Here is a 46,148-nt window from a genome sequence, read left to right as displayed (position 1 = left end):
AGCTGGCGCGGTGAACGCCGCGAGCGTGGACGCGATCAACGGCAGCCAGCTGTATGGCGCCAGCAGCTCGGTGGCGGGCGCGCTGGGTGGCGGTTCGACGGTGAACGCGGACGGCACGATCAGCGCACCGAGCTACAGCGTGGGCGGCACGACGGTTCACAGCGTGGGTGATGCGGTCAGCAATCTTGACGGCCGCGTGACCCAGAACACGACGGACATCCAGGACGTGCAGACGCAGATCAGCAACGGTTCGATCGGTCTGGTTCAGCAGGATTCAGCCACGGGCAACATTACGGTGGGCGCGAGCACGGGTGGCCTGCTGGTGAACATGGCTGGCACGTCCGGCAATCGCGTGGTGACGGGCGTGGCCAATGGTATCTCGACCTACGACGCAGTGAACTTTGGCCAGCTGTCGGCGTTGCAGGACCAGGTGACGGATATCGGCAACCGGGTGTCGAACCAGGTGTCGAACCTAACGCCAGGAAGCCCGTACTTCAATGCAAACGATCTTCCGGGATCCACTGGTGCCGTGAACAATGCGGCAAACCCGGGTAGCGGTGTGGCAAGCACGGCGGCAGGTGCGGGTGCAGTTGCCTCGGGCAACTACGCCACGGTGATCGGTGCGGGTGCCAACGCAGCAGCGGACAACGCTGTGGCAGTCGGCGCCAATGCGGCGGCGACGGGCGTCAACTCGACGGCGATCGGTACGGGCTCGCAGGCGGCCAATACGAACTCGGTGGCATTGGGTCAGGGTTCGGTGACGGACCGCGACAACTCGGTGTCGGTGGGCTCGGCGGGTAACGAACGCCAGATCACCAATGTCGCAGCAGGTACGGCGGATACGGATGCAGTGAATGTCGGTCAGCTGAACAACTCGGTATCGCAAGGCGTGCAGCAGGCCAACGACTACACCGATCAGCGGTTCAATGCGACCAACCAGGCAATCAACGATGTCGCCAAAAACGCTTATGCCGGTATCGCAGCAGCAATGGCTATGCCGAACATGACGCCGTCCGGTCCTGGCCGTACGATCGTCGCCGCCGGTGGGGCCAGCTACAAGGGCGGCAGCGCTGCGGCAGTGGGTGCAACGTACCGCTCCCGGAACGGCAAATGGCTGGTGAACGGCGCCGTATCGGTCACGTCGACGGGCGACGCAGGCGTGCGTGCTCAGGTCGGGTACGAGTTCTGATAAAGAACCAGGACCCGCAAATCAGTAACCACGAAGTCTCAGGAGGGTAATGTTGCACGGTCTCGCCGGTCACGGCAGACTGTGCTTTTTTTTGGGCGTCCATCTCAATGCGTCCGTGGCCTTTCTCGATTGTACGGTGCTCGTTGATGAACACTCCCCAGTCAGCAAGCGGAACCCGCTCGATGGCCTCGATTGTCGTGCGGATGTGCGTGAGTAGCGAGGGCTGGTTGCCCTTGACTGCGAGCACATAGTCGGCCCCAGCCTTCACGATGCGCGCGGCGATCGCGCTCTGGCAGCCCATCGCATCGATGGTAACGATCGCGCCCTTGAGCAGCAAGGCGTCGAGCAGTTCAGGGATCGCCGTGATCTCATTACTCTTGTCGGCTGTGCGCACCTGCCCGAGCACGATGCCCAGCCCGCTGCCGTATGCCGACACGAGGTGCGCGCTGGCCGCGCCCATGCGAGCCACGCACGGTCTTGCCATCAATCGCCACCACATTCCCGGTCAGCGCTGGACACAGATGACCCATCCAGCGAATGAAGCATGCTTCGAACTGCTTCGGATTGAGCGCCGCGAACACCCGTCCGAATGTGTCGTGAGACGGGATACCCTGTTCCAGCGGAATGTAGCGGCGCAGCCCGTCGAGCTTTGTCTGGCCCCAAAGTTCAATACCGATCCAGCTGTCCGCACCCGAGAGAATCGCGCACCACGCCACCATCAGCATTTCCGTCAGGTCATGGGCCGGCGTGCGGCTGCGTGGGTCCTTCAGATCACCGAACGCCTCTTCAATACTCAGAACATCCTCGTGCATCGTTTCGCCGCCCAAAAGACGAAAGTAGGCGCCTTTCCCACCGAGTTAACAACCAGTTTCCGTAAGTGCCTGAATGTTAACGGCCCTTCATGCGATGCCCTGTCGAGATAATGCGAGATTTACAAATTTTGTCGATTGGCTGGCCAATGCGTGCTAGCGTCCAAGCCGCACTTTCACCGCGCCAGCACCGGTTTTTTCGCCATGAAGCATGGATCAATCAACGGCGGACGCCGTTGAAGCCTTTTGCTATTTCCAATTTTGCGTTATCGTCCTGCACCAAAATTCGGGGCGCCCGATGCATCCACTAGCCATTGCTGCAATTCATCTCGCGCAATAAGCACCCAATAAGCGCCCACGAATTCATCAGCTTCACGAGCATCACAGTCAGTTGATTGGAAACACAGAGGAGATTCTGCATGACGTTCAAGCTTCACAAACTGTTGCCGATCAGCGCAGCGGTCATTGCATTCGCAGGCATGGCGACCACGGCATGCGCCGATCAGGTCGTCAAGATCGGTCACGTCGGTCCGCTGACGGGCGGCTCGGCTCACCTCGGCAAGGACAATGAAAACGGCGCGCGCCTCGCGATCGAGGAAATCAACGCGAAGGGACTGACGATCAACGGCCAGAAGATCACACTGGTGCTCGACGCGCAGGACGACGCCGCCGATCCGCGCCAGGCCACCCAGGTTGCGCAGAAGCTGGTCGACGACAAGGTCGTCGCGGTGGTCGGCCATCTGAACTCGGGCGCATCGATTCCGGCGTCGAAGATCTATAGCGATGCGGGCATCGTGCAGATCTCGCCTTCGTCGACGAACCCGGCATATACGCTGCAAGGCTTCAAGACGACCTACCGGGTTGTGGCGACCGATGCGCAGCAAGGTCCGGCGCTCGCGAACTACGCCGCGAAGAATCTGAACGTGAAGAGCGTGGCAGTCGTCGACGACTCGACGGCCTACGGCCAGGGTCTCGCGAACGAGTTCGAAAAGACCGCCAAGGCGCTCGGCCTGAAGGTCATGTCGCACGACGCGACCAACGACAAGGCGGTCGATTTCCGCGCGATTCTCACGAAGATCAAGGGCGAGAATCCGGACGCGATCATGTACGGCGGCATGGATGCCACCGGCGGCCCGTTCGCGAAGCAGGCGCGCCAGCTCGGCCTGCGCGCGAAAGTGCTGTCGGGCGATGGTGTGTGCACGGAAAGCCTCGCGCAACTGGCTGGCGCGGCAGCCGGCAATGTCGTGTGCTCGCAGGCGGGCATGGCCGTCGAGCGGATGGACGGCGGCGCGCAATTCGCGGCGAAGTACACGAAGCGCTTCGGCCACCCTATCGAGTTCGACGCGCCGTTCACGTATGACGCGGTGTACATCGTCGTCGATGCGATGAAGCGCGCGAATTCGACCGAACCGTCGAAGGTTCTCGCGAAGATCGCGGGCACCGACTACAAGGGCGTGACCGGTCAGACGACGTTCGATGCGAAGGGCGACCTGCAGCACGGCGTGATCTCTCTGTACGACTACAAGGACGGCAAGAAGACGCTGGTCGACGTGATGAAGATGTAAGCGTGTAAGCGCTAGGCAGTACGGATGGACACGGGGCGGCGGAGCGTGGCTTTGTCGCCCTGTTTCGATTGGTGTTTTGGAAACCGTCATTGCGGCACGAGTCGAGATTCTTCTCTCGTTTCTGGGCGCGAGGCCGCTTTCGCGGCATGCGCCGGTCCCCACCCACAGCGCAAACTTTATGACCTCCGGACTCGCCTGCACATCGGACTGCCTGCGCAAAGGTGGCGATAGATCAATCCCCGCTCCATCCCCTGATGGCAAGATTGGCGATCAGCGTCGGGCAGAGCGCGGTCCCGCAAGCTGAGCATCACGCATAGCGATAGGGAGCTTCGGCGTTGCGCTGGCAGCCATGCCAATGTGATTCCCGTTTCGCCCGTTCCGATCCGTCGGCACACCGCGCCGCCGGATTTGCGACTCTTTGCAGGAGTACGGTATGGCACGCATCATCGGCGGCATCGCCGCCTCGCATACACCCACCATCGGTTTTGCGTTCGACAAGAACAAGCGCGACGATCCGGTCTGGGCGCCGATCTTCGAGAATTTCGCACCGCTGGCCGCGTGGCTCGCCGACAAGCGGCCCGATGTGATCGTCGCCATTTACAACGATCACATTACGTCGTTCTTCTTCGATCACTAGTCGGCGTTCGCGCTAGGCGTCGGCGCGCAATGGCCGGTTGCGGACGAGGGTGGCGGCGCGCGCGATCTGCCGCCGATCGACGGGCATCCCAGGCTGGCTGCGCATATTGGCAAGTCACTGATGACCGAGGAATTCTACATGTCCTTCTTTCAGGGCAAGACGCTCGATCACGGCTGTTTTTCGCCGCTGTCCATGTTGTGCCCGCACGAGCCCGAATGGCCGGTCAAGCTGGTGCCGCTCCAGATGGGCGTGCTGCAATTGCCGATGCCCAACGCGCGCAGATTCTATAAGCTGGGCCACGCGCTTAGACGCGCGATCGAAAGCTATCCCGAGGATCTGAAGGTCGCGATTCTCGCGACCGGCGGCCTCTCCCATCAGGTGCACGGCGAGCGTGCGGGCTTTAACAACGTCGAATGGGATCAGCGCTTTCTCGATTTCTTCGGGCGTGATCCCGAGCAACTGGCCGAGATGACGATTGCCGAATATGCCGCACTCGGCGGCTACGAAGGCGCGGAAGTCGTGATGTGGCTGACCATGCGCGGCGCGCTATCGGCCAATGTCGTTTGCAAGCACCGTAGCTACTACTTGCCGTCGATGGCGGGCATCGCGACCGCGATCTACGAAGGCGAAGAGGGCGCGGCGAACGCCGCGAGCGTCGAACGCCACCGGCAGCGGATGGCCGTTCAACTGGCGGGTGCCGAGAAGCTCGAAGGCACGTATCCGTTTTCGATCGAAGTGGCGGTGCGCGCGTTCCGGATCAACGAGTATTTGCACAAGCTGGTCGAGCCGGCTCATCGCGAGGCGTTCGTCCGCGATCCCGAGGCGAGCTTCGAGGCGGCCGGGTTGTCGGATGAAGAGCGCGATATGCTGCGTCGGCGCGATTGGCGCGGCCTGCTGCATTACGGCGTGATTTTCTTCATGCTGGAGAAGCTGGGCGCGGTGGTCGGCGTGTCGAACCTGCATATCTACGCCGCAATGCGCGGCGAAACGCTGGAGGCGTTCCAGCGCACGCGGAACGCGCCGGGCGCGTTGTATTCGGTGGCGGGTAAAACCGCAGGCAAGCTGGAGTGGGATGGCGCGGAGAAGGGAACGGCCGGCTAGATCAGCACGCCCGCTAACCACGCTTGATGAAGGAGGGGACGTAGCAGGCCGGCCCCGCTGGGCCGGCCCGGTTACAACATAGTTGAATAAGCCTGCTTACGGCGCCGCGACGCCCTGGGTCTTCGCGGTGTACGACTTGTAGAAGCTCGAACCGGCCCACGCAGGTGTCGACGCGGTGTACAGCGGTGCGCCTTGCGTGTAGTTCGCGCCGTCGTGCCAGTCACCGGAACCGCTGAACTTCGCTACCGCCGGATACGGGTACACGGGGCGAGTCGCCGTCACTGCGTTCGACGAATCGGTCTGGTACGTCATCACGGCGTTCGGAGCCTTCGCCTGCTCGAGCCAGCCGGTCATCTGCGACACCAGGTCGATGTTGGGGAAGCCCTCGCCGCCGCCGCAGTGGCCGACACCCGGCACGACATAGAGCCGTGCGAACTCGCTGACGTTCGACGCGCCCATCGTGCTTTGCATAGCGTCGTAGTATGCGATCGTGAAGAGTGGCGAGATGTGCTGGTCCGCCCATCCGTGCCACAGGATCAGCTTGCCGCCAGCCTTCTGGAACGTGGACAGGTCGGGGCTCGTCGCATCGTTCAGCGGGTGGTTTGCCTGCAGATAGGTCGGATAGAAGCTCGCGTCCTGATAGCCGAAGCTGTCGATGGTCGGCATGCTCGGCGAACCCGTGAAGATCAGGTTGTACGCACCGGTCACGATCGAGTAGCTGAACAGACCGGTGACAGGCACCGGCGTGTCCGTCGAGTTCGTGGTCGGCACTTCGACGCCGATCCAGTTGGCTTCCGAACCGTACTGCGGCGAGCCGGCCAGCATCCGCTCACCGGTCGTGGCATCCGTCGGGCCGCTGTAGATCTTGGTGGCGGTGGCGACTTCGGCTGCGGTCAGGCAGTTGCTGGTGCTCGTCGCGCTGCTTGCGCACTGGATCGTTGCCGGGTCGAAATGACAGGTGCGCGGATCGGCGAGCAGGCCATCGGGCACGCCAGTTTGACCACCACGAGCCTGTCGCTTCCCGATGATTCGCGATGCGATGACGCGCACCTGCCCCCGACGGTGATTGCCGTCGAATCGTCGTCTGCACGAAGGCGTTTCATGTCCGGAATTTTGACGTTAGTTAAGATATCTAACTTGTTTCGATTCGTGGCTGGGGAAATCTGGTAACCCTCTGATGTGCTGTCGCTCATTCTTGTTTTTTCTCTTCCTCTTCCTCAGTAGATGCATTGAACAACGCGAAAGATGTGCGGCCTCGACATGTGGCCGCGCTCGCTGAGTTTGGACGCGACGTTAGCCGGGCAGGGAAGGGCGCGAAATTGGGGGTTAACCACAATGATGCGGAGCCGGGCGGCCCAGCGACGTGCGAACGGCACCGTCACGGCTCGCTCAAAGCCGCGCGCAGGCCCGTGGCACAAGCACTTCGCGCGTCATTTCGGAATGTAGATCTCACGATCGCCGCTCGCCCGCACGACGACACGCAATAATTTTTTTAGATGGGGAAAGAGCTTGAAAGAGATTGAAATTGACAGCCCGGCTGGCAGGCTTTGTCGCGCTATAGCGCGGCGATGGAGCTGGCGTCCACTTTTCCGCTCGCATGCAGTTGCGGCTACGAAGCCGAAGCTTTCACGAGGGCAGGTTGTCGCAGCGAGTGGATGATGAAAATGCGCGATTGGCGGAGATCAACTGGCGCATGGGCGCTCGTATCTTGACGCGGGAAAAAAGCATCGGCTGAACTGTCCTTTCTATGCGACTTCGTTCGCGAGTCATCTGATCTGCTTATCGGGGTGCTCTTCCGCGCGGATTCGCCGGGGCCGCCAGCAAGGGCTCCAGGATTGCGCTAGAGCCTCAGCCAAAGGGCTTTTGAAGGGGCTTTCGCCGCTGCGGCGGCGCTATGCGGAACACTAAAAGCCCGGATACTTCCTCCACACATCTGGTTAACCCGCCCTATTGGAGCCGGAGGGCGAACCGCTACCTTCGGATCGGGTCATCTGGAAATGCTATACGAGGCACCACGACATGACGGGTAGCGCAATCAACGGGAGCGAAGCGAAGAGCTTGGACCGCGCGATAAGACCAATGAAGGAGACAGGAGAAATCTGATGACAAGTGGAATGACGAGCGGTAAGAGGATAGACATCAAGGCGTTCATCGACGAACGGCCGATCTCGCTCTATCAGTGGCTACTGGTGGCGCTGTGTTTTCTGATCGTGACGGTCGACGGCATGGACGTCGCCATCATGGGTTTTGTCGCGCCTTCCATCATTCACGACTGGGGGATTTCGCGGCCCGCGTTCGGGCTCGTGATGAGCGCCGCGCCGATCGGTCTGGTGATCGGCGCGCTGACGGCGGGGCCCGCATCGGACCGCATCGGCCGCAAGTGGGTGCTGATTACGTCGGTGTTTCTGTTCGGCGTGTTCACGATCGCGACTGCGTTCACGCAATCGCCGGCCGCCATGGCGCTGCTGCGACTGCTGACCGGAATCGGCCTCGGCGCCGCGATGCCGAACTCGACGACGCTGCTGTCCGAGTACGCACCGCAGCGCAAGCGCGCATTGCTGATCACCATCATGTTCACGGGCTTCAACCTCGGTTCGGCTTTGATCGGCTTTGCGGCCGGCTGGCTGATTCCGATTCATGGCTGGCGCTCGGTGCTGATTTTCGGCGGCGCGTTGCCGCTGGTGCTGATCCCGTTCCAGATCTGGCTGTTGCCGGAATCGGCCCGTTTGCTGGCAGTGCGCGGTGCGTCGTCCCAGCGTATCGGCGCGGTCCTCGGCCGGGTCTGTGGCGCGCGCTTTGCCGGCGACGAAGTGTTCGTCTCCAGTGAACCGCCGCTGCCGACGCGCAAGCCGATCGGCGTGCTGTTCTCGCAAGGCTACGGCTCGATGACTCTCGCGCTGTGGGTCACGTATTTCATGGGCCTGCTCGTCATCTACCTGCTGACCGGCTGGCTGCCCACGCTGATGAAGGATGCCGGGCTGACCGTCACCGCGGCCGCCAATATCACGGCGATCTTCCAGATCGGCGGAACGGTCGGCGCGGTTCTGGTCGGCTGGGTGATGGACAAGGTCCGCCCCGCGCCGGTGATCAGCGCGGCCTACCTGGGCGGCGGCCTTTGCGTGCTCGGATTGGGCTACATCGGTGCGTTGTCTTCGTCGCTGACCTTGCTGGTTTTTGCCGCGGGCTTCTGCATGAGCGGCGCACAGACCGGCCTGAACGCCTATGCGCCTGGCCGTTACCCGACGGTGGCGCGTGCCACGGGCGTGAGCTGGATGCTCGGCATGGGCCGCTTCGGCAGCATCTTCGGCTCGGCGATCGGCGGTGCGTTGCTCGGCTTCGGATGGCAGTTCGGCGCGATTCTCGCGATGCTTGCGATCCCCGCTACACTGGCTGCAATCGCTATCCTGGTGAGCCAGCGCGTGAGCGCCAGTGAGACTGCGGGCCGCCCGAACACTGCACATTAAGGCGTGCGCGGCGCGCGCGGATTTCGTCGCAGCGCGCCGCTCGTGGAATCAATTTTTCTGAGGAGAGACGGTGATCATCGACATTCACGGCCACTACACCACCGCGCCGAAAGCGTTGGAGTCGTGGCGCAACCGCCAGATCGCGGGCATCAAGAATCCGTCCGCGATGCCGAAGGTGTCGGAATTGCAGATCAGCGACGACGAGCTGCGCGAATCGATCGAAAACAATCAGTTGAAGCTGATGCGCGAGCGCGGTCTCGACCTGACGATCTTCAGCCCGCGCGCGAGCTTCATGGCGCACCACATCGGCGACGCGCAGATTTCCAGCACATGGGCCGCGATCTGCAACGAGCTGTGCTACCGGGTGAGCCAACTCTTTCCGGACAATTTCGTTCCGGCGGCGATGTTGCCGCAAAGCCCCGGTGTGGACACTGCCACATGCATCCCGGAACTGGTCAAGTGCGTCGAGCAGTACGGCAATGTGGCGATCAATCTGAACCCCGATCCGTCGGGCGGCCATTGGACCAGCCCGCCGCTGTCCGATCGCTACTGGTATCCGATCTACGAGAAGATGGTCGAGTACGACATTCCGGCGATGGTTCACGTGAGCACGAGTTGCAACGCCTGCTTTCACACTACCGGATCGCATTACCTCAATGCGGATACCACCGCGTTCATGCAGTGCCTGACGTCGGACCTGTTCCGCGACTTTCCAACCCTGCGCTTCGTGATACCGCATGGCGGCGGCGCGGTGCCGTACCACTGGGGCCGTTTTCGCGGACTCGCGCAGGAGCTGAAAAAACCGCTGCTGAAGGATCATCTGCTGAACAACATCTTCTTCGATACCTGTGTCTATCATCAGCCGGGCATCGATCTGCTGACGCGCGTGATCCCCGTCGACAACATTCTGTTCGCGAGCGAAATGATCGGCGCGGTGCGCGGCATCGATCCGGAGACAGGCCACTATTTCGACGACACGAAGCGCTATATCGAAGCGGCGCACGTCGATGCGCAAGAGCGTCACAAGATTTACGAAGGAAATGCGCGGCGTGTCTATCCGCGCCTGGATGCATTGCTTCAATCGAAGGGACAGTAATCATGTACGAACTTGGAGTCGTCTATCGCAACATCCGGCGCGCGGACGTCGACGTTGCCGCGAAACTCGGCGCGCTCGGCTCGGCGACCGTGCACGAGGCGATGGGGCGCACGGGTCTGCTGAAGCCGTATATGCGGCCTATCTATGTCGGCGCGCGCGCGAGCGGCACGGCGGTCACGGTGCTGCTGCAACCGGGCGACAACTGGATGCTGCACGTCGCAGCCGAGCAGATTCGCCCGGGTGACGTCGTCGTCGCCGGGGTCACGGCAGACTGCACGGATGGCTATTTCGGCGACCTGCTGGCGACGAGCTTCAAGGCGCGCGGCGCGCATGCGTTGATCATCGACGCCGGCGTGCGCGACGTGAGCGCGCTCACCGAGATGAACTTTCCGGTCTGGAGCAAGGCTATCTCGGCGAAAGGCACGGTCAAGGCGACGCTCGGTTCGGTGAACATTCCCGTGGTGTGCGCAGGCGCGCTGGTCACGCCGGGCGATGTGGTCGTCGCGGACGACGATGGCGTAGCGGTGGTGCCGGCGGCGTCGGCGCAAGCAGTGCTCGAAAAAGCGGCCACCCGCGAAGCAAACGAAAGCGAAAAGCGCGCGAAGCTGGCCTCCGGCGTGCTGGGTTTGGATATGTACAACATGCGCGGGCCTCTGGAACAGGCTGGGCTGCGCTACAAAGATTAATAGGGCAGTCACCATGGTCAGCGGTCAAACCGGACGCAAGCCGATCACCGGCATTTCGTCGATGGCCACGCGCCAGGTGCTGGCCGAACTCGCGGGGAGCTACGAGCGTCTGTCGGGGCAGCCGGTTGCGATCGAGTCGGTCGGCGGCGTCGACGCGGCCCGGCGTGTTCAGAATGGCGAAGCATTCGACTTCGTCGTGCTGGCGGCGGACGCGCTCGACCGGTTGGCCGCCGCAGGCCGCGTCGATCCAGCGAGCCGGGTCGACCTTGCACGCTCTGGCATTGCGATTGCGATCGCGGCAGGGCAGGCGCGTCCGGACATCGGCAGCGAAGCGGCGCTTCGCGAGTCCATTCTCGGGACGCGCAACATCGGCCATTCGACAGGGCCCAGCGGCACGCATCTGACGCGGCTGTTCGAACGTTGGGGCATAGCCGGGCTCATCGCGCCGCGCATCGTGCAGGCGCCGCCTGGTGTCCCGGTCGCAGCGCTGGTCGCGCGCGGGGATGTCGCGCTGGGCTTTCAGCAATTGAGCGAATTGATCCACTTGCCTGGCATCGACGTGGTCGGCTCGCTGCCGCCTGATATTCAAGCCACCACCGTGTTCGCCGCAGCCGCTTGCACCGCGACGAGTCAGCGCGAGGCCGTGCAGGCGCTGCTGACTTTTTTGACATCGCGCGAGGGCGATGCCGCCAAGTCGCGAAACGGTATGGAGCCCGCCTGATCGAAGTACACCCCGTAGCTCCAACGCTCCAGTTCGCGTCCGGACACCCGCCGGCCCGGACGACGCAGCGAGGGGCGTGCGGCGCGGACCGGCGTGCGGCGCTGCGTGACGACGCCCGGCGCCCTGCGGGCGCGGCGCGATCTGCAGCATGACATCTTTGCGCTGATCGAGTCGTATGAAGTGGAGGCGGGCGGCCCGGCGGGTGAGGGTGTCCTCGCTGAGCGCGTACGACCAGCCGTCTTTGCTACGCAACGCCTCGGCTATAAGGTTCTTGCCGCTTGTTGGGTTATTGACGCGACAACGCAGGAGCGAATGAACGTGGCCGCACCCACGGATGCATCGCCTGATGAGTTGGCGAACGCCGCGACTGTGCTGGAAGAGATCATCGTGACATTGCGAGCCGATGGAACTGGTCCGGCCGCGTTTCAGCACCTACCGGAATTTCTGCGTGGCGAGATATAGAGGAGTTGAGGGAGTCGCTCGCGTGCGGGTCATTGGATAGCGGCGCGAATGCGCAGCGCGGCGAAGACGGACAGCATAGTGCAGCGTCTCCTGAAGTTGTTCAGGCGGTTGCACTGACTCAGGGGCTCACTGGATGCCTCGGCGCGACGCCGACCGGCCACGCGTGCGTTTGTAATGCGGTGCGCTGGTTTTTCGCGTTGGCCTGAACGAAGGCGGCATTCGTGTGAAGGCGTAAAGACCTTGGGCACAATTTTATACGGCCACGATTTAATCGCTTTGCATCCTTATTCATGGATGTTTGCCGAATCAGCTTGTTTATTATCGTATTAATACTCCCGGCTGCTTCAAATAATTCTGAATAACACTTTAACAGCACGGTGCGGCAAGCAGCCATCTCCGAGGAAAATGTAAGGGCTCGTAACGAAAGTTGACTTTCGAATAGTGTACTGGTTAGTTCAATCATTGTTCTTCCCTTTATCGAGCAAATTTTCACGCTCGCAATAAATTTGAAAGGGAATTGATGACGCATCCGTTTGAAATGCCAGGCTTCGAGATGCCTTTGTTATAGGGTCGAAATGTCAAATTTTCCGGTCATCCATCCTCTTATGATCATGAGAAAGTAGAAATCTTGACGCGGCAAGAAATTATTAGAAATATTTATGCTATTTGGCCTAAAAGTACTACTTCTTCTGTTGGAAACCGCCACTTCCGCGTACTATTCACCCCGGTCGACGCGTTTGTGGGAATAATTTGCTGAGAAGGTCGGACGTGTTCGCCCGTTAAGCAAACGTTTGCGCAGCGTCTGACGCACTTTTTCGCACGGCAGCAGTAATCGTAGTTCGGTGTTTCCTCTGATTGTCAAACGCGGTTGATGTGCGGCTCGGCTCGCCATTGGCGATCACCGGTACTCGTCGATTGCATTGCCGCATCCAGGCAAGTTCACGTTCGGCATTCAATCAGAAGTCAGTGCTGCACCCGGAATGTGCTAGAGACTATTCATTTTTAAGTAGTGCGAAGTGGGAATGAATATTCACCGGCGCATTGAATAATTCGAACTTCCAAAAAATAATATTTGGACTTTTTTCGAGAGCATTTTCTCGATTGTGGAAATAATTCGACATGGTAAAGCGACGTCAATTTCTTGGTTGCCTGACGGCATTTGGTGGAAGCGTTCTTTTGAGCGCATGCGGTGGCGGAGGTTCTGAAGACGGCAGTGGTAACACGTCTGCATCCTCAAACGCTAAAGCAACGACAACGGCGCGTGCGAGCACCGGCGCCGCGAGCGGCACGGTCATGCCGCCGGCGTCATCCATCACGGACAACGCAGGCGGAGTCTGGACAGTTTCCAACGGCATCATCTACAAGAATGGCGTCGCCGTCGGTCCCAATTTCAACGTGGCGCTCGTACTTTGGTACGGCGGCAGGATGTATCACTGCAACACGGGTGGCCAGTTTTACGTGAATGCAGAGGTTGCCAATGCATGGCTGCCTTGCGCCGACCCGCGCCTTGCTGTCGCGCAGACCGCGGGTGGCTTCTACGGTATGAATGGGCACTTCGATTACACGTACACGCCCGCACAACTGGTCACGATCTTGAAGGCGATGGGCTGCACGAGCTACCGCGTCGGTTGCACGTCCGACCCCACGCAAATCAATGCAGTGGCCAAGCTCGCGCAAACTTTCCAGTCGGCCGGAATCCAGTTGCTCGTGTTGATCAACCAGGGCCTCTACGACAGCAGCGGCAAACTCTTCTCCGGCGAGTCGACTGCTTATAGCGCTGCCTACTCAACAGGCTCAACGGTCGCACGTGCGCTGATGCCGTACGGCGTGACCATGTATGAATGCGGCAATGAGCTGACACGCGATGGCGCCATTATTCTGGATTCCACCAACGCAGGCACGAAGGCACTTGACTTCAACAATGCGAACTGGCCTGTAATGCGTGGCGTGATGCGCGGCATGATCGATGGGGTGAAGTCGGTCCAATCTTCTGCGAAGTGTGGTATCAACTTCTGCGTGAACGATATTGGCGCGTCCGACGCGTTGTGGGAGGGTACTCAACCGGACGGCAGCAGCGGCTATCCAACGGTACGCTGGGATATCACCACGTGGCACAACTATGAAGTGTACGGCGATATTTTCAACATCGGCACTGACGGCGCTGGTCCTGGAATCGATCTGCCGGCGTACTGCAAGGCCCGATACGGCGTGCCATTCATGATCACCGAATGGAACGCGAGCCCTGAACAAACCGAGACGTACCGGGCGAACTACATCACCACACAACTGAACGAGTTCTATCAGGCGAGAAAGACTCACAACATCCAGTCGGTGATGTACTACGTGCTCGATAGCGGAAACGAAACGTTCGGCATTATGATGAACGGCACGCCGATCAATCCGTCTTATAGCGCATTTACGAGCTTCACCGCGAGCAACCCGGACAACTAAGCGGACGAGAACTCTTCGCGGACAATGAATCTGGCCTCCCTTCGCTTCGGCAAAGGGAGGCCGCGTTGTTTTGCTCCTGCTTTAATTCGACCGGCAGCGCGTGCTCCCGCAAGCGGCGTCATCCAATACGTCGCCGTCTTTTGCGTCGCACGTCCAGTTCAAACCAGCAACTTTCCCCAATCGTAGTCGACGCGGTCAGGTGTGAACGGCAATACGCCAGCGCCCGGTGTGAACGTCAACTCGCCGAAGTACACCAGGTTATCTGGCGCGTACAGATCCACGCGAACATAGTCGAAGTCTTCGCACAAGGTGAGTGCCGCGTTCAGCACCGAGTCCAGATTCGTTGGGCGCGGCGCGGGCGCGGCGCTTCTTTTGTAGAAGCCGATCGCGATGTCGAGATGATTCCAGTCGACGTCGTACACGTCGCCATGCGTCGCGCTTCCGAATCGATCCGATATCACGAGGATGTAGATGATCGGCCGACCCGGCCGTCCGTTGAAGCAGTGCAGCTTGAAATCCGCCGGTATCTGGCCGCGCTGGTCCAGAAGCAACTGCTCGAAGAAGATGCGCGGCCTGATCGTGCGGTAGTGCCGCTCGCGTGCAATGTCGTAAAAGTCGGTGGCCAACCACTGCGCTGCACGAAGTTGCAGTTTTTCGAAAGACGTTTCCGACTTGTCTCTCACTACTTCGACGAAGCTGCTGCCGTGATTCGCCTTCATCACAAAGGCATTCGGCAGAGCGTCGAACACCTCGCGCGTGAACACATCCGGCGCCGCGATCAACGGTATCAGATGCTCCTCGCCGATCTTGCCGGCGATGTATTCACGAACCAGGAGCTTGTCGGTCAACTTGATGTAGCGAGGATCGGGTCTGAGACTGCGTTGCAGAATCTTTTCGTTGAAGGTGGTCGGGCGAAGCAGGTTGGGATAACGGCCAATGCATTTGTGATGCAACAGACTCAGGAAAAGCGCATCCGGCAGCACGGACTTCGCCGCTTCCTTCATTCTTCTGACAAGAGGGACCGAGTGCGGCTGCAGCTGATAAAGATCTATCGGCATTCGTCCCACCTCGGCGGCCGCATTATCTTCGGATGCCACAGCTTCCTGGCGGATCGAGGCGGATGCGGGGGCTTCGCCATCGAACTGGGCGGACTTGATTGTCGTCATGTGTGATCCATAACTGGTGGCGTTGCGAAGCTTGTTCGACGCTCAAGGGGCTTCACGCACTATCTCAGTTGCGGCGCTCCAACTTTCCTCATGTGCCAGGCACCGTTCTTCGGACTCGAAATGTTGCCGGGCGCGAAATTGAGTGGGCGACATGCCGTAGCGTTCCTTGAAGAGCCGGCCCAGCCGGTTGCCGTCGCCCATTCCACATCGCCGTGCAATCTTGTCGACTGGCAAGTCAGTATTGCGCAGCATCGACGACACGACCTCGAAGCGCGTACGCAACAGATATTCGAGAGGTGTCATACCGAATTCGCACTTGAAGCGGCGCTGGAAATTGCGCTTGCTCATGGCCGCACATTCGGCGGCCTGGGCGACCGAAATCGCCTTGCTATAGTTCTCCTTGATCCAGCGTGCCGACTCGCGGATCTTCTCGGTGGTAGTGGTGATGTTCGCGTCGTCGAGGTCCGGTTTGTTCTTCTCGTTATAGCTCGTCTGCAGAATGCGGGCGATCTTCCGGGCGATGTCGGAACTCAAATCGCGCTCGATCTGCGCAAGCGCCAGGTCGGTAGGCGTCACACCGCCACCGTCCTGCATGACGCCGCTCCTGTCGTCGAACAGAAAGATGGGCACAGTCGATTGCAACGGATTGCGGCACACGACCGCGAGATTCGCGCCTTGCTGGATGCGAACCGAAGCGATCGATCCTTGCTGGGAAATCCACGCAAGAAAGCGATCGTTAGATTCCGCGGTTTCGGCCGCGTCACGGCAAGCGACAAAGAAAGCATGGAAATCCGAGAGGCTGTAACGTTTGAGACTTTGCGTCCAGATCGAAATGCTGGAGGACGTAGTCACCACGCCGCCTTCGTCCGACAGCACGGAGAACCTGTATGGAAGTTGCTGGCCTGCATCCTTCTCGAACTCGTTGGCAAGCCGGAAAGCATCACCGATAGCTCCGATGGTTGTCATCGAACAGTTCTGAAAAACCAAGAGACCAATGTGTTTCATAGCTTTCATCCATTCCGATGCTCATTGACGCGTGGCGCAAAAAGATCTGCGGAAGTCGTCCGGCTGTTCTCCCAACAGGCCAATCACTCCAGTTGCGAGATTAACGCATCGAAATTTCCAGGACGAACTTGGCTGGTATTCGCGGGTGTTTTGGCGTAATAGTCATAGCGAGAGAAATTCTTACCTCGCAATTTGAGAAAAAGCGTTCTAATATCCATTCCCACGAGAAACTTTTTCCGTGACTACTGCGCGGACCGAACGCGGACGCAAAGCCTTACTACAGGCTCTACGCGTGACATGGCAAGGGCTGCTGCCCGGAATGGCGTTCAAAACAGAGGTTCTCTTTCTGTGAACTTTTTTTAAGGTTCTGTTAACGCATTTGCACTGACCCGTATAACTCTGTTACATCACTTGCAGTTAGCAACAACGCTTTCTGCGGCTGCTGCATTTGTAAAGCCCTCTGCGTAATCGGCCATTAACACCCGAATTTCTGCCGATTACGATTGAATGTTCTTTTTGCAGTCTATGCTTCACTGCAACATCCACAGAAAAAGTTAAGTCGCAATTGACTGACTTTTGAATTCGCTTGATGGAATGCTTTGTTTAACACCCCATCGCCATGGTGTGGCGATGGGATATTTCCAGTCACCGTTATCCAGGACTGCTGGATGCCGTGTCGGACTTGGCGCGCAACGCGAGCAAGCGGAACGCGGTCGCGTCACACCGTGCTGACATGGTTCTGCCGGTCCTGCGTTCGTAGCGTCGCGCAGGACATTCGTGATGCGAGGTCCATGCCGTCGCGGGACCGCATCCTGAAGATCGACGTTGCGTGGCGGCTGTCCGATTGAGAACGAACTGTCGTTACGCAAGAGTCTCGCGATTGGCGCAAAACAATTTTCTTTCGGCGTGTCCTCGGGTCTAGAGGTCGCTATCGTCGATACCACGTGAACCAAAATGTCTTCTACTTTTTCGAAGTAGGGGCAGACAATTTCCCGCAACCAGCGCAGTGCCCTCGGTTGCAAGGAATGAACTAAGCAATTATTTGGTAATACGAATGAATGGAGGATATTGATTTCTTTGATCGCTGCTGGAGAAATGAGGAATTTTGATGAAGTCGGCGGTCTCGATCGTAACAAGCGATCGAGACGAGCACCAGGCCGTACTGTCCTCCGTCGTTCAGGCCGCATCGAACACGGTTCTCCGACCTAACCCAACCCAGCACGTCACTCCGAGGTGCTGCCGGCCAGTGTCATACCCACAGCGGCCGGCAGCGGTTCCAGATTGCGAACTGGTGGTGCAGCGGAGCAATATCGAATCGTTACTCTGCCCATCGAAAAATGGAAGGATCAAGCGGTGGATTACTACCCTCTGAATTCGCTCTCTTCGGCTGCCAGCACTGAGCGTGGCCAACTCAGCGTGCGTGGGATGCTCACGCTGATGCGGGATCACGTTTGGGAAATTGTGGTCACGACGGTCGTTGTTCTGACGTTGGCAGTGGCCTATCTACTCATTGCAACGCCGATCTATTCCGCTGACGTTCTGGTGCGAGTCGACCCGCCGGAGCCGAACGCGCTTGGTCTCGCGTTGCAGAATGAGATGCTTCCACCGGCCTCGCCGTCTCCTACGACGGAGATGGCCGTCATGCGAAGTCGGTCCGTGCTCGATCCGGTGATCGACAAATTCCGCTTCGACGTGTCGGTGACGCCGCACAAGCTGCCTGTTCTGGGCGACATCGCCGAGAAGTTCGCGACACCGGGAGAGCCGTCAGCGCCCTGGCTGGGATTGAAGTCTTTCGCATGGGGCGGCGAGCGCGTTCAGATCGGTGGGCTGGAGGTGCCGCGGGAACTCGAGGAAGAGAAGCTGACCTTGATCGCTCTCGAGAACGGCGCTTATGAATTGCGCGGACCTTCCGACGAACTTCTCGTGAAGGGCGCAGTGGGCAAGACCGTAATGGACAACGGCGTGTCCCTGCTCGTGAAGGAGCTGGACGCGCGGCCGGGCACGAAATTCCAGGTGATTCGCTGGAATGAACTCGACGCAATCAAGCGATTCGAGGAGCTGGTCAAGGTTAGCGACAAGGTGAAGGACTCGGGTCTTCTCCAGATAGAGTACGCGGACAAGAGTCCGGACAAGGCGACCGAGGTGGCCAATGCGCTGGCTCAGCAGTATCTTGCGACCGCCATTGCGACCCGCCAGCTCAACGACACGACTACGCTCGCGTTCATCAACGGCGAGCTGCCCCGTTTGCTCGCGGATCTGAGGCAAGCCGAGGACGCACTCAAGCACTTCCGCTCGAACTCGCAGTCCATGCAGCCGACAGCCGAGGCGCAAGCCTATCTGCAGGGAGGCCTGGACCTCGACAAGCAGATTGCGGGCCTGCAACTGCAACGCACACAACTGCTCGAACGATACAGACCGGATAGCCGCTGGATACAGAATATCGACACGCAACTTGCGCAATTGAAGGACGCGAAGGCGAAATTCGATGGCCACTTTAGCGGCATGCCGTCGTCCGAACGTGAGAGTGTCGATCTCCTTCGTGCGCAGAAGGTCGCGGAAACGATTTATCTCGGGATGGTCCAGAAGGCCGAACAATTGCAGGTCCGGCGCGCCAGCACGACGGGCGGAGCGCATGTCGTCGACCAGGCGATCAGGCCGCATCGTCCAGTCAAGCCGCAGCCAGCACTGGTTCTTTCGGGGGGGCTGGTGCTGGGTCTGGTGTCAGGCGTGGTGCTCGTCTTCATGCGCCGCCACGTGTTGACCGGCGTGACGGACCCCCGATACGTCGAACGTCGAATGAGCGTGCCGGTTTTCGGCGAGATTCTGTTCAGTCAGCAACAACTTCTGCTCGATCGCGTTTCGGCGGGCTCGAGTCGCAAATTACTGGCGGGTCTGGGAGGGAAAAGCAGTCTGCCATTCCAGAAGGCCCCACCTGAAATGCAGTTCCGCCGCAGTGCGGCCGGGGTGGGGGCCACGGCAGTTTCTCCAGGCGACGCCAACAGCAGGGTCCTCGCGGCACGTTTTCCACACGACACTTCGGTTGAGGCACTTCGCGCGGTACGCACGGCGCTCACACGCGATCTGGCGCACGCGCGCAACAACGTCCTGATGGTGATCGGACCCACGCCTTCCGCGGGAAAGAGCTTTATCGCGGCAAATCTCGCGATTCTGCACGCGGAGATCGGCTCGCGAGTCGTTCTGATCGACGCCGATATGCGGCGAGGCCACCTGGCGTCGCTGTTCGAAGGCACCAACCGCGGCGGCCTGTCGGAAGTGCTCGCCGAGCGGATGCCTTTGCGCAACGCATTGCGGCCCACGGGTATCGACGGCTTGACGTTCCTGTCGTGTGGGGTGCGCCCCGAGAACCCCGCCGCATTGCTGATGAAGCCCCGCTTCAAGGATGTATTGGAGCGGCTCGCGGGCCAGTACGATCTGGTGATCATCGATACGCCGCCCTTTCTCGCGGTCACGGACGCTTCCATCATTGCGAGTGAAGCTGGCGCGTCCTTGCTCGTGCTGCGCTCCGGGATGCAGAGCGAGGAGGAAATCGCGGACACGGTCAAGAAGATGGAACGTGCCGAAGGGCGAATTTCAGGCGCGGTCTTCAATGGGATTCCGTTGCGGCGAAGTACCCGGAATTACGGCTATGCGACGAACTACGCCAGCGATCTCGAAACCACGCATTGATCTCGCCCGGTCGTAAGCCAGTTGCAGCCAGTAGCTTCGTGACGGCGTCAAACGGAGAATCCGATGGCCTTTGCAATCAACGGAAAGTTCACTTCGCAGCCTGTCACCGGTGTTCAGCGGGTGGCGTACGAACTCACGAGAGCAATGCAGATGGACGCGAGGATCGGTGACGAACTGGAAGTGTTCGTGCCGCAAAACGCCATGGAACCGGGGACGCTGCTCAAGCACCTGCGCCGCTTCCCGTGGTTGCGCGGCACCCTTTGGGAGCAGATCACGCTGCCCATTGCAGCCCGAGGCATGACGCTGCTCAATCTGTGCAATACCAATCCGCTCTTCAAGCGCGGACAGGTCGTGATGGTTCACGACATGGCGATCTACGATGTGCCGCATGGCTTCTCCCGCAGGTTCCGGCTCTGGTACCGGATATGCTTCGCGATGCTGCGGCGCACGCACCCTATGATCCTGACGGTGTCGACCTTCTCGAAGTCGCGTATTTGCCATCACCTGAAGATCGATGAGTCACGCATCGCGGTTGTTCATCCCGCTGCGGATCACCTCGACCGTATCGCGGCGAACCCGGCTGTTCTAGGCCGTCTCGGGCTTGCGAGAGATGGCTACTGTGTGATCGTCGGCAGCCTTGATCCGCGCAAGAATCTGCAGCGTGTTCTCGAAGCGGTCGGCAAGCTCGAACATTTGTCGGAACTCAAGTTCGTCGTCGTGGGCGGCAGGAACTCGCGCATCTTCCACACTGACGCTGCGCAGCATACCGGCAATGCGGCGCACTCCAGCCAGGTCGTGTGGGCGGGCTTCGTGTCGGATGGCGAATTGAAGGCGCTGTACGAGAACGCAGGCTGCCTGATTTTTCCGTCGTTGTATGAAGGATTCGGATTGCCGCCGCTCGAAGCGATGTACTGCGGCTGCCCCGTGATTGCATCGTCGAGCACAGCGATACCCGAAGCATGCGGCGACGCCGCGATGTATTGCGATGCGACTTCGGCGGACGATATTGCCGCGAAGATTTCGCGGATGATGAACGATGCTGAACTGCGGCAGCGCCACCGGACAATGGGCTTGCTGCATGCCCGCGAATTTCGTTGGGAATACTCGGCGCAGAAAGCTCTCGAGATCCTCTACGGGACGACCGGCGACCGCCTGCACGATTTGACGCCCAGCGCGTCGACGAGTTAGCGCATATGTTCATGGGAACGCGAATGAATCGCGTAGCGAATAGCATCAGCAGACGGCGGGTGTTGCGCTCACTCGCGGCGATCCGGCCCAGCGGTTCGTGCCGGTCGCCGAGCGACTTGCAGATGAGGCGCGCGATGGGAGTCAGTTGGTGGCGCGGCTCGGTGGAACCCGGCCAACCGAATGGACCGCGCGATCCAATGCATCCCAGATCCGGGGTTCGCTTGAATCTGCCAGTTCAGGTCAATGGAGCTGGCAACAATCCGCCCAGGGACTTCGCGTATTTCGTTGTCCGTCGCGCGGTGTAGCCATTCGAATAGAACGGTCCACGCCCAGTTCGAATGAGTCGTCGTAGTTGCGGGTGTGTCGTCAGTTTCACGGTTGTCGGATTCCGACTAAGCCGAATCTTTTGGATAGCGTCGAGACATCATGAAACAGGTCGCCGTTGTGATTTGCAACTACAACTACGAACACTATCTCGCCGCGTCGATCGACTCGGCGCTGGCGCAGGACTATCCAGCAACGACTGTGGTGGTCATCGACGACGGTTCCACCGACGGCTCACGCGCAATCATCGAACAGTACGGCACGCGCATTTCGTCTGTCTTCAAGAAGAACGGTGGTCAGGTCTCCGCGTACAACTACGCGATCGAAGCGCTCGGAACGGAGTACGTGATCTTCCTCGATTCGGATGACGTGCTGTACCCGAGCGCCGTTTCCGAAGTGATGCGGCTCTTCGCGGACGGAAACTGGGCCAAGGTGCAATTCCGCCTCGATGTGATGGATGGCGCGGGACTGCCCACCGGCGCGTATGTCCCTCATAGCGAGCCGCCGGCCGACTGCGGAAAACTGCTGATGGGCGGCTGGCTTTATCCGTCGCCGCCTGCGTCGGGCAATGCATATCGCGTAAGCGCGTTGCGGCGCATCTTTCCCGTTCCGGAGGAGGGCGTCAACCGTTACGGCGCGGACTTTTATGCAATCTACGGTGTGGCCTTGAGTGGCCCTATCGCGACGGTTCCGAAGTCGCTTGGCGGCTACCGCGTGCATAACGCCGACAGCGCCACGGTGTCGTTCGCCAACTCGGAGCAGATCAACAAGGCGCCGAGGGCGTTCAACATGCGGTGGGCGATCTTGAGGAATATCGCCAGAGCGCGGCTGCAACTGGAGCTTCCGCCGACATTTCATGACTTCTCACATGAGAAAGCGTCCTTCTGTTCGAGCGTTTATCACGCGACCTTTCTGACACGCTGGCGCTGGATGCTGCGCGACTCTCGCGGCTATTTGCATACGATCGTCGCGAACCCGTTCTGGAGCATCAAGAAGAAGGTCGGCACGCTGGTGCTTTCAAGTTTGTGTCTTGTGCCTTACTCACCGTTGTCCGACTTCGTGGTGCGTTATATCTCCAACCCGCTTGCCCGCCGTCGCGCGGCTGGGCGCTGAAGTCCGGAACGCGCGTAAGGAGAGCGGTATGGATAGACCCGCGAACGCTAACGTTATTGCGTTTGTCTATGGTGGATATTTGATGAGGTATGTCTATCTCCTCATCGTCGTGCCGCTTTATGGAAGGATTCTCGGCGTTGCGGAGTACGGCCGGGTACTGGCGTCGATGTCGCTGATGAATGTGATATGGATGCTCGTCGGTTATGGATTCACGTTCGTCGGCATGCGGGATGTTTCAAAGGCGCACTCCGCGGCGGAGTGCAACTCCATCTACTCGCTGCATGTCAGTGCGCGGCTCCTGATGGGTTTGCTGGGTGCCTGTATCGGTGTTGTGGGCACGATGAGTTCGCCGGTGTTGTCAGAGCGGCCGGTGATCGGTCTGCTGGCTACGGTGCTGGGTATCGTGTCGGCGCTGAACCTCGGTTGGCTGTTTCAGGGACGCCACCACTTTCGAACCCCGATCATGATCGAGGTGTTCGGCTTTGCGTTGAGCCTCGTGCTGGTGCTCAACCTCGTGAAAGGACCGGACGACGCCGTGTGGGTGCTGGCGAGTCTTCTGATCGCGGGTGTGGCGTCTTCGATCATTTCGTACGGTCTGACAACTTATCAACTAGGGTGGCCGCGTCTCAAACTCGCCGGCGTTGTTCCTCTTGTGCGAAGTTCGACAATGCTTTTTTGCTATTCGTCCGGTTCAGTCGTGTTGACGGCGTCGTCGACCTATTTGTTGACGTTGTTGTCCACGCCTGCGCAGGTAGGCTACTTCGGGGCGGCCGAACGTTTCGCCGCGATCGCACTGAGTCTGATGGGACCGGCCTCGCAAGTATTCATTCCCACCATATCGCGGCAGCTCGCGCAGGATGACAAGGACGGCGCCCATGCGACAACCCGGCGGGGCGCCATCTTGCTAATGGGTTACGGACTGCTGATTCTATGCGGCGCACTCACGCTTTCGCCTTTCGTGCTGCCTTTGATCCTGGGCCCGGCTTTCGAGCCTAGCGCCTACGTACTGCAGATTTTCGCGTGGATGTTTCCGTTCGCAGCGTTCAACGTTTTTGTCGCGTTTTATGTATTCGTGCCGCGCAGAAAAGATCGGCTGCTTGCGATCGCGGGCGCGGTGTCGGGCCTGGTCAATCTGACAGTGGCACTAATCCTTGCGCCTCGATATGGAGCAGTGGGCATGGCGTCTGCTCGGGTAGTCGGCGAAGCGACGCTGGCGATGATGCTGTTGGGCATCACGATCCGCCTCGAACTGATTGGTCTGGTGCCGGGAGCCCAGCGCGCGATGGGCATGGTCAGGATGGCGTGTGGTCTGCGGCCCCAGACGGGCACAGGGAAGGATGAATGAAGCGCGAGAATGAAAGAAGGACGATGCCCGCGTAGGTCTCGGTTGCAATCTCACAGGAGGTCGAAGTGAAAGTCGCTATTGTTCACGATTGGCTAGTTGTTTCGGGTGGAGCGGAGAAGGTGTTGAAAAACATCATCGAATGCTTCCCGAACGCGGACATTTTTTCGATTGTCGATTTTCTGGAAGACCGCGAGTGCGTGAAGGGCAAATCCGTCAACACGTCGTTCATTCAAAGGATGCCCTTTGCGCGACGACGTTACCGTGCCTACCTGCCGCTCATGCCGATCGCGATCGAGCAAGTCGATCTGTCCGGCTACGACCTCGTCATTTCCAGTTCGCACGCGGTTGCGAAGGGCGTGCTGACCGGCCCGAACCAGGTCCACATCAGTTACGTGCATTCACCCATTCGCTATGCGTGGGATTTGCAGCATCAATATCTCAGGGAGTCCCATCTAACCACCGGCATCAAATCGGCGATGGCGCGCGTGCTGCTTCATTACATTCGCGGCTGGGACTCGCGCTCGGCCAATGGCGTCGATCATCTCCTCGCGAATTCGCACTTCATCGCGCGGCGTATCAAGAAAGCCTATCAGCGGGAAGCGACCGTCATTTATCCGCCGGTCGATCTCGCCAGTCTGTCGTTATGTACACAGAAGGAAGATTTTTACGTGACCGCTTCTCGCATGGTGCCGTATAAGCGGATCGACCTGATCGTCAGAGCCTTTTCGCAAACGCCGGAACGCCGGCTGGTGGTGATCGGCGACGGTCCCGAGATGAAAAGGATCAAGTCCGTCGCCGGCGAGAACGTGACGATTCTCGGTCATCAACCTTTCGATGTGCTCGTCGACCATCTGCGTCGGGCCCGTGCGTTTGTGTTCGCGGCTGAAGAGGATTTCGGCATTTCAGTGGTGGAAGCCCAGGCATGCGGAACGCCGGTCATTGCGTTCGGCAGAGGGGGCGTGCTGGAGTCGGTCGTCGGCTTGCCGCTCGATCGGCCAACGGGCGTTTTCTTTGGCGAGCAAACACTGGAGTCGCTGCTGGAAGCAGTAAGCCGTTTTGAAGACAACGCCCATTTGTTCGACCCCCGGCAGTGCCGCCGCAATGCCGAGCGCTTTTCATCGGAGAACTTCAAGACGGCGCTGACGAGTTTCATCGACGCGCGGCTTCCGTACGCATGCGTCGAACAGTTTCTTCCGTATCCTGTCAGAGACCCGCTGTCTGTGGAAGAGCGTCATTTCGCCGACGTGGCTTCATGAGACTGAATGCCGTAGCGAACCCGTCCAAGAAAGGCCATGACGGGCGGCACGTGACTATGAAGTTGTGGTGAACGTGTTTGGATCAAGTATTCAAACGGTGCCTCGTGCCCATAGGTGAGCGAGGACACGAGCAGAAGGCTGAGGGTCGGCCAGACCGGCTTGAGGCGATCGAGCTCGACATTGACAGCGGTCCGCAGAAAGAACAACGCCATAACCACGCCCAGCACCCAGCCCGATGCCACTTCAGGCACGGAATGCGCGTGGTTCATGAGGCGGGCAATACTGGTCAACGCCCCAATGGCCATGCCGGCAACGATGCCCGGCAGCGTCGGTAGACGCCACCACTTCAACTGCAAGGTGATGGCTATCATCCAGATGGATGTCGACAGCACCGCGTGTCCACTAATCACATGGAAATCTTCGGCGGGGATGGCGATGCCCCAGCCCGCATACATCACCTTGGTTACGCCCACTATCGCGACGCCGGCGACGAGTGTCGCGACGAGGCGCAATGCCAGGCGCACATTGAATAACGCAATCCAGCCGGCGCAAAGTGCCGCTACAGGCAACGTGACGGCGGCGTCGCCGATGTTGCTAAATACATTCCACATAAATTCTCTCGCCTTCCGGTCCGTCGGTTCTTCGCTTTTTGCTAACAGCACGGCTGCAAAAGCGCTGGTCAGCCGTCCAGTTTAGTTGGGTTGGCGAGCGGCAGTTGGCCTTTGCGGTTGCGGTACGAGTGTTACCGCACTGACCGCGCGTGCCGCGAGCAGCAGCGAGATGACGAGAGTAAGGATCAGAACATTCGACGGCGATACCAGGCGATGCTCGGTTGCCGCCATCACGAGTAAGCAGACTGACGAAATCTCGACAAACCTGAATGCAGCGAAGTTCTGCCCGCCGCCCATCAGCGCGGCGGCGGCCGCGCCGTGTTTGCTCCATTCAATCAGCTTCCAGAAGAAGCTCAACATCAGCGCGAGCCCGACGATGCCGAGTTCCGCGAGGATATTCAGGTAGGAATTGTGCGCATGAGAGTCGCTATGTTCGACCGTGATGTCCGACGGCACGCCGAACAAATGGAAGTACGAGACGACACTGCCGATATGGTCGTCGAATGAGCCGAAACCGAGGCCGATGATCGGGCTTTGCTCGAAGTAGGTGAGGGCCCGCGGCCACAGCCATTCGTAGCGGATGCTCAGGTTAGCGACTTTCGCATCCTGATTCTGGATGGTAAAGGTGTAGCCCATGTAGTCGACCGTCGGCTCGGTATTGTAAATCGCCATGGCGATCGAAGCCGCCAGTATGGCGGCTATCATCGTGGCCAGCATCCAGCGCTTGCGGCCAAAGTAGAGATACGGAAGCAGGACAGCGACGCCCAGCAACGAGCCCCGGCTGTAGGTGGAGAAGAGCATCAGCGCGTTGACCGCCAGCAGCGCCAGCACCAACCTGCTACGCCTTTGCAGGTAGCACGCTACGCCCAGACAGAACAGCATTGCAAAGAACCCGCCGGCCGCGTTGCGGGCGATGAAGTAGCTGCCGAAACTGTCTTCGGCATGCGCGACAATGGCCAGTAAGCCATTCTGAAGAATGTAGTAGGCGTAGACCGGCAGGTTGATTATCACCGCGAACACGAAGAACGCGCGAAGCACCTTGTTCAGATCCCAGCGGTGCGTGTACAGGCAGCCGGCAAAGATTGGCGCATAGGAGATGAAAAAGTTGCCGTCACGCCGGTAGAAGTCGAATTCGATGAAAGAGCGAGGATCGTAGAGCAGCGTGGAGACCGTGACTAACAGCGTGAAAATGGTTAGCGGCGTAATAAATGCGGGGTAAGTTCTGCCGAAAAAACGCCATGAACAGAAGACGATCGGTACGAATCCCACTGCACTCAACGGTATCAGGTTAGTGACAGTCAGGAATAAGGCAAGTAACGATATGTAAGCCATTGCGACTCCATTAAAAACGAATGGCGCACGGTGCTTGAAGAGCCGTCCACGCGCTGAAAGCCTGCATGGAATCGGAGATGAAATGGCAGCGTGGTTTCGGCAATGGACAATATCGGTGTCCTACCTTTAAGGCCGGATTTATCGGCCCGCTTACGTGAACGGTACCACGTGTCGCAATTGATTTCCAAGCTGCACGCCTGCTTCAATCTGCAAATTCGGCCCTCACTCAAGTGCTTAAGAAAAATGCCCGACGAGCGCGGCCAAAACCTCACCTGTTCGCGCCAGAAATGCTGTGGTGCAGCGGACGCTGACTATGATTGACCTCATCGAGTACGGCGTTCGTGGCATCAGCCGGTTGGCCCAGGTCGACATGTGCATTGCTATTACGCGTGATGCCGCAACCCGCTCACGTTGGTGTTGATGTTTCGGGCCGAGCCCGATGCGAGGCCGCCGCGTGCATCTTCCGTCGCTGCAATCTGGACGGTTGGCTCAATCAGCCTGATACGAACGTCCTTTCATTCATCACAAAAGAAGGCCTCGGTGCGCGTCACATCGCTACGCGTTTGCGTAGACGTCCACAGAGCCGTACCTGGTTCGCTTCAATGTAAAGGAGCTTTCTATGAGCAAGGCTACGATGGTTGCTGGCGAGACGGACACCAATTCGTTCGGCAACGCGCAGGTGGATTATCCGCCGCTCGTGCAAGTGATTCTCGCCGGCGGATCGGGCACTCGCCTGTGGCCGGTGTCGCGCGAACAGTTTCCGAAGCAACTGATCGACGTGATCGGCAATCAGACCTTGCTACAGGCCACGATGGGACGCATGGCGGGTTTTAACAGCACGTGGGACGTCGCGGCGGACCCGGTAGTTGTCTGCGGGGCCGAGCATTATTTCGCCACCTACGAACAGGCTCGGGAAATTGGCGTGAATGCGCGCATCGTGGTCGAGCCCGCTCGCCGCGATACGGCACCGGCGCTCACACTCGCCGCATTGGCCGCGTGCGCGGACGGACAGGACGCCATCCTCGTCGTGATGCCCGCCGATCATGCGATTGCGGATCTGAACGCGCTGCATCGCGCGATCGACATTGCAGCCCGTTTCGCGCAATCGGGATCGATCGCCACACTCGGCGTGCCGCCTGATCATGTGGACACGGGTTTCGGCTATATCCGGCTCGGCAGCGAGATACAGGATGGCGCGCGCCGCATCGAGCGTTTCGTGGAGAAGCCGGCGACGGAACTCGCGGCTCAATACGTGGAGTCGGGCCAATACTGGTGGAACAGCGGGATGTTCGTGGTGCGTTCGTCCGTATGGCTCGCGATGATCGAGCGGCTTCAACCGCAGATTCATGCCGCCTGTGTTCAGGCTTACGGTGGCGCCAAGAAGACCGATGAGTGTGTGGTTCCGGACGCGCCCGAATTTCTGCGCTCCCCATCCGACTCGATCGACTACGCGGTAATGGAGCAAATAGGCAAGCCCGACGTGCCGTTCGCCGGCGTGGTGGTGCCACTCGTCGCTGGCTGGTCGGATCTAGGCTCGTGGGACGCGGTCTGGCAGGCTATGGAAAAGGATGAATGCGGTAACGCGTCGAATGGACGCGTGCTGTTCGAGGGCGCAACCGCGACCTATGCACGCTCGCAAGGCGGCCGGCTGCTGGCGTGTGTCGGCACCAGCAATCTGATCGTGATCGAGACGGACGATGCCGTGCTCGTCGCCGACCGCTCACACGTGCAGGACATCAAGGGACTGGTGTCGCGCATCAAGCGGGAGAAATCGCCCGAAGCCGACGCGCACAGAAAGGTTCGTCGGCCATGGGGCTTCTACGATTCGATCGACCACGGCGACCGTTTCCAGGTCAAACGCATCGTCGTGATGCCGGGCGCGCGGCTGTCGCTGCAAATGCATCATCACCGCGCCGAGCACTGGGTTGTCGTGAGCGGAACCGCGCTCGTCACCCGCGGGGAAGAACAGTTTCTTCTGGGTGAGAACGAGTCGACTTACATTCCGCTGGGCATACGCCATCGTCTGGAGAATCCCGGCCGCGTGCCGCTGCAAATCATCGAGGTTCAGTCGGGCACCTATCTTGGCGAAGACGACATCGTCAGATTCGATGACAAGTATGGACGTTGCGGCTGAATCGATTGTATCGAACGGGTGCGTGCTCTCAGGGGGCTGCAATGCGATTGATTACAGGTCTATTGGCGAGATTGTTCGACGTGGCGATGATCCTCGCGGGCGCTTTCGCAGCCTCCCAGATCCGCTTCGATTCGGGCTCCCAGCGAAGCTTCTATCTGGCTTTCGTTGCTTTCGCCGCGGCGTTTTCGCTCGCCGTGTTTCCGGCGCTCGGTGTGTATGCATCATGGCGCGGCCGCTCCAAAAGAGCGCTCGTAGGACAGGTCGCTCTCGGTTGGCTGATTGTGCAGGGATGCGCGATGGCATTGATGTTCTCCCTGCACCGGATCGACTTTGTTTCGCGGCTCTGGTTTGTGTATTGGACCGGGATTGCAGGTGCCGCGATGATGGCCGGCCGCATGACCACGCACATTCTGTTGGGCCGCGTTCGCCATGCCGGCTTGAATTTGCAGCAGGTGGCGGTGGCCGCATGCGGGGATCATTGCGAGGAGATCATTCGCAAGATGGAGTTGTCGCCCGCTGCGGGCTTTCGCGCGAATGCGCTGTATAACGTGCGCCCGGACAGCTCGGCCGCGATCACGTCGCCCGTGCGGGTCTTTGAAGAGCATGCCGCTTTTGCCCGCTACGTTCGCGAGCAGAACATCGGCGAAGTCTGGCTGGCGTTGCCGCTCACCGAAGAGCGCGCGATTCTCCGGCTGGTCGACGAGTTTCGCAATGACCTGGTCAATATACGGTTCATGCCCGATGTGCGCGCACTCGCGCTGTTCGAAGGCAGCATCACCGACCTGCTAGGCGTGCCGACGATCAATCTGGCCGCGTCGCCGTTACCGCCCAATGCAATGGTGCAGAAGGAATTGTTCGACCGCCTCTTTGCGCTGGCCGCGCTGATCGCGGTGGCGCCGATTCTGCTGGCCTGCGCGATTGCAGTGAAATTGAGTTCGCGCGGCCCGGTGTTCTTCAAGCAATTCCGTAAAGGCGCCGACGGACGGGTGTTCCAGATCTACAAGTTCCGCACCATGCGTCTGCACGAACAGAAGCCTGGCGTGCTCGAACAGGCAACGCGCGACGATCCGCGCATCACCAGAGTCGGCGGATTCTTGCGGCGCACGAGCCTCGATGAACTGCCGCAATTCTTCAACGTGCTGCGCGGCGATATGTCGGTGGTGGGCCCGCGTCCTCACGCGCTCGAACACGACGATCTCTACCAGAACATTGTTTCCGGTTATATCCATCGCTACCGCATCAAACCCGGCATTACCGGCTGGGCGCAGATCAACGGCTTTCGCGGCGAAACCGACCGTATCGAAAAGATGGAGGGCCGGGTGGCACACGATTTGTATTACTTACGGAACTGGTCGTTCAGACTGGATGTAAAGATCATTTTCGCGACTGTATTCAAGGGGCTTCATCATCCTAACGCTTACTGATGTTAGATCGAGGCTCCAGTAATACGGTACAGGAACAAGTAGTTGGCTATGAAGGCAGTACGCAGTACGCTGGGTGGATGCGGTTGCACGCGGCCGTCGCAAGCAGCGGTTGCGGGTGGCGGCTGCATCCGGCCCGGCATGTTTGCGCGGGACCGATTAAAAGAGCAAACGGCTAGCGGTTGGGGGGGAACATGATGTCATTATACGTTGAGAACATAGCGAGACGATCCGTCAAGAAGGCGGCACTCTACAGGTTCCACCGCGGGCATGGAGCCCAGGCGAGGAAAGTGCTGCAACTACTGGAGGAGAAATACGGCAGGGCGGACCCGGCGAACCTCAAACTGGCCAACACCTACGCGCGCGACGTGTTCGGCGACATGGTCTACGCACCCTGGCTGCGCGTCTACGCGGCATTCAGCAGATCATTCAAGGAAGGCTGGATTCCGGACAACTACTACGGCAGTGTCGTGGTGCCGAACATGAAAGGCTGGTACGGCAAGATATCCAATCTGAAGCCGGTATCGCGGCTGATCCTCGACGGCGACACGTTTCCAGACGTGGCCTATTTCGCCAACGGCCTCTTTTTTACGGACCAATGTGTGGTGGTGCCCGAGCACGAACTCAAGAGCGTCGTATTCCAGCATTCCGATCGAGTGGTGTTCAAAACGGATGGCTCGAAGCAGGGCAATGGCGTCCACATCTTCGACAAAGACACTTTCGACGGCGAAGCGATCAAGGCGCTGGGCAACGGCGTGATACAGAAATTCGTTGTTCAGCACCGTCTGTTCAATGCTTTTGCTGCGAAGTCCGTCGCCACGTTGCGCTTTACGACGGTAGTGGACGACGCCGGCCGTATTTCAGTTCGAGCATGTTTCCTGCGGCTCGGCAGAGCGGAAGAGACCCATATCCGCCCTGAGCACGAAGTCTGCGTGCCGATCAACCTGGCAACCGGTGAACTGTGCCGCGAAGGCTACCTGAGCGATTGGGGCGCGACGCAAGAGCATCCGGATTCGAAGGTCCGTTTTGCCGGCGTAAGGGTTCCGGCATTTGCGCAGTGCGTGGCCACCGTGCTCGGGCTGCATAAGCAGATCCCGTTTGCGCGCTGCGTGGGATGGGATGTCACGGTCGATGCGAACAGCCATGTCCAGGTGCTGGAGTGGAACGGTGAGCACAACGACGTGAAGTTCAGCGAGGCCACGCAGGGCCCGTGTTTCTCTGACCTGAACTGGGAGCGGCTGAGAGCCGCATCTTAAGTGCGAATGTCAGCAGCGAATGCGAGGCTATTCATCTAGCGGGCGATTTCAGAACCCCAACGGAGACGGGATGTGAGCGAACGGTTATGGTGCGTCCATATCGAAGGACTGAACGACTTCATTGCCACCGATTCCCACGAATCGGCGCGGCAGGAGGCGACGGCGATCAACGCGTATATCGACAGCGCGGAGAAAGGGCCGCGCGGGGCGCTCCTGCGGGCGGTCGTGATCGAATGGCCGTTTTCGCCTGGGGCTCATGCGCGTGCGCTTCATGACGACCTGCACGACCTGCAGCGCATGCCGCACAGACAAGCGTCCGCGAATCCGCCTGCGGGCGTGCTGGGCACTCTCGCACGGCGGGTGAAGGAGTTCGTGTCGGTGGGGCGCAATAAATGACGGGCGGCGTCAGGCGGCAGCCTGCTTGCCTTGACGCTTGCGCCGCAGCGCCAGCGCCACTCCGCTGAGGGTCAGCGCCATCGCCGCGATCTCCCTGAAGCCGAGAGGCTCGCCGAGCGACAGCGCGGCTGCGACGATGCCCATGATCGGCACCAGCAGGATGCCGATCGACGCCACCTCCGGCGTCAGATGGCGCAGCGTTGCGAACCACGCCAGATAGCAGACGCCCATCGGCACGAGGGTCATGTAGATCAGCACGGCCCAGCCTGCCGTATTCAATGCGGTGACGTGCGGATGCTCGATCAGCAACCCCAGCACGATCATCGGCGCGCAACCGAGCCCGACCTGCCACGCCACCAGTGTGATCGGCGCAATGGGAATTGGCGTGCGAGTGATGACGGTGCCGAGCGCGAACAGCACGGCGGCGAGCAGCGCGAACAGAATGCCGGCGAGCTTGCCCGCGTCGAACGCGAACCCCTGGCCGCCAAGCAGCACGACGACCCCGGCAAGTCCCAGTGCGAGCGATACGAAACCTTCCGCGGACGGCCGCCGCGCCAGCACCGGCCAGGCGAGCAGCATTGCCCAGATCGGCATCGTATAGACGAGCAGCGCGCCTTCGCTCACGCTCAGCCATTTCATCGACAGCGTGGAGAACCCCATCCACGCGAACACGTTGGTGCTGGCCGCGAGCAGCATGCGTGGCATCAACTGGCGCGGAACCCGAAGCTGCTCGCCCGAACAGAGCGCGACGATCGCGAGCAGGAACGCCGCCGTCACACCGGCCACGCCACGCGAAAACAAAGGAGGCCACTCTCGCAGCAAAATTTTCATCGCGGGCCAGTTGAGGGCCCAGCCGGTTGCTGTCACCAGCAAAAAAATACGCCGGCCCAGCGCGCGGGCTTCATTGGAATGTGTTTGACGGTTGCCTGAAAGGCCGTCATGGTACCGCGTGCGGCGTGATGACGTGGCGAAACCGCGCGCGCCGGCGCTGCATCGGCGTCACTCAGGCAGCGGCACGTCCTCGATCAGCTCGGCTCGCACCGCGCGGATTCTGCGGTCGACGAAATACCCGCCGCCTTCGACATAGCGCAGATAAAGACGCCCGCACGACGAGCACCGCCAGACCGCGCAGCGGTTGTACGGGAAGTAGCGTGGTGCGATCGGCGCGTCGGCCGACCAGTAGTTGGACTTGCCAGGCAGGTACTCGCTGAACGTCGGCTCAGGATCGTCTTCCGGCAACAGCGTGCCGATTTCCTCGAACTGCGTTTCGTCGAGCGAGAGCGGCTGCGATTGCCAGCCGTCCAGCGGCGTTTTCGTGCATGCGCAAGGCGCGGTGGCGCGCGTTTGCGCCGCGCGCGCGAGTTCGAGGAGCGTTGCTGCGTTCAGGTATTGCGCCATGTGGCTCGTGGTCAGTTGTTCATCATCCGGTCCCGCTGGGGAGCGACCCATGCGCGGTCGAAGCTGCCGTTCGCAATCGACGCCAGCGCAGCCGCTTCCTTCGCGTGCTGGCGACGCGCGCCTTCGATCACCGCTTCGACGTCGACGGGTGCGATCGCGAGCACGCCGTCTTCGTCGCCGACAATGATATCTCCTGGATGCACGATCATGCCGCCCACTGTGACCGGCACGTTGATTTCGCCTGGCCCGTGCTTGTAGGGTCCGCGATGCGTGACCCCGCGCGCGTAGACGGGAAAATCGTGCTGACGCAGCGCGCCGACATCGCGAATCGCGCCGTCGATTACGAGGCCGTGGACGCCGAGACTTTCCGCGAAGGTCGCCATGATCTCGCCCATCAGCGCCTGCGTGAGATCGCCCGCGCCGTCGATCACCAGCACGTCGCCCGGCCGGCAATATTCGAACGCGCGATGAATCGCGAGATTGTCGCCGGGCCGGGTACGGATCGTGAGGGCGGTGCCAGCCATTGGCCGCGGCCGATGATACGGCTGCAAACCGACCGTGCCGCTCGCGCGGGCCATGTTATCGCTGAGCAGCGACACCGCCAGTTCGCGCAACGCATCGAGTGTGGCTGGCCTAGCCTGCGGCGCGCACTCGTATTCACGCCATCCGATTGGATTCATACCGTTGCCCCCTGCGCGGAGAATTGTCGATCGGGTTGACGCGGCAGCCGCGCATAGACGCTGCGCGCGTTGTCTTCGTAGATGCATTGCCGGTCCGAGTCGCTGAGCCATTCGATCGCGTCGATATAGCGGCGCGTGTCGTCGTAGTGGTGGCCCGTGCGCGGATCGATGCCTTGTACCGCGCCGATCGTCTCCGACGCGAACAGGATGTTCTCGACCGGAATGACCTTGGCGAGCAACTCGGCGCCCGGCAGGTGATAAACACAGGTGTCGAAGAATACGTTCCTCAGCAGATGGTCTTCGAGCAGCGGCCGTTTCATGTCTTGCGCGAGCCCGCGATAACGTCCCCAGTGATACGGCACCGCGCCGCCGCCGTGCGGAATGACGAGGCGCAGCGTGGGGAAGTCGGCGAACAGGTCGCCCTGAAGCAACTGCATGAACGCGGACGTGTCGCCGTTGATGTAATGCGCGCCCGTCGCATGGAAGTTCGGATTGCACGACGAGGACACGTGAATCATCGCCGGCACGTCGAGTTCCACCATCGCTTCGTAGAGCGGATACCACGAGCGGTCCGTGAGCGGCAAGCCGCTCCAATGGCCGCCGGACGGATCGGGATTCAGATTGCAGCCGATGAAGCCGAGGTCTTCGACACAGCGCCGCAATTCGGCGATGCAGTTGGCGGGCGGCACGCCCGGCGCTTGCGGCAACTGGCACACGCCGACGAAGTTACGCGGAAACAGCTCGCACACGCGATGCACGAGGTCGTTGCATTCGCCTGACCAGATCGCATTCGCTGCGGCGCCGGCCAGATGATGGCCCATGCCGGCGGCGCGCGGCGAGAAGATCGTGAGGTCGGTGCCGCGTTCGCGCTGAATGCGCAACTGGCCGTTTTCGATGCTTTCGCGAATCTCGTCGTCGCCGATGAAGGGCCGTGGGGGTGGTGTGCCGCCAACCTTCAGCGCGGCGATCTGTTGGGTGCGCCAGGCTTCGTGCTGAGGCGGCGAGGTCGTGTAATGACCGTGGCAGTCGATGATCATGCTGTGCAATATCCTCTAGTGTTCATGCGCATTGACGTGTTGGCGCGTCGGCTCTGTTTCCGTTCGCGCGGTGAGCGGTCTCCGCTGTTTCAATCAGAATGCTCAGGTTCGCGGCGCGGCCTCGCCGGTGGCAAGCGAGGTGGCTTCGTCCTCGGCCGGCGTGACGCGCATCACCAACGCGATGATCGTGGCGACTACCAGGAACGCCGCGATCGTCAGCAAGGCCAGCTTGAAGTTGCCAGTCGCATCGCGCACGAGGCCGATGCTCCAGGGGCCGACCAGTCCGCCGAATTGCGCGACGGTGTTGATCAGCGCGATCGTCGCGGCACCCGCCGCGCCGGTTCTGAACGACGACGCGAGGCTCCAGAACAGCGGATTGCCCGCATAGATGAACAAGCCGGTCACGCACAGCAGCAGATAGGCAATCACGGGACTCGGCGCATACGCGCTGCCGGCGATCGCCAGCGCGCTCATGCCGTACACGAACGCGAGGTGCTTCTTGCGGTCGCCGGTGCGGTCGGAACTGCGGCTGATCAGGAAGGTGCCCAACACGCCGAGCAGGGGCGGCGCGGCGGACAGAAAGCCGACTTCGAGATTGCTCAGCTCGCCGAGACTCTTGACGATCTGCGGCAGCCACAAGAACAGCCCGTAAATGCCGACCAGCGCGCAACCGAATAGGCCCGCGAGACTCCATACGCGGATGTCGTTCGCCACGCGCAGCAGCGGAAAATGAGCGCGACCGCCGATGGCCTCGCGCTCGGCGGCGAGCGTCGATTCGAGCCAGTGCTTTTCATCGTCGGAGAGCCAGTTCGCGTCGGCCGGGCGTTCGGTCATGATGCGCAGCGTCAGCAGGCCGAGCAGCATCGCGGGAATGCCCTCGAGAATGAACATCCACTGCCAGCCTTGCAGACCGAAGATGCCGTTCGCGTAGGTCATCAGCGCGGTGGAGATCGGGCCGCCCAGCACGGCGGAAAACGAGCCTGCGACGATGTAGCCGCCGACCGCCCGTGCCCGATAGCGGACCGGAAACCATTTGGTCAGATAGACCGCGATACCAGGCAGAAAGCCCGCTTCCATCACGCCGAGCAGAAAGCGCAGCACATAGAAGCTCGTATCGTTGAACACGAACGCGGTGGCCGCGGCGACCGCGCCCCACGTCAGCAGAATGCGCGCGATCCAGACACGTGCGCCGACGCGATGCAACAGCAGATTGCTGGGTATTTCCAGCAGCATGTAGCCGACGAAGAAGATGCTGCCGGCAAACCCGAACACCGCTGGGCTGAAGCCCAACTGCTTGTTCATGTCGAGCGCGGCGAAACCGATATTGATCCGGTCGAGGTAGTTGATGAACATCATTGCGAACAGCAACGGGATCAGGCGCCCGTATACTTTTCGCATGGTTGCGGCTTCGTTGAATGCGGTCATGCTGTCTCCTGCCATGCAGCGGCGACCGTAGCCGCCGCTGCGTTTTATCGTGTAAGCGTCTCAATGATAAGAACGTGCGCACGAGGAGTCCAAGACCGCTTGCTTATGCTTGTATAGTTTTTTGCTTATAGTGTGGCGTCTTTGAGCGGCGCGGGCAGGCATGCAAGAAAGGCTCGCAGATGCGGTGACGCGTCATCGGTGCGGAACGTGGCCGCGAGCGTTGAGCGGTACGACGAGCCTGGGCCTGTCAGATGGCGGAACACGACGTCGGTGCGCCCGTGCCGCGCCACCGATTCGCCGATGAACGTCACGCCGAGGCCCGCCGCCACCAGCGCGATCGCTGTCTGGATTTCGTAAGCTTCGTGCGCGACGAACGGCGTGACACCCGCATCGCGATAGAGCGACTGCACCGAACGTTTGAACTGCGCGTTCTGATGCTTAGGATACAGAATCAATGGAATCTCGGCGAGATCGGCGATTTTCACGCTTTTGCGCGCCGCCAGCGGATGGCCGGCTTCGAGCGCGACCATGACGCGCTCGCGCAGCAATGAATAGGACGTGCAGCCTTCCACCGTCAACGGCTGCCTGCCGATGCCGATGTGAATGCGCATGTCGCGCAGCGCATCGGTTTGCTCCTCGGTGAGCATCTCGAAGAGCTTGAGTTCGACCTGCGGGAATGCCTTATGAAACGCCTTGAGCGCGGGCGGCAACACGCTGTACATCGACGAACGCGTGAAGCCGATGCTGAGCCAGCCCCGCCGGCCGACGCCGATTTCCTGCGCGGCGAGGGTCGCCTGGTCCAGTGAGTTGAGTATCTGGCGCGCTTCGGTGCACAGGTAGTGGCCGGCTTCGGTGAGGATCAGTGGGCGTCTCGCCCGGTCGACCAGCTGCGTGCCGAGCCGCTCTTCGAGTGAACGGATCTGCTGGCTCAGCGCGGGTTGCGCGATATGCAGGCGCTCGGCGGCGCGGCTGAAATTGAGTTCCTCCGCGAGAATCACGAAGCACTGTAGGGCCCTGAGGTTCATATCGGTGTTCCTGGTCTCCAGAAAGAAAAGGATAGCCGATTGCCCGCGCAGCGATAACCACCAGTGATCGCAGTATCGAAACAATTCATTGGTCAATTATCGCCGGGGTCCAGATAATGTCGGCACAAAACTGAGCGCCGCGTTCGCCTGGGCAGGGCTGGACGCATCAGCCAGCCTGCGCCCGAGTCAGATGGGTCGCGAGGCGAAAATACGGAGGAGACAATGTTTCAGCGACCCAAAGTCAGCCGGACGATTCTCGCGATCATGTGCGCGATGTCGTTCATCATGTATCTCGATCGCGTCAACCTGTCGGCCGCGGCCGGTCTGATCCGCGACGACCTGCATCTCACCAACACCAACGTGGGTCTCGTGTTCGCGGCCTTCGCGTATACGTACGCCATCTGCCAGGTGATCGGCGGCTGGGTCAGCGACCGGTTCGGCGCGAAGCTCACGCTGGTCACCTGCGCAAGCATCTGGATCGTCGCGACGGTCGCCACCGGTCTCGCGGGCGGCATCGTGTCGCTGTTCTGCGCGCGCATGCTGCTCGGCATCGGCGAAGGGGCGGCTTTGCCGGCTCAGGCCCGCGCGTTGACCAACTGGTTTCCGTCCAGCAAGCGCGGCTTCGTGCAAGGGCTCACGCATTCGTTCTCGCGGCTCGGCAATGCCATCACGCCGCCGTTCGTCGCGTTGCTGGTCGCGTATTCGTCGTGGCGGGCGTCGTTCCTCGTGGTCGGCGCGTTGACGTTCGTGTGGGTCGTGGTCTACGCATGGTATTTCACCGACAACCCGCGCAAGCATCGCCATATGACCGCGCAGGAAGAAGCGGAGTTGCCGCCGGCCGGCAAGGTGATGGTCGAGAAAACGCGCGAGCCGACACCATGGCGGCGTCTGCTCAAGCGCATCGGGCCGACCATGCTCGTGTACTTCTGCTATGGATGGACCGGCTGGCTGTTCTTCACCTGGCTGCCAACCTTCTTCATGCATGGACGCGGTCTCGACCTGAAAAGCTCGGCGATGTTTTCGGCCGGCGTGTTTCTGTCCGGCGTGGTCGGCAATACGGCGGGCGGCGTGCTCAGCGACCGCGTGCTCAAGCGCACCCGCAATGTCGTGGCGGCGCGGCGCAACGTGATCATCGGGGCCTTTCTCGGCGCGCTGGTGTTCCTTGCTCCCGTGATGGTCGTGAAGTCGTTGCCGGTGATGGCGGCATGCATGAGCCTGTCGTTCTTCTTCCTCGAAATGACGATCGGACCGATCTGGGCCGTGCCGATGGACATCACGCCAAAGCACGTGGGCGTGGCGAGCGGGCTGGTGAACGCGGGTTCGGCGGTGGCTGGGATTTTCACGCCGATCGTGTTCGGCCTCGTGGTCGATCGCACCGGAAGCTGGACGCTACCGTTCGCGGGTTCGCTCGGGCTGCTCGCAGTGGGTATCGTCGCGACCTTCTTCATGCGGCCGGATATTCCGCTCGACGTTGCGGTCGCGTCGGCGGATGTCGGCACAGGCGGCGAGCTTGAGTTCGCCGAGCGTTCAGCCCGTTGAAGCCGCTCGCCCCCCGGCTGTTTCATTCGACGGCGCCACTCATCGAACTTGCCGACGCGCGGCTTACGCCGCGCGAATCGAATCGATCACCAATTGCGTGGCCGGCCTGATGCGCCGGTTCTTGCGCAGAATCAACCCATAGGGCGCGAGCCGTCCGCGCAGCGGCGTGGACACGGCGGCAATCGCCTCGAGCGCGACGTAGTACTGCGCGACCGAACTAGGCAACACCGCGAGCATGTCCGAGTCGCGCAGCAAGGACAACGTGGTCAGGATCGACGACGTCTCGACGGTGCTGACCGGCGGCGCGACCCGCGACTCGCGGAAGGTCTGGTCGATGACCTGGCGCATCGGACTCGGATGCGGTTGAATGATCCACGGATAGAGCGCAAGCTCCGCCAGCTTCGGCCGCGCGTCGGCCCGCGCGGCCGGATGATCCGGGCGCACGACGATCGACAACGCTTCTTCCGACAAGGTCTCGAAGCTCAGGTCGAGCGCCGGAAAGCCATCCGGAATCCGGCCGATCACGATATCCAGCTGGTCCTGCTGCAACGATTGCACGAGCACGTCGCTGGTGTCGATCGTCACGGCCATCTGCAGGCGCGGATGCGCTTCCTTCAACTTGACGATGGTGTGCGTGAGCAATTCGGGCGAGGGCGCCATCACCGCGCCGATGCGCACCTTGCCGATGTCGCCGGCCTCGATGCCGGCCAGTTCTTCACGCAACTCGTCGAGATCTTCGAACACCACGCGCGCATAGCGCATCACGGCCTCGCCGAACACGGTCGGCTCCATGCCGCGCGCGTGCCGCACGAACAGCGATACACCGATCGCGTCTTCGAGTTCCTGTAAGGCCTTGGTGGCAGCAGGCTGGGTCATCGCCATGTCGTCGGCGGCGCGGCGCAATGATTCGGTCTCCGAGAGCGCGACCATCAGTTGCAGATGGCGCAGACGCAGGCGTTTGCGAATGGCGGAAGCGGGCGCGATCATGTGAGCGATAACTCCAGGGAATAAGCTGATTCGATTTATTCAGTGGTCAGTTATTGGATAGTTTCGCACACTAGCGGCTATCGAACGACTGGCGGATCGCACTTTCCCGCGGGTCGATTAAAAAATCCAGGAGACGAAGCATGACGACGACCGCCGGCGCGGCGCTAGACAGCGCGATTGCCAAAGCGCGCACCAGACTGTTGCCCTTTCTTGTCCTGATGTACGTGCTGGCGTTCATCGACCGCGCGAACGTCGGCTTTGCGAAGAACGTGCTGCAAGCCGACACGGGCTTGAGCGACGCGGCGTTCGCGTTCGGCGCGGGCATCTTCTTCGTCGGCTATGCCGCATTCGAAGTGCCGAGCAATCTGCTGATGTACCGCTTCGGCGCGCGGGTGTGGATGAGCCGCATCATGGTCACGTGGGGCATCGTGTCCGCGTGTACCGCACTGGTCCACGACGCAACGAGCTTCTACCTTCTGCGCACGCTGCTCGGCATTGCCGAAGCGGGTTTCTTTCCTGGCATCATTTTGTTCCTGTCCAACTGGTTTCCGGCCAAGGCGCGCTCGCAGACCATGGGTGTGTTCTATTTCGGCTTCCCGCTCGCGCTGCTGCTCGGCAGCCCGGTCTCGGGTGTGCTGCTCGACACGGGCAACCCGTTCGGCATGCAGCCGTGGCAATGGCTGTTCGTCGTCGAAGGTCTCGCGGCGTCGGTTGTGGGCGTCGTCGCGTACTTTTATCTGACCGACCGGCCCGCCAAGGCCGCCTGGCTAGACGCCACGCAGCGTGAAGCGCTGGACCGCGCATTGCGTGAAGAGGACGAACGCAAGCTCGCGCATGGTCCCGCCTCGGTGCTGGCTGCATTGCGCGACTCGCGCGTGCTGTTCTGCGCATTGATCTACTTCGCGGTTCAGATGAGCGTGTACGGTGTGGTGTTCTATCTGCCGACTCGTATTGCCGGACTCACGGGCGGCCACGTCGGCACAAAGGTCGGCTTGCTGACCGCCATTCCGTGGATCGCGGCAATTATCGGCACCTTCTGCGTGACCCGCTTTGCCGATCGCCATGGCCATCATCGGACATGGGCGGCGGCGATGCTCGCGCTCGCGGCGCTCGGCATCGCTGCAAGCGCGCTCACCTCATCGGTCACGCTGGCGCTCGCCGCATTCTGCGTCGCCGCGATCGGCTTCGTCTCCGTGCAGCCGCTCTTCTGGACGCTGCCGACCGGCTATCTCGGCGGCGCCGCAGCCGCGGGCGGCATCGCGCTGATCAATTCGATCGGCAATCTCGGCGGCTTCGTCGCGCCCAATCTGAAGGGCCTGGCCGAGCATCTGACCGGCTCGCCGCAAGCGGGAATGCTGTCGCTGTCGGCGGTCGGTCTGATCGGCGCGGCGTTGCTGCTCACGTTCCGGCGCGCTGCGCACTCATCCTCATCTGTCTCTCATCGTCCCGTCCCGCTCGGCGAACGCCCGGGCCACTAACTCTGTTTCAAGGAATCATCGACCATGAAAATCAAGCACATCCGCACGCGCGTCTTTGAATGGAAAGGCAAGGTCGTGCCGCCGCAGGCACATTTCTGCACGAACGCGGTGGACATTCTTTACGAGCGCGGCGATGCGATGGGCTCGTTCCGTTTCCACGGCTGGCTGGTGGTGGAAATCGAATGCGACGACGGCACGATCGGCATCGGCAATTGCGCGCTTGCGCCGCGTATCGCCAAGCAGATCATCGACGAATACCTCGCGCCGATCGCAATCGGTGAAGACCCGTTCGACAACGAATACATCTGGCAGAAGATGTATCGCCGCACGCTCGCGTGGGGTCGCAAAGGCATCGGCATGGCGGCGATCTCCGCGCTCGACATCGCGCTGTGGGACATCATGGGCAAGGCGGTGAAGAAGCCGGTGTTCAAGCTGCTCGGCGGGCGCACGAAGGAAAAGATCTGGTGCTACGCATCGAAGCTCTACAACAACGACGACCGCGACGCGTTCCTCGGCGAGGCGCAGGGCTACCTGGAAGACGGCTTCACCGCGATGAAGATGCGCTTCGGCTACGGCCCGAAGGATGGCCCGAAGGGCATGGCGAAGAATCTCGAACAGGTTCGCCTGTTGCGCGAGCTGGTCGGTGACGAGGTCGACATCATGCTCGAATGCTACATGGGCTGGACGCTCGAATACGCGCGCCGGATGCTGCCGCGTCTGGCCGAATTCAATCCGCGCTGGATCGAAGAACCGGTGATCGGCGACGACGTCGAGGGTTATCAGGAATTGAAGAAGATGAACATCATTCCCGTCTCGGGCGGCGAGCATGAGTTCACCAGCTACGGCTTCAAGGATCTGCTCGAACGCCGGGCGGTCGACGTGATCCAGTACGACACGAACCGGGTCGGCGGCATCACGGCGGCGCGCAAGATCAACGCGATGGCCGAAGCGTGGTCGGTGCCGGTGATTCCGCACGCGGGACAGATGCACAACTACCATCTGACGATGGCGAGCACCGCGAGCCCGATGTCCGAGTTCTTCCCGGTGTTCGACGTGGAAGTGGGCAACGAACTGTTCTATTACATCTTCGAAGGCGAGCCGCGTCCGGAGAAGGGCTACCTGCAGCTTTCCGACGACACGCCGGGCCTCGGCATCACGTTGAGCGACAAGCATCTCGCCGATTTCAACATCATCGGGTAACACGTGTCGCCGCCCGGGCCGACGCCCGACGACAGGCAGGAGACAGCCATGCAGACCCATCTCGAAGCACGCGAGCCGCCGCGCAATGCGGCGCTCGACCCCACGCTCGACCACGCTCTTGCGCAGCGGGCGAGCAGTGTGCGCTGGCGGATTTTCGGTGTGGTGTTCCTGATCACGCTGATCAATCTGGTCGACCGACAATCCCGCGCGGCATCCGGGCGTGAATGCGGCGGAGCTGCGGCATATCCGCGAGAGCGGCGCGCCGCTCGCGGGCGCCGCGTTGCAGGGCGGGACCGACGCGAAGCTGCCGCTGCGCTCGACGCTCGCGATGTGCGTCGGCCGCATGAGCTGGGCGATGATCTTCTTCGGCCTGCTCACGTGGGGCCCGAGCTATCTGACGCAGGCGCGCGGTTTGAGCTTGCAGCAGATCGGCACGTCGACGTTCTTCATATTTCTGTGCGGCTCGCTCGGCTCGCTGGCGGGGGGCTTTCTGTGCGACGCGTTGTGCCATCGCGGCTGGCCGCGCGGCAAGGTCGTGAAGGGGATGATCTTCGTGTCCGGTCTGACGACGCTCGCCGTGCTGGCCGCGTTGCCGGAGATCTCGTCGGCGGTCGAGGCGGTGGCCGTGCTGTGTGTCGCGGCATTCTTCCTGATGTGGGGCAGCCTCTACTGGAGTCTGCCGTCCCTCCTCGCGCCGCCGCGCCGTGTCGGACTGCTCGGCGCGCTGATGAATTGCGCGGGCAGCGTCGGCGGTATTTCGATTCCGCTGATTACGGGCTTCGTGCTGCAACGCACCGGCTCGTTCGATGTAGTCCTGCATTTTTACGGCGCGTGCGCGCTCGTTTATATCATCGGCTCGATCGCGATCGATCTGCGCCGCACCTTTTGAATTCGCATTGCCTGAAGCATTGGCTGACAACAGGAACAGGATTAGCAACATGAAACCACGCATTGCAGCGCTGCTCGGCGACCCGGCTGGCATCGGTCCCGAACTGATCGCGCGTTTGCTCGCGCAGGCCGACAATCGCGCGCGCGCCGAGCTTCTGATCATCGGCGACCGGCGCGAGCTGGAGGCCGGGATGGAGATCGCAGATCAGCGCTTCGAGTACCAGGTCGTCGACGATGCGGACGCCGCATTCCGGCAAGCGGGGGTGCCGTCGCTGATCGATTTCCGCTTGCCCGATGATCAGCCTTATGAGCGCGCGGTGTCTACCGAGCGCGGCGGGCGCTATAGCCTGGAGGCGTTCAAAGAAGCTCTCACGCTCACGCAAAACAACGTCACGCAAGGGATGCTTTTTGCGCCGGTCAACAAGACCTCGCTGCATATGGCCGGCATGGAACCCGGCGACGAAATGGAATGGTTTGCCCGGCAACTCGGCTACACGGGCAGCTTCTGCGAGTTCAACGTGCTCGACGAACTGTGGACCTCGCGCGTCACGTCGCATATCGCGCTGAAGGATGTCAGTGAGAAGCTGTCGGAGCAGCGGATCGTCGGCGCGGTGCAACTGATTCACGATGGCCTGAAGCGTGCCGGCAACCCGGCGCCGCGCATCGCGGTGTGCGGGTTCAATCCGCACAACGGCGACAATGGTGCGTTCGGGCGCGAAGAGATCGACGTGATCGCGCCCGCTGTCGAAGCGGCGCGCAAGCTCGGCTACGACGCGCAGGGACCGTTCCCCGCCGACACGATCTTCGTGCGCGCGCGCGACCAGAAGGCGTTCGACGGCGTGGTCACGATGTATCACGATCAAGGCCAGATCGCGATGAAGCTGATGGGTTTCTGGCGCGGCGTCACCGTGCACGGCGGCTTGCCGATCCCGATCGCGACGCCCGCGCACGGCACCGCATTCGACATCCACGGGCGCGGCAAGGCCGACGTCGGCGCGACCCAGAAGGCGTTCGACATCGTCACGCGGATGGCGATGGACCGCATGGGCTGAACGCATGAACGAGTGCACGAATGGCGCCATCGACACGATGCGCGAGCGTTTCCTCGCAAGCGGTGACGACGCCGAGCTGCCGATCGTCGACGCGCATCATCACTTCTGGGACCTGACGCATAACTATCATCCGTGGCTATGCGACCGGCCGCGCATTGCGTTCCGCTATGGCGACTACGAAGCGATCTGCCGCGACTTCCTGCCGGACGACTACTTCGCACTGGCAGCGCCTCACAAGGTGGTCGGCACCGTGATGATGGAAGGCGAGTGGGACGCCCGCGATCCCACCGGCGAAGCGCGCTGGGCCACGGCGCTGCATGAACGTTGTGGTTTCCCGAATGCCGTCGTCGGCCAGATCTGGCTCGACCGCGCGGACGTGGCGCTCGTGTTGCGCGAGTTCTGCTCGATGCCGCTCGTGCGCAGCGTTCGCCACAAGCCGAAGGCGGTGCCGCGCGAAGCGCATAGGGCGTCGTTCGCAGCGCCGGGTTCGATGCGTTGCGACCGCTGGCGCGAAGGCTATGCGTTGCTTGCGCAAACGGATCTGATGTTCGAGTTGCAGACGCCGTGGTGGCACTTTGCCGAAGCCGCAGAACTGGCGCGCGATTTTCCCGGCGTTACGATGATCGTCAACCATACCGGCTTGCCCGCCGATCGCAGCGACGAAGGTTTGCGAGGATGGCGCGACGCGCTGGCGATGCTGGCCGGGTGCCCCAACGTGCATTTGAAAATATCCGGAATCGGCGAGCCGGGTGTACGCTGGAGCGTGGAACGCAACGGGCCAGTCGTGCGCGATGCGCTGGCTATCTTCGGTGTCGAACGTTGCATGTTCGCGAGCAACTTCCCGGTGGATAGCGTGGTCGTGTCGCTCGACGCACTGTTTTCAGGCTTCAAGCAGATGGTCGCCGGGCGCTCGCCGCACGAGCGGCTCGCGCTCTTTCACCAGTGTGCGCGTGAAGCACCGTCCTTCAGGGCGGTGAGGTAGAGCGCGTCGTGCGAAGCACGACTTGCCTTTTCTTATTGATCG

The 46,148-nt window shown here is 60.9% G+C and carries 35 protein-coding genes and 2 pseudogenes; 24 read left to right on the top strand and 13 right to left on the bottom strand.

What is annotated here, in order from left to right:
* Window positions 1-1,189 (top strand): YadA family autotransporter adhesin (locus P0D89_RS32815; RefSeq protein WP_408377738.1); only part of this gene is annotated, 1,189 nt, incomplete at its 5' end.
* Here the strand turns inward: P0D89_RS32815 and P0D89_RS32810 are convergent.
* Window positions 1,137-1,914 (bottom strand): annotated as a pseudogene (locus tag P0D89_RS32810) (ISAs1 family transposase). The gene P0D89_RS32815 and the pseudogene P0D89_RS32810 sit on opposite strands and share 53 nt — an antisense overlap.
* A 503-nt stretch (window positions 1,915-2,417) precedes the next feature.
* Here P0D89_RS32810 and P0D89_RS32805 point away from each other — a divergent pair.
* Complete coding sequence (locus P0D89_RS32805; RefSeq protein WP_408364030.1) at window positions 2,418-3,563, top strand: branched-chain amino acid ABC transporter substrate-binding protein; 1,146 nt, start codon at window positions 2,418-2,420, stop codon at window positions 3,561-3,563.
* A gap of 433 nt (window positions 3,564-3,996) precedes the next feature.
* Window positions 3,997-5,301 (top strand): annotated as a pseudogene (locus P0D89_RS32800) (gallate dioxygenase).
* Window positions 5,302-5,397: 96 nt separating this feature from the next.
* On the opposite strand, the gene P0D89_RS32795 reads toward P0D89_RS32800, so the two are convergent.
* Entirely contained in the window at window positions 5,398-6,291 is an 894-nt protein-coding gene (locus tag P0D89_RS32795) for a tannase/feruloyl esterase family alpha/beta hydrolase (RefSeq protein WP_408364032.1), read from the bottom strand.
* Between the two features lie 1,124 nt (window positions 6,292-7,415).
* Here P0D89_RS32795 and P0D89_RS32790 point away from each other — a divergent pair.
* The 6 genes from P0D89_RS32790 to P0D89_RS32765 all read left to right on the top strand — a co-directional run bounded on the left by P0D89_RS32790 (window position 7,416) and on the right by P0D89_RS32765 (window position 14,181).
* Window positions 7,416-8,765 (top strand): MFS transporter, encoded by a 1,350-nt coding sequence (locus P0D89_RS32790; protein WP_408364090.1) that lies wholly within the window; start codon window positions 7,416-7,418, stop codon window positions 8,763-8,765.
* A 70-nt stretch (window positions 8,766-8,835) separates the two neighbouring features.
* Window positions 8,836-9,861, top strand: a complete 1,026-nt coding sequence (locus tag P0D89_RS32785) for an amidohydrolase family protein (protein ID WP_408364034.1) — start codon at window positions 8,836-8,838, stop codon at window positions 9,859-9,861.
* A 2-nt stretch (window positions 9,862-9,863) separates the two neighbouring features.
* Window positions 9,864-10,547: a 4-carboxy-4-hydroxy-2-oxoadipate aldolase/oxaloacetate decarboxylase gene (ligK, locus tag P0D89_RS32780; protein ID WP_408364036.1), complete on the top strand. Its 684-nt coding sequence runs from the start codon at window positions 9,864-9,866 to the stop codon at window positions 10,545-10,547.
* A 13-nt stretch (window positions 10,548-10,560) separates the two neighbouring features.
* Window positions 10,561-11,268 carry a substrate-binding domain-containing protein gene (locus P0D89_RS32775; protein ID WP_408364038.1) on the top strand — a complete coding sequence of 236 codons (708 nt, stop codon included), beginning with the start codon at window positions 10,561-10,563 and terminating at the stop codon, window positions 11,266-11,268.
* Window positions 11,269-11,373: 105 nt separating this feature from the next.
* The gene (locus tag P0D89_RS32770) at window positions 11,374-11,730 is read left to right on the top strand and encodes a hypothetical protein (RefSeq protein ID WP_408364040.1); all 357 of its coding nucleotides are present in this window, start codon (window positions 11,374-11,376) and stop codon (window positions 11,728-11,730) included.
* A gap of 1,119 nt (window positions 11,731-12,849) precedes the next feature.
* A complete protein-coding gene (locus P0D89_RS32765; protein WP_408364042.1) occupies window positions 12,850-14,181 on the top strand; it encodes a hypothetical protein in 1,332 nt (443 codons plus the stop codon).
* A gap of 158 nt (window positions 14,182-14,339) precedes the next feature.
* Here P0D89_RS32765 and P0D89_RS32760 read toward each other — a convergent pair whose 3' ends face one another.
* Both P0D89_RS32760 and P0D89_RS32755 read right to left on the bottom strand, forming a co-directional pair.
* Window positions 14,340-15,239 carry an ATP-grasp fold amidoligase family protein gene (locus P0D89_RS32760; protein WP_408364092.1) on the bottom strand — a complete coding sequence of 300 codons (900 nt, stop codon included), beginning with the start codon at window positions 15,237-15,239 and terminating at the stop codon, window positions 14,340-14,342.
* 150 nt (window positions 15,240-15,389) lie between these two features.
* Window positions 15,390-16,313 (bottom strand): GlxA family transcriptional regulator, encoded by a 924-nt coding sequence (locus P0D89_RS32755; RefSeq protein ID WP_408364044.1) that lies wholly within the window; start codon window positions 16,311-16,313, stop codon window positions 15,390-15,392.
* Between the two features lie 1,392 nt (window positions 16,314-17,705).
* Between P0D89_RS32755 and P0D89_RS32750 the strand changes: the two genes are divergently transcribed.
* The 5 genes from P0D89_RS32750 to P0D89_RS32730 all read left to right on the top strand — a co-directional run bounded on the left by P0D89_RS32750 (window position 17,706) and on the right by P0D89_RS32730 (window position 25,265).
* Entirely contained in the window at window positions 17,706-20,039 is a 2,334-nt protein-coding gene (locus P0D89_RS32750) for a polysaccharide biosynthesis tyrosine autokinase (RefSeq protein WP_408364046.1), read from the top strand.
* A gap of 63 nt (window positions 20,040-20,102) precedes the next feature.
* Window positions 20,103-21,227, top strand: a complete 1,125-nt coding sequence (locus P0D89_RS32745; RefSeq protein ID WP_408364048.1) for a glycosyltransferase family 4 protein — start codon at window positions 20,103-20,105, stop codon at window positions 21,225-21,227.
* Window positions 21,228-21,653: 426 nt separating this feature from the next.
* A complete protein-coding gene (locus P0D89_RS32740) occupies window positions 21,654-22,664 on the top strand; it encodes a glycosyltransferase family 2 protein (protein ID WP_408364050.1) in 1,011 nt (336 codons plus the stop codon).
* A 28-nt stretch (window positions 22,665-22,692) separates the two neighbouring features.
* Window positions 22,693-24,009, top strand: a complete 1,317-nt coding sequence (locus P0D89_RS32735) for a lipopolysaccharide biosynthesis protein (protein ID WP_408364052.1) — start codon at window positions 22,693-22,695, stop codon at window positions 24,007-24,009.
* 65 nt (window positions 24,010-24,074) lie between these two features.
* Window positions 24,075-25,265 carry a glycosyltransferase family 4 protein gene (locus P0D89_RS32730; RefSeq protein ID WP_408364054.1) on the top strand — a complete coding sequence of 397 codons (1,191 nt, stop codon included), beginning with the start codon at window positions 24,075-24,077 and terminating at the stop codon, window positions 25,263-25,265.
* Here P0D89_RS32730 and P0D89_RS32725 read toward each other — a convergent pair.
* Window positions 25,241-25,876, bottom strand: coding sequence for a phosphatase PAP2 family protein (locus tag P0D89_RS32725; RefSeq protein WP_408364056.1), 636 nt, complete (start codon window positions 25,874-25,876; stop codon window positions 25,241-25,243). The two genes, P0D89_RS32730 and P0D89_RS32725, sit on opposite strands and share 25 nt — an antisense overlap.
* A gap of 81 nt (window positions 25,877-25,957) precedes the next feature.
* Window positions 25,958-27,208, bottom strand: a complete 1,251-nt coding sequence (locus P0D89_RS32720) for an O-antigen ligase family protein (protein ID WP_408364058.1) — start codon at window positions 27,206-27,208, stop codon at window positions 25,958-25,960.
* Window positions 27,209-27,827: 619 nt separating this feature from the next.
* Between P0D89_RS32720 and P0D89_RS32715 the strand changes: the two genes are divergently transcribed.
* From P0D89_RS32715 to P0D89_RS32700, 4 genes are all read left to right on the top strand, one after another.
* Window positions 27,828-29,342, top strand: a complete 1,515-nt coding sequence (locus P0D89_RS32715; RefSeq protein WP_408364060.1) for a mannose-1-phosphate guanylyltransferase/mannose-6-phosphate isomerase — start codon at window positions 27,828-27,830, stop codon at window positions 29,340-29,342.
* 41 nt (window positions 29,343-29,383) lie between these two features.
* Window positions 29,384-30,766 (top strand): undecaprenyl-phosphate glucose phosphotransferase, encoded by a 1,383-nt coding sequence (locus tag P0D89_RS32710; protein ID WP_408364062.1) that lies wholly within the window; start codon window positions 29,384-29,386, stop codon window positions 30,764-30,766.
* A 191-nt stretch (window positions 30,767-30,957) separates the two neighbouring features.
* Window positions 30,958-32,019: a sugar-transfer associated ATP-grasp domain-containing protein gene (locus P0D89_RS32705; protein ID WP_408364064.1), complete on the top strand. Its 1,062-nt coding sequence runs from the start codon at window positions 30,958-30,960 to the stop codon at window positions 32,017-32,019.
* A gap of 72 nt (window positions 32,020-32,091) precedes the next feature.
* On the top strand, window positions 32,092-32,415 hold the full coding sequence (locus tag P0D89_RS32700; protein WP_408364066.1) for a hypothetical protein: 324 nt from the start codon (window positions 32,092-32,094) through the stop codon (window positions 32,413-32,415).
* A gap of 9 nt (window positions 32,416-32,424) precedes the next feature.
* Here P0D89_RS32700 and P0D89_RS32695 read toward each other — a convergent pair whose 3' ends face one another.
* The 6 genes from P0D89_RS32695 to P0D89_RS32670 all read right to left on the bottom strand — a co-directional run bounded on the left by P0D89_RS32695 (window position 32,425) and on the right by P0D89_RS32670 (window position 37,980).
* Window positions 32,425-33,246: a DMT family transporter gene (locus P0D89_RS32695; RefSeq protein ID WP_408364094.1), complete on the bottom strand. Its 822-nt coding sequence runs from the start codon at window positions 33,244-33,246 to the stop codon at window positions 32,425-32,427.
* Between the two features lie 168 nt (window positions 33,247-33,414).
* Window positions 33,415-33,813 (bottom strand): hypothetical protein, encoded by a 399-nt coding sequence (locus P0D89_RS32690; RefSeq protein WP_408364068.1) that lies wholly within the window; start codon window positions 33,811-33,813, stop codon window positions 33,415-33,417.
* Between the two features lie 11 nt (window positions 33,814-33,824).
* Window positions 33,825-34,493: an RraA family protein gene (locus tag P0D89_RS32685; protein WP_408364070.1), complete on the bottom strand. Its 669-nt coding sequence runs from the start codon at window positions 34,491-34,493 to the stop codon at window positions 33,825-33,827.
* Window positions 34,490-35,530: an amidohydrolase family protein gene (locus tag P0D89_RS32680; protein WP_408377736.1), complete on the bottom strand. Its 1,041-nt coding sequence runs from the start codon at window positions 35,528-35,530 to the stop codon at window positions 34,490-34,492. The genes P0D89_RS32685 and P0D89_RS32680 overlap by 4 nt, the downstream gene beginning before the upstream one ends.
* Window positions 35,531-35,632: 102 nt before the next feature.
* Window positions 35,633-36,955, bottom strand: a complete 1,323-nt coding sequence (locus P0D89_RS32675; protein WP_408377734.1) for an MFS transporter — start codon at window positions 36,953-36,955, stop codon at window positions 35,633-35,635.
* A 125-nt stretch (window positions 36,956-37,080) separates the two neighbouring features.
* A complete protein-coding gene (locus P0D89_RS32670) occupies window positions 37,081-37,980 on the bottom strand; it encodes a LysR family transcriptional regulator (protein WP_408364074.1) in 900 nt (299 codons plus the stop codon).
* A gap of 222 nt (window positions 37,981-38,202) precedes the next feature.
* On the opposite strand from P0D89_RS32670, the gene P0D89_RS32665 reads away from it, so the two are divergent.
* Window positions 38,203-39,519: an MFS transporter gene (locus P0D89_RS32665; RefSeq protein WP_408364076.1), complete on the top strand. Its 1,317-nt coding sequence runs from the start codon at window positions 38,203-38,205 to the stop codon at window positions 39,517-39,519.
* A gap of 63 nt (window positions 39,520-39,582) precedes the next feature.
* On the opposite strand, the gene P0D89_RS32660 is transcribed toward P0D89_RS32665, so the two are convergent.
* Window positions 39,583-40,506 carry a LysR family transcriptional regulator gene (locus P0D89_RS32660; RefSeq protein ID WP_408377732.1) on the bottom strand — a complete coding sequence of 308 codons (924 nt, stop codon included), beginning with the start codon at window positions 40,504-40,506 and terminating at the stop codon, window positions 39,583-39,585.
* Window positions 40,507-40,646: 140 nt separating this feature from the next.
* On the opposite strand from P0D89_RS32660, the gene P0D89_RS32655 reads away from it, so the two are divergent.
* The 5 genes from P0D89_RS32655 (at window position 40,647) to P0D89_RS32635 (ending at window position 46,106) form a co-directional block, all read left to right on the top strand.
* Entirely contained in the window at window positions 40,647-41,984 is a 1,338-nt protein-coding gene (locus P0D89_RS32655) for an MFS transporter (protein ID WP_408364080.1), read from the top strand.
* Between the two features lie 24 nt (window positions 41,985-42,008).
* Entirely contained in the window at window positions 42,009-43,184 is a 1,176-nt protein-coding gene (locus tag P0D89_RS32650; protein WP_408364082.1) for an L-rhamnonate dehydratase, read from the top strand.
* Window positions 43,185-43,404: 220 nt separating this feature from the next.
* Window positions 43,405-44,073, top strand: a complete 669-nt coding sequence (locus tag P0D89_RS32645; protein WP_408364084.1) for an MFS transporter — start codon at window positions 43,405-43,407, stop codon at window positions 44,071-44,073.
* A gap of 49 nt (window positions 44,074-44,122) precedes the next feature.
* A complete protein-coding gene (locus tag P0D89_RS32640) occupies window positions 44,123-45,124 on the top strand; it encodes a 4-hydroxythreonine-4-phosphate dehydrogenase PdxA (RefSeq protein WP_408364086.1) in 1,002 nt (333 codons plus the stop codon).
* A 4-nt stretch (window positions 45,125-45,128) separates the two neighbouring features.
* Complete coding sequence (locus P0D89_RS32635) at window positions 45,129-46,106, top strand: amidohydrolase family protein (RefSeq protein ID WP_408364088.1); 978 nt, start codon at window positions 45,129-45,131, stop codon at window positions 46,104-46,106.
* The last annotated feature ends 42 nt before the right edge of the window (window positions 46,107-46,148 follow it).

Origin of the sequence: Paraburkholderia sp. RL18-085-BIA-A, from assembly GCF_046027075.1 — a bacterium.
Lineage (GTDB): Bacteria > Pseudomonadota > Gammaproteobacteria > Burkholderiales > Burkholderiaceae > Paraburkholderia.
Note: the sequence above shows the minus strand (reverse complement) of the source record. Positions and strands in the feature narration are given on the sequence as shown.

Excerpts from the sequence above, each read along its gene's own strand:
- P0D89_RS32695 (WP_408364094.1), bottom strand. The coding sequence starts at position 33,246 with ATGAAAATTTTGCTGCGAGAGTGGCCTCCTTTGTTTTCGCGTGGCGTG.
- P0D89_RS32705 (WP_408364064.1), top strand. The coding sequence starts at position 30,958 with ATGATGTCATTATACGTTGAGAACATAGCGAGACGATCCGTCAAGAAG.
- P0D89_RS32755 (WP_408364044.1), bottom strand. The coding sequence starts at position 16,313 with ATGACAACCATCGGAGCTATCGGTGATGCTTTCCGGCTTGCCAACGAG.
- P0D89_RS32715 (WP_408364060.1), top strand. The coding sequence starts at position 27,828 with ATGAGCAAGGCTACGATGGTTGCTGGCGAGACGGACACCAATTCGTTC.
- P0D89_RS32665 (WP_408364076.1), top strand. The coding sequence starts at position 38,203 with ATGTTTCAGCGACCCAAAGTCAGCCGGACGATTCTCGCGATCATGTGC.
- P0D89_RS32775 (WP_408364038.1), top strand. The coding sequence starts at position 10,561 with ATGGTCAGCGGTCAAACCGGACGCAAGCCGATCACCGGCATTTCGTCG.
- P0D89_RS32760 (WP_408364092.1), bottom strand. The coding sequence starts at position 15,239 with ATGCCGATAGATCTTTATCAGCTGCAGCCGCACTCGGTCCCTCTTGTC.
- P0D89_RS32740 (WP_408364050.1), top strand. The coding sequence starts at position 21,654 with ATGAAACAGGTCGCCGTTGTGATTTGCAACTACAACTACGAACACTAT.
- P0D89_RS32735 (WP_408364052.1), top strand. The coding sequence starts at position 22,693 with ATGGATAGACCCGCGAACGCTAACGTTATTGCGTTTGTCTATGGTGGA.
- ligK (WP_408364036.1), top strand. The coding sequence starts at position 9,864 with ATGTACGAACTTGGAGTCGTCTATCGCAACATCCGGCGCGCGGACGTC.
- P0D89_RS32690 (WP_408364068.1), bottom strand. The coding sequence starts at position 33,813 with ATGGCGCAATACCTGAACGCAGCAACGCTCCTCGAACTCGCGCGCGCG.
- P0D89_RS32635 (WP_408364088.1), top strand. The coding sequence starts at position 45,129 with ATGAACGAGTGCACGAATGGCGCCATCGACACGATGCGCGAGCGTTTC.
- P0D89_RS32675 (WP_408377734.1), bottom strand. The coding sequence starts at position 36,955 with ATGACCGCATTCAACGAAGCCGCAACCATGCGAAAAGTATACGGGCGC.
- P0D89_RS32685 (WP_408364070.1), bottom strand. The coding sequence starts at position 34,493 with ATGAATCCAATCGGATGGCGTGAATACGAGTGCGCGCCGCAGGCTAGG.
- P0D89_RS32640 (WP_408364086.1), top strand. The coding sequence starts at position 44,123 with ATGAAACCACGCATTGCAGCGCTGCTCGGCGACCCGGCTGGCATCGGT.
- P0D89_RS32680 (WP_408377736.1), bottom strand. The coding sequence starts at position 35,530 with ATGATCATCGACTGCCACGGTCATTACACGACCTCGCCGCCTCAGCAC.
- P0D89_RS32765 (WP_408364042.1), top strand. The coding sequence starts at position 12,850 with ATGGTAAAGCGACGTCAATTTCTTGGTTGCCTGACGGCATTTGGTGGA.
- P0D89_RS32805 (WP_408364030.1), top strand. The coding sequence starts at position 2,418 with ATGACGTTCAAGCTTCACAAACTGTTGCCGATCAGCGCAGCGGTCATT.
- P0D89_RS32725 (WP_408364056.1), bottom strand. The coding sequence starts at position 25,876 with ATGTGGAATGTATTTAGCAACATCGGCGACGCCGCCGTCACGTTGCCT.
- P0D89_RS32660 (WP_408377732.1), bottom strand. The coding sequence starts at position 40,506 with ATGATCGCGCCCGCTTCCGCCATTCGCAAACGCCTGCGTCTGCGCCAT.
- P0D89_RS32745 (WP_408364048.1), top strand. The coding sequence starts at position 20,103 with ATGGCCTTTGCAATCAACGGAAAGTTCACTTCGCAGCCTGTCACCGGT.
- P0D89_RS32655 (WP_408364080.1), top strand. The coding sequence starts at position 40,647 with ATGACGACGACCGCCGGCGCGGCGCTAGACAGCGCGATTGCCAAAGCG.
- P0D89_RS32650 (WP_408364082.1), top strand. The coding sequence starts at position 42,009 with ATGAAAATCAAGCACATCCGCACGCGCGTCTTTGAATGGAAAGGCAAG.
- P0D89_RS32720 (WP_408364058.1), bottom strand. The coding sequence starts at position 27,208 with ATGGCTTACATATCGTTACTTGCCTTATTCCTGACTGTCACTAACCTG.
- P0D89_RS32790 (WP_408364090.1), top strand. The coding sequence starts at position 7,416 with ATGACGAGCGGTAAGAGGATAGACATCAAGGCGTTCATCGACGAACGG.
- P0D89_RS32670 (WP_408364074.1), bottom strand. The coding sequence starts at position 37,980 with ATGAACCTCAGGGCCCTACAGTGCTTCGTGATTCTCGCGGAGGAACTC.
- P0D89_RS32710 (WP_408364062.1), top strand. The coding sequence starts at position 29,384 with ATGCGATTGATTACAGGTCTATTGGCGAGATTGTTCGACGTGGCGATG.